General features: G+C 65.1%; 54 protein-coding genes and 2 tRNA genes (2 of these 56 only partly in view). 31 read left to right on the top strand and 25 right to left on the bottom strand.

The window, feature by feature from the left end; translation table 11 throughout:
• Nucleotides 1–230 carry the 5' portion of a GIY-YIG nuclease family protein gene (locus ACOZ4O_RS04230; protein ID WP_424524064.1) on the bottom strand. It extends 175 nt beyond the left edge of the window, so only the first 230 of its 405 coding nucleotides appear in the window; it begins with the start codon at nucleotides 228–230; its stop codon lies beyond the left edge, outside the window.
• A gap of 77 nt (nucleotides 231–307) precedes the next feature.
• On the opposite strand from ACOZ4O_RS04230, the gene ACOZ4O_RS04225 reads away from it, so the two are divergent.
• Nucleotides 308–733, top strand: coding sequence for an EamA family transporter (locus ACOZ4O_RS04225; RefSeq protein WP_424524063.1), 426 nt, complete (start codon nucleotides 308–310; stop codon nucleotides 731–733).
• Here the strand turns inward: ACOZ4O_RS04225 and ACOZ4O_RS04220 are convergent, their stop codons facing one another.
• From ACOZ4O_RS04220 to ACOZ4O_RS04200, 5 genes are all read right to left on the bottom strand, one after another.
• Nucleotides 734–1771, bottom strand: coding sequence for an ABC transporter permease (locus ACOZ4O_RS04220; RefSeq protein WP_424524062.1), 1038 nt, complete (start codon nucleotides 1769–1771; stop codon nucleotides 734–736).
• Nucleotides 1764–3557: a PrsW family intramembrane metalloprotease gene (locus ACOZ4O_RS04215; protein ID WP_424524061.1), complete on the bottom strand. Its 1794-nt coding sequence runs from the start codon at nucleotides 3555–3557 to the stop codon at nucleotides 1764–1766. The genes ACOZ4O_RS04220 and ACOZ4O_RS04215 overlap by 8 nt, the downstream gene beginning before the upstream one ends.
• Nucleotides 3554–4426, bottom strand: a complete 873-nt coding sequence (locus ACOZ4O_RS04210) for an ATP-binding cassette domain-containing protein (RefSeq protein ID WP_424524060.1) — start codon at nucleotides 4424–4426, stop codon at nucleotides 3554–3556. Before ACOZ4O_RS04210 ends, ACOZ4O_RS04215 begins: the two co-directional genes overlap by 4 nt.
• A gap of 64 nt (nucleotides 4427–4490) precedes the next feature.
• Complete coding sequence (locus tag ACOZ4O_RS04205; protein ID WP_424524059.1) at nucleotides 4491–4907, bottom strand: DoxX family membrane protein; 417 nt, start codon at nucleotides 4905–4907, stop codon at nucleotides 4491–4493.
• Nucleotides 4908–5028: 121 nt separating this feature from the next.
• On the bottom strand, nucleotides 5029–5793 hold the full coding sequence (locus tag ACOZ4O_RS04200) for a helix-turn-helix transcriptional regulator (protein WP_424524058.1): 765 nt from the start codon (nucleotides 5791–5793) through the stop codon (nucleotides 5029–5031).
• 247 nt (nucleotides 5794–6040) lie between these two features.
• Between ACOZ4O_RS04200 and ACOZ4O_RS04195 the strand changes: the two genes are divergently transcribed.
• Entirely contained in the window at nucleotides 6041–7057 is a 1017-nt protein-coding gene (locus ACOZ4O_RS04195; RefSeq protein WP_424524057.1) for a succinylglutamate desuccinylase/aspartoacylase family protein, read from the top strand.
• Here the strand turns inward: ACOZ4O_RS04195 and ACOZ4O_RS04190 are convergent.
• Nucleotides 7041–7727: an SOS response-associated peptidase gene (locus ACOZ4O_RS04190; RefSeq protein WP_424524056.1), complete on the bottom strand. Its 687-nt coding sequence runs from the start codon at nucleotides 7725–7727 to the stop codon at nucleotides 7041–7043. The two genes, ACOZ4O_RS04195 and ACOZ4O_RS04190, sit on opposite strands and share 17 nt — an antisense overlap.
• Nucleotides 7727–8101, bottom strand: coding sequence for a hypothetical protein (locus tag ACOZ4O_RS04185; protein WP_424524055.1), 375 nt, complete (start codon nucleotides 8099–8101; stop codon nucleotides 7727–7729). The genes ACOZ4O_RS04190 and ACOZ4O_RS04185 overlap by 1 nt, the downstream gene beginning before the upstream one ends.
• 82 nt (nucleotides 8102–8183) lie before the next feature.
• Here ACOZ4O_RS04185 and ACOZ4O_RS04180 point away from each other — a divergent pair, with 82 nt between their 5' ends.
• Both ACOZ4O_RS04180 and ACOZ4O_RS04175 read left to right on the top strand, forming a co-directional pair.
• A complete protein-coding gene (locus tag ACOZ4O_RS04180) occupies nucleotides 8184–8750 on the top strand; it encodes a peroxidase-related enzyme (RefSeq protein ID WP_424524054.1) in 567 nt (188 codons plus the stop codon).
• A gap of 35 nt (nucleotides 8751–8785) precedes the next feature.
• Nucleotides 8786–9544, top strand: a complete 759-nt coding sequence (locus tag ACOZ4O_RS04175) for a DUF2797 domain-containing protein (RefSeq protein WP_424524053.1) — start codon at nucleotides 8786–8788, stop codon at nucleotides 9542–9544.
• Nucleotides 9545–9606: 62 nt separating this feature from the next.
• Here ACOZ4O_RS04175 and ACOZ4O_RS04170 read toward each other — a convergent pair whose 3' ends face one another.
• Complete coding sequence (locus ACOZ4O_RS04170; RefSeq protein ID WP_424524052.1) at nucleotides 9607–10170, bottom strand: response regulator; 564 nt, start codon at nucleotides 10168–10170, stop codon at nucleotides 9607–9609.
• A 94-nt stretch (nucleotides 10171–10264) separates the two neighbouring features.
• On the opposite strand from ACOZ4O_RS04170, the gene ACOZ4O_RS04165 reads away from it, so the two are divergent.
• A complete protein-coding gene (locus ACOZ4O_RS04165; protein WP_424524051.1) occupies nucleotides 10265–11329 on the top strand; it encodes a sensor histidine kinase in 1065 nt (354 codons plus the stop codon).
• Here ACOZ4O_RS04165 and ACOZ4O_RS04160 read toward each other — a convergent pair.
• Together ACOZ4O_RS04160 and ACOZ4O_RS04155 are read right to left on the bottom strand one after the other, a co-directional pair.
• On the bottom strand, nucleotides 11298–13595 hold the full coding sequence (locus ACOZ4O_RS04160; protein WP_424524050.1) for a GAF domain-containing protein: 2298 nt from the start codon (nucleotides 13593–13595) through the stop codon (nucleotides 11298–11300). The two genes, ACOZ4O_RS04165 and ACOZ4O_RS04160, sit on opposite strands and share 32 nt — an antisense overlap.
• Nucleotides 13596–13642: 47 nt before the next feature.
• On the bottom strand, nucleotides 13643–13981 hold the full coding sequence (locus ACOZ4O_RS04155) for a winged helix-turn-helix transcriptional regulator (RefSeq protein ID WP_424524049.1): 339 nt from the start codon (nucleotides 13979–13981) through the stop codon (nucleotides 13643–13645).
• Nucleotides 13982–14101: 120 nt separating this feature from the next.
• On the opposite strand from ACOZ4O_RS04155, the gene ACOZ4O_RS04150 reads away from it, so the two are divergent.
• The 11 genes from ACOZ4O_RS04150 (at nucleotide 14102) to ACOZ4O_RS04100 (ending at nucleotide 26102) form a co-directional block, all read left to right on the top strand.
• Entirely contained in the window at nucleotides 14102–14740 is a 639-nt protein-coding gene (locus ACOZ4O_RS04150; protein WP_424524048.1) for an alpha/beta hydrolase, read from the top strand.
• A gap of 221 nt (nucleotides 14741–14961) precedes the next feature.
• On the top strand, nucleotides 14962–16212 hold the full coding sequence (locus ACOZ4O_RS04145; RefSeq protein WP_424524047.1) for a LeuA family protein: 1251 nt from the start codon (nucleotides 14962–14964) through the stop codon (nucleotides 16210–16212).
• Between the two features lie 222 nt (nucleotides 16213–16434).
• Nucleotides 16435–18174, top strand: a complete 1740-nt coding sequence (ilvB, locus tag ACOZ4O_RS04140; RefSeq protein WP_424524046.1) for a biosynthetic-type acetolactate synthase large subunit — start codon at nucleotides 16435–16437, stop codon at nucleotides 18172–18174.
• Nucleotides 18171–18782, top strand: coding sequence for an acetolactate synthase small subunit (gene ilvN, locus ACOZ4O_RS04135; protein WP_424524045.1), 612 nt, complete (start codon nucleotides 18171–18173; stop codon nucleotides 18780–18782). The genes ilvB and ilvN overlap by 4 nt, the downstream gene beginning before the upstream one ends.
• The gene (gene ilvC, locus ACOZ4O_RS04130) at nucleotides 18779–19816 is read left to right on the top strand and encodes a ketol-acid reductoisomerase (RefSeq protein ID WP_424524044.1); all 1038 of its coding nucleotides are present in this window, start codon (nucleotides 18779–18781) and stop codon (nucleotides 19814–19816) included. Before ilvN ends, ilvC begins: the two co-directional genes overlap by 4 nt.
• 2 nt (nucleotides 19817–19818) lie before the next feature.
• Nucleotides 19819–20046, top strand: a complete 228-nt coding sequence (locus ACOZ4O_RS04125; RefSeq protein WP_424524043.1) for a hypothetical protein — start codon at nucleotides 19819–19821, stop codon at nucleotides 20044–20046.
• On the top strand, nucleotides 20039–21454 hold the full coding sequence (gene leuC / locus ACOZ4O_RS04120; protein WP_424524042.1) for a 3-isopropylmalate dehydratase large subunit: 1416 nt from the start codon (nucleotides 20039–20041) through the stop codon (nucleotides 21452–21454). Before ACOZ4O_RS04125 ends, leuC begins: the two co-directional genes overlap by 8 nt.
• Nucleotides 21451–22062: a 3-isopropylmalate dehydratase small subunit gene (leuD, locus tag ACOZ4O_RS04115; protein WP_424524041.1), complete on the top strand. Its 612-nt coding sequence runs from the start codon at nucleotides 21451–21453 to the stop codon at nucleotides 22060–22062. Before leuC ends, leuD begins: the two co-directional genes overlap by 4 nt.
• Complete coding sequence (locus ACOZ4O_RS04110) at nucleotides 22055–23017, top strand: isocitrate/isopropylmalate dehydrogenase family protein (RefSeq protein ID WP_424524040.1); 963 nt, start codon at nucleotides 22055–22057, stop codon at nucleotides 23015–23017. Before leuD ends, ACOZ4O_RS04110 begins: the two co-directional genes overlap by 8 nt.
• 37 nt (nucleotides 23018–23054) lie before the next feature.
• Nucleotides 23055–25289: a nitric-oxide reductase large subunit gene (locus ACOZ4O_RS04105; protein WP_424524039.1), complete on the top strand. Its 2235-nt coding sequence runs from the start codon at nucleotides 23055–23057 to the stop codon at nucleotides 25287–25289.
• A gap of 51 nt (nucleotides 25290–25340) precedes the next feature.
• Complete coding sequence (locus ACOZ4O_RS04100; protein ID WP_424524038.1) at nucleotides 25341–26102, top strand: hypothetical protein; 762 nt, start codon at nucleotides 25341–25343, stop codon at nucleotides 26100–26102.
• 75 nt (nucleotides 26103–26177) lie between these two features.
• Here the strand turns inward: ACOZ4O_RS04100 and ACOZ4O_RS04095 are convergent, their stop codons facing one another.
• The 7 genes from ACOZ4O_RS04095 to ACOZ4O_RS04065 form a co-directional block, all read right to left on the bottom strand.
• On the bottom strand, nucleotides 26178–26651 hold the full coding sequence (locus tag ACOZ4O_RS04095) for a hypothetical protein (RefSeq protein ID WP_424524037.1): 474 nt from the start codon (nucleotides 26649–26651) through the stop codon (nucleotides 26178–26180).
• Between the two features lie 94 nt (nucleotides 26652–26745).
• Complete coding sequence (locus ACOZ4O_RS04090) at nucleotides 26746–27345, bottom strand: DUF5789 family protein (RefSeq protein ID WP_424524036.1); 600 nt, start codon at nucleotides 27343–27345, stop codon at nucleotides 26746–26748.
• Between the two features lie 62 nt (nucleotides 27346–27407).
• Nucleotides 27408–28727, bottom strand: coding sequence for an MFS transporter (locus ACOZ4O_RS04085; protein WP_424524035.1), 1320 nt, complete (start codon nucleotides 28725–28727; stop codon nucleotides 27408–27410).
• Between the two features lie 279 nt (nucleotides 28728–29006).
• Nucleotides 29007–29081: transfer RNA gene (locus ACOZ4O_RS04080), tRNA-Arg, on the bottom strand.
• Nucleotides 29082–29124: 43 nt separating this feature from the next.
• Nucleotides 29125–29901 carry a 5'/3'-nucleotidase SurE gene (gene surE / locus ACOZ4O_RS04075; RefSeq protein ID WP_424524034.1) on the bottom strand — a complete coding sequence of 259 codons (777 nt, stop codon included), beginning with the start codon at nucleotides 29899–29901 and terminating at the stop codon, nucleotides 29125–29127.
• Between the two features lie 37 nt (nucleotides 29902–29938).
• Nucleotides 29939–31327 carry a small ribosomal subunit Rsm22 family protein gene (locus ACOZ4O_RS04070; protein WP_424524033.1) on the bottom strand — a complete coding sequence of 463 codons (1389 nt, stop codon included), beginning with the start codon at nucleotides 31325–31327 and terminating at the stop codon, nucleotides 29939–29941.
• Nucleotides 31314–32036, bottom strand: a complete 723-nt coding sequence (locus ACOZ4O_RS04065) for a prephenate dehydrogenase (protein WP_424524032.1) — start codon at nucleotides 32034–32036, stop codon at nucleotides 31314–31316. The genes ACOZ4O_RS04070 and ACOZ4O_RS04065 overlap by 14 nt, the downstream gene beginning before the upstream one ends.
• A gap of 80 nt (nucleotides 32037–32116) precedes the next feature.
• Between ACOZ4O_RS04065 and ACOZ4O_RS04060 the strand changes: the two genes are divergently transcribed.
• Together ACOZ4O_RS04060 and ACOZ4O_RS04055 are read left to right on the top strand one after the other, a co-directional pair.
• Complete coding sequence (locus ACOZ4O_RS04060; RefSeq protein ID WP_424524031.1) at nucleotides 32117–32692, top strand: HalX domain-containing protein; 576 nt, start codon at nucleotides 32117–32119, stop codon at nucleotides 32690–32692.
• A gap of 45 nt (nucleotides 32693–32737) precedes the next feature.
• Nucleotides 32738–33667 carry a PAS domain-containing protein gene (locus ACOZ4O_RS04055; RefSeq protein ID WP_424524030.1) on the top strand — a complete coding sequence of 310 codons (930 nt, stop codon included), beginning with the start codon at nucleotides 32738–32740 and terminating at the stop codon, nucleotides 33665–33667.
• Here the strand turns inward: ACOZ4O_RS04055 and ACOZ4O_RS04050 are convergent.
• The gene (locus ACOZ4O_RS04050) at nucleotides 33664–34839 is read right to left on the bottom strand and encodes a M24 family metallopeptidase (RefSeq protein WP_424524029.1); all 1176 of its coding nucleotides are present in this window, start codon (nucleotides 34837–34839) and stop codon (nucleotides 33664–33666) included. The two genes, ACOZ4O_RS04055 and ACOZ4O_RS04050, sit on opposite strands and share 4 nt — an antisense overlap.
• Nucleotides 34840–34916: 77 nt before the next feature.
• Between ACOZ4O_RS04050 and aroA the strand changes: the two genes are divergently transcribed.
• From aroA to aroC, 3 genes are all read left to right on the top strand, one after another.
• The gene (gene aroA / locus ACOZ4O_RS04045) at nucleotides 34917–36197 is read left to right on the top strand and encodes a 3-phosphoshikimate 1-carboxyvinyltransferase (protein ID WP_424524028.1); all 1281 of its coding nucleotides are present in this window, start codon (nucleotides 34917–34919) and stop codon (nucleotides 36195–36197) included.
• A gap of 39 nt (nucleotides 36198–36236) precedes the next feature.
• On the top strand, nucleotides 36237–37460 hold the full coding sequence (locus ACOZ4O_RS04040; protein ID WP_424524027.1) for an alkaline phosphatase family protein: 1224 nt from the start codon (nucleotides 36237–36239) through the stop codon (nucleotides 37458–37460).
• Between the two features lie 159 nt (nucleotides 37461–37619).
• On the top strand, nucleotides 37620–38813 hold the full coding sequence (gene aroC / locus ACOZ4O_RS04035; protein ID WP_424524026.1) for a chorismate synthase: 1194 nt from the start codon (nucleotides 37620–37622) through the stop codon (nucleotides 38811–38813).
• Here the strand turns inward: aroC and ACOZ4O_RS04030 are convergent, their stop codons facing one another.
• Nucleotides 38814–40253 carry a hypothetical protein gene (locus tag ACOZ4O_RS04030; protein ID WP_424524025.1) on the bottom strand — a complete coding sequence of 480 codons (1440 nt, stop codon included), beginning with the start codon at nucleotides 40251–40253 and terminating at the stop codon, nucleotides 38814–38816. It abuts the gene before it with no gap.
• Between the two features lie 104 nt (nucleotides 40254–40357).
• On the opposite strand from ACOZ4O_RS04030, the gene ACOZ4O_RS04025 reads away from it, so the two are divergent.
• Entirely contained in the window at nucleotides 40358–40987 is a 630-nt protein-coding gene (locus ACOZ4O_RS04025) for a uracil-DNA glycosylase (protein WP_424524024.1), read from the top strand.
• A gap of 339 nt (nucleotides 40988–41326) precedes the next feature.
• Here ACOZ4O_RS04025 and ACOZ4O_RS04020 read toward each other — a convergent pair.
• Nucleotides 41327–41408, bottom strand: a tRNA-Ser gene (locus ACOZ4O_RS04020).
• A 141-nt stretch (nucleotides 41409–41549) separates the two neighbouring features.
• Here ACOZ4O_RS04020 and ACOZ4O_RS04015 point away from each other — a divergent pair.
• Nucleotides 41550–42653, top strand: coding sequence for a tyrosine-type recombinase/integrase (locus ACOZ4O_RS04015; RefSeq protein ID WP_424524023.1), 1104 nt, complete (start codon nucleotides 41550–41552; stop codon nucleotides 42651–42653).
• A gap of 43 nt (nucleotides 42654–42696) precedes the next feature.
• On the opposite strand, the gene ACOZ4O_RS04010 is transcribed toward ACOZ4O_RS04015, so the two are convergent.
• Nucleotides 42697–43041, bottom strand: coding sequence for a hypothetical protein (locus ACOZ4O_RS04010; RefSeq protein ID WP_424524022.1), 345 nt, complete (start codon nucleotides 43039–43041; stop codon nucleotides 42697–42699).
• 278 nt (nucleotides 43042–43319) lie between these two features.
• On the opposite strand from ACOZ4O_RS04010, the gene ACOZ4O_RS04005 reads away from it, so the two are divergent.
• From ACOZ4O_RS04005 to ACOZ4O_RS03975, 7 genes are all read left to right on the top strand, one after another.
• A complete protein-coding gene (locus ACOZ4O_RS04005) occupies nucleotides 43320–43769 on the top strand; it encodes a hypothetical protein (RefSeq protein WP_424524021.1) in 450 nt (149 codons plus the stop codon).
• A 95-nt stretch (nucleotides 43770–43864) separates the two neighbouring features.
• Complete coding sequence (locus tag ACOZ4O_RS04000; RefSeq protein ID WP_424524020.1) at nucleotides 43865–45712, top strand: hypothetical protein; 1848 nt, start codon at nucleotides 43865–43867, stop codon at nucleotides 45710–45712.
• 673 nt (nucleotides 45713–46385) lie between these two features.
• Nucleotides 46386–47888, top strand: a complete 1503-nt coding sequence (locus tag ACOZ4O_RS03995; RefSeq protein WP_424524019.1) for a type I restriction-modification system subunit M — start codon at nucleotides 46386–46388, stop codon at nucleotides 47886–47888.
• Nucleotides 47881–49152, top strand: coding sequence for a restriction endonuclease subunit S (locus tag ACOZ4O_RS03990; protein ID WP_424524018.1), 1272 nt, complete (start codon nucleotides 47881–47883; stop codon nucleotides 49150–49152). Before ACOZ4O_RS03995 ends, ACOZ4O_RS03990 begins: the two co-directional genes overlap by 8 nt.
• Nucleotides 49145–49480 (top strand): hypothetical protein, encoded by a 336-nt coding sequence (locus tag ACOZ4O_RS03985; protein ID WP_424524017.1) that lies wholly within the window; start codon nucleotides 49145–49147, stop codon nucleotides 49478–49480. Before ACOZ4O_RS03990 ends, ACOZ4O_RS03985 begins: the two co-directional genes overlap by 8 nt.
• The gene (locus tag ACOZ4O_RS03980) at nucleotides 49480–52437 is read left to right on the top strand and encodes a type I restriction endonuclease subunit R (RefSeq protein ID WP_424524016.1); all 2958 of its coding nucleotides are present in this window, start codon (nucleotides 49480–49482) and stop codon (nucleotides 52435–52437) included. The genes ACOZ4O_RS03985 and ACOZ4O_RS03980 overlap by 1 nt, the downstream gene beginning before the upstream one ends.
• A complete protein-coding gene (locus ACOZ4O_RS03975) occupies nucleotides 52430–53152 on the top strand; it encodes a M48 family metallopeptidase (RefSeq protein WP_424524015.1) in 723 nt (240 codons plus the stop codon). The genes ACOZ4O_RS03980 and ACOZ4O_RS03975 overlap by 8 nt, the downstream gene beginning before the upstream one ends.
• A 998-nt stretch (nucleotides 53153–54150) precedes the next feature.
• Here the strand turns inward: ACOZ4O_RS03975 and ACOZ4O_RS03970 are convergent.
• Nucleotides 54151–54312 (bottom strand): hypothetical protein, encoded by a 162-nt coding sequence (locus ACOZ4O_RS03970; protein WP_424524014.1) that lies wholly within the window; start codon nucleotides 54310–54312, stop codon nucleotides 54151–54153.
• A gap of 117 nt (nucleotides 54313–54429) precedes the next feature.
• On the opposite strand from ACOZ4O_RS03970, the gene ACOZ4O_RS03965 reads away from it, so the two are divergent.
• On the top strand, nucleotides 54430–54771 hold the full coding sequence (locus tag ACOZ4O_RS03965) for a hypothetical protein (protein WP_424524013.1): 342 nt from the start codon (nucleotides 54430–54432) through the stop codon (nucleotides 54769–54771).
• Nucleotides 54772–54778: 7 nt separating this feature from the next.
• Here ACOZ4O_RS03965 and ACOZ4O_RS03960 read toward each other — a convergent pair whose 3' ends face one another.
• Nucleotides 54779–55111 (bottom strand): GNAT family N-acetyltransferase, encoded by a 333-nt coding sequence (locus tag ACOZ4O_RS03960; RefSeq protein ID WP_424524012.1) that lies wholly within the window; start codon nucleotides 55109–55111, stop codon nucleotides 54779–54781.
• Nucleotides 55112–55759: 648 nt separating this feature from the next.
• A protein-coding gene (locus ACOZ4O_RS03955; protein WP_424524011.1) for a hypothetical protein crosses the window boundary here: on the bottom strand, nucleotides 55760–55912 show its 3' portion. Its footprint extends 591 nt past the window's final position; the window shows 153 of its 744 coding nt (coding positions 592–744); its start codon lies beyond the right edge, outside the window; it ends in the stop codon at nucleotides 55760–55762.

The following is a 55912-nucleotide window of genomic DNA, read 5'->3' as shown; positions in this document are numbered from 1 at the left end:
AGCCGCGTCTCCGGGTGACAGAGGAGGTAATCGACGTGCCAGTGCCGGATATCGCGCTCTTCGGCGGCGAGTTCGCGGTGGCGGTCGACGCGTGAGAGGCCGCCCGCGCCGAACGCGCTTCCGGTGTACGCGTAGTAGCCGGCGTCAAGGTCGCGGTCGCCCGCGGCGCCGAACCGGACGGTGTCGGCCGCGTCGAGTGCCAGGAGGAGCGTGTACGTTCCCGGTTGCACGCGCCGCGATTCGGTCCGTGGGTACTCGACGGTTCCGAACCGACACGCCCTTTCGCGTACTCGTGTTTTTCGTGGGTATGGAAGCCTATCTGAAGTGGGCGGTCGTCGCCCTGCTCGGGTACACGATGGTCGCGCCCCTGATGAAGGTCGCGACGGTCGACATCCCCTCGACCGTCGCGGCGCTCCTCGCGAACGCCGTGCTGGTCGTTGGGTCGCTCGCGGTCGTCCTCTACGTCGACATTCCCGTCACGCCCTACCTCACGCATCCCCGCGCGGTGTACGTGTACGCCGCCGGTATCTGTCTCACGGTCGGCATTCTCTCGTACTATCAGGCGCTCGCGACCGGGCCGGTGAGCGTCGTCGTGCCCGTATTCGGGATGTTCATCGTCACGAGTTCCATCGTTTCCGCGGTCTGGCTCGGGGACGACCTCACGCTCCGCAAGGTCGCGGGAATCGGGTTCGCCGCGATCGCCGTCTACCTCACCGCGGGCCCCGGCCAGTAGTCAGTCCATGCCGCCCGCGACGTATCGGGCGAGCGCGAAGCACGCGACTGCGGCGGCCGCGAACCCGACGATGGTCGGGTACGTGAGGGGCGTGGTGCTGCCGACGGCGAGTTTCGCGACGACGTTCTGCGGGCTCTCCGGCAGGAGCGACGCGAGCGCGAACACGCCGATAGCGCCGAAGGAGTAGACGAGCTGGGTCTCCCGGCGCTCTCCGAGTCGGAGCGCGAGCGCCGCGCCCCCGCCCACCAGGACGGCGGCCAGCGCGGTGGTGAGGACGAGAATGCCGAGCGGGTGGTCGACGCGGATGCCGTTCAGGCCGAGGAACGCGAGCCAGAGAGCGGCCTGCGCCGGCGCGAGCGCGATCATCGCGAGGCTCTTCCCGTCCACGATTTCGGGGACGGAGAGCGGGGTCACGCGGAGGAGTTCGAACGTGCCGCGTTCGAGTTCTTCGCTGAGGGTGTCGGCGACGACGCTCCCGCTGATGAACGCCGGGAGGAACATCAGGAGCGGGAGGAGGATGGTGTACGTGAACCCGTAGTAGGTCGAGCCGGCGGATTCCGGCGGGAGCGCGAGCGGCTCCCGGGTGAGGTGGCTGCTGAGGTCGTCGCGGAGGTGGCGTTCGTACTCCGAGAGCACGTCCTTCAGTTGCACGACGACGAGCGTCGTTCGGAAGCTTCCCTCTGGGGCGTACGCGGACACCTCGACGTGGCCGTCCGGGTACTTGTTCGCGAGGAGGAGCGCGTCCACGTCGCCGGTGGTGAACGCGGCGAGGCCCTCGCTCTCGTTCTCGTAGAGGACCGGGTTCCGGCGGTCGTTCGCGACGACGGGCGCGAGGTCGTCGCTCGCGTTCCCCGCGACTCCGACGTTGACGACGTAGTCGCCCTGGCTCGCGCTCGGACTGTAGAGGCTCACGAGGCCGACGACGAGGAACGAGGAGAACGCGGCGATGAACAGCTGGATTATCAGGGCGAGCACGATGGTCTTCTCGGAGCGGAGGCTCGCGAGTTCGCGCCGTCCGACGACGAGGCGGTCACGCAACGGCGTTCACCACCGTGAGGTTGTACGCCAGGTGAATCAGGACGGCCACGCCGAACCCGGCGAGGTACTTCCGTCGACCGCCGAGCGCGCCGAGCGCGCTCACCGACGCGGTGACGGTGTGGAGGACGAGCGGCGCGAACAGCGACACGACGAGTACGAGCGGACTCGCGCCGAGCGTCGGGCCGAACGCGGCCTGTCCGAGTTCGAGGCCGGGGAGGCCGACGAGTTGGGTGATGAGCGTGAGTTTCTCCCCGAGGAAGAACCCCGTTCCGGAGGCGACGCCGAGCGCGAGCGCGGTGCGGCGGTCGCTGGGGAACCGCGAGCGCAGGAGGCCCGCCCGGACGTGCAGGCTCTTCGCGGCCTCCTCCACGACCGCGATGGCGGCGAAGAGGACGGGGAGCGCGAGGGACGCCGGGAGGACGAACAGGCTCGCGACCGCGAACAGTTCCGCGATGAACGCGAACGGGATGAACAGCGCCGTCCACACGCCCACGCGCCAGATTGAATGGAGGGGCGCGGCGAGCGCGTCCATCGCCTTCGCGGGCACCGGCCGCTGGGTGAACATGTCTTCCTCGCGGTAGACGCCGGTGCCGAGCGCGAAGCAGACGACCGCGGCGAGCGAGACGGGGAGCGTGCCGAACAGGAACTCCCCGAGGCCGACGGGCGCGCCCTGTAAGTCCTGCACGACGAGCGAGAGCGGACTGATGGCGGCGATGGGGTGGACTTCGGTGAAGACCGCGGGGACGAACGCGTACGCCATCAGGGGGACGCTGACGAACACGGTGACGAACGTGAGTTCCTTGTAGGAGCGCGCGAGCATCGCGCCGACGAACGTCGCCGCGAGGAACAGCGCGGCGAGCGGGAGGACGGCGAGCACGCTCACGAGACCGCCGCCGACGGCGAACGCGATGACGGCCGTGATTGCGGCCGCGACGCCGAGGTAGGGCAGGGTCTTCCCGAGCACGATGTCGCCCCTGCTCGCGGGCGACACCAGCAGCGGTTCGCCGCGGCGGTTGATGCGCTCGTTGATGACGCTCGACCCGTACGCCTGGATGAGGACGTTCAGCGGCAGGAGGAACGCGAACGCGAGCACGAGCGACCGCAGCGGGAACGGCGGACTGAGCGAACTCGGCGTCCCAGTCTGCGTCCCGCCGAACGCGCCGCCCGGCACCGCGGGCACGCCACCGCCGCCGCTTCCAGTACCGCCGCCGGGTGCGGTCGTCGTTCCGCCGTCGGGCGCGGTCGTCGTCCCGCCGCCGTCACCGCCGGCACCGGTGCCGCTGCCCCCGCTTCCAGTCCCACCGCCGGGTGCGCCAGCGCCGTCAGTGGGCGCGCCGGTCGCGTCCTGTTCGAGGTACTGGAGGGTAACGGAGACGGGGAACGCGGCGGCCCGGTCGGATTCGAGGCTCATCAGGTAGTCGTTGTAGGCGACGACGGCCGCCCGGAGTTCGGAGAGCGCTGCCTGCGCCTTCGCGGAGTCGCCGACGTAGAACTGGCTGCCGCGAATACTGAGTTCGGCGTCGCCCGCGGCCACGTCACCGGGGTCGGCGTCGACGGCGCGGAGCTGGTCGTTCCGCTCGACGACGGCGTGGTAGCGGCTGTCCTCGTCCACGCCGACGCGGTAGATGCCCTCGCCGGGACTCGGCTGGACGGCGACGAGGACGGGCGCGAGCACCGCGAGCGCGAGCACGACGCCGACGAGGAGGAGGGCCGTTCGGCGGTCGACGTTCCCGGTGCTCCTCGTCGCCTCCCAGCGCGCGATGCGGAGGACGCGGCGCGGATTCACGCCCGGCCCTCCCGGGTCACGTCCAGGAACACGTCCTCGAGCGTCGATTCGCGGGTGCGGATGTCGAGCACCTTGCCGCCGGCAGATTCGGCCTCGCTGCGCACGCGCTCCACGCCGTCCATCCCGTCCACCGTGACCTCGTATCGCTCGCCCGATTGGGTGGCGTCCGGGACGGGGACGGACGTGTAGACGTGGTACTCGATGCGGCCGTACTCGTCGCGAATCTCCGCGAGCGTCCCCTCCGCGGCGATGCGGCCGTCGTTCATGATTGCGACGCGGTCGCAGACGGACTCGACGTGGTAGAGGTCGTGCGCGCTGAACAGCACGGTCTTCCCGCGGTCTGCGAGTTCGCGCGTGAACTCGACGACTTCGTTCGTCGTCAGCGGGTCGAGGCCGGACGCGGGTTCGTCGTAGATGAGCACGTCCGGATCGTTCACGAGCGAGCGCGCGATGGCGACCTTCCGCTTCATTCCCTTCGAGAAGTCGCCGACGGGGCGGTCGCGGGCGTCGAGGTCGAGTCGGTCGAGCGCGCGTTCGATGCGGTCGTTCGCGGTGTCGCGGTCCACGTCGTAGAGGTCGGCGAAGAAGCGGAGGTAGCCCCGCGGCGTCATGTCCTCGTAGAGCGGGGATTCCTCGGGGAGGAAGCCGAGCGACCGGCGCATCTCGGGGTCCTGGGCGTCGTAGCCGTTCACGGTCGCGGACCCCGCGGTCGGGTCGACGAGGCCGGCGAGCATCTTCAGCGTCGACGTCTTCCCCGCGCCGTTCGGGCCAACCAGGCCGAACACCTCGCCCTCGCGGATGTCGAGGTCGACGCCGCGGACGGCGCTCACGTCACCGTACTGTTTCGCCAGGCCGTCCACGGATATCATATCTGAACACGAGCGCGTCGGGCATATCGTAGTTACGGCAGTCGCGAAAACCGCTACGGTGCGGTTAGAAGAGGGAGGCGCCGACGGCGTACGTCCAGTCTTGGCCGCCGATGGCGAGGAACGCGAGCGCGCCGCCCGTGATGACCATGTTCTTGAGGAACTGCGTCATCTCGTCCTGCTGCTGGTCGTCGGGGACGCTCCAGAACGCGTGCATCGTGAACGCGGAGACGAAGTTGAACACGGCGAGCGTGCCCGCGCTGAGCACGGGGTACGCGCCGGCCGCGATGCCGAGGCCGCCGAGGAGGAGCATCACGCCGGACGCGACGGTCATGAAGCCGGGCGCGGGCAGGCCCTTGAACTCCGCGTAGCCCGTCATCTGTTCGAGGTTGAGGAAGTGGTTCAGGCCCATGAACGCGAGCGTCAGGCCGAACAGCAGGCGGCCGAGCAGGAGGAAGAGTCCGGCGTCGCCGTCTACTGCCATGCGGTACGCACCTCTGTCGTGTCGAGTGACATACTCCACGGTACTCGCCTCACGGACTTATGCGTAAGCGAACCCTCGGGTAACGGGGTGACACGCGTGTTAGTTGGTCAGGCGAGGCTGGTCAGGCGAGGCGGGTCGCGTCCGCGCGGACCGCGTCGAACCGTTCGACCGCCCAGTCGATAGCGTCGGGGTCGTCGTTCCGGAGGACGCCGGCGATGGGGCCGGTGCCGAACACGACGAGCACCACGTCCCGGTCATCGAGCGACGCGAGGACGAGGCCGTAGGGGAGGTCGGTCTCGGTGAGCGAGAGCGCGGCGTCGTCGGCCCGGGCGAACGTCTCCACGGTGTCCTGGTAGTTCGCGACGAGTTCGTTGAGGACGGCTTGGGTGACGACCACGTCCGCGCGGAGCGAGCCGTCGGCGACGCGGTCCCGGTAGAGTTCGACTTGGTTCGAGATGACGAGCGGCGCGAACACCCGCACCTCGCTCGCCTCTCGGAGCACGTCCGCGACCGCCTCCATCGGCTTCTGCGGGGTGTGTTCGGCTTCCACGACGGTCGCGTTCTCGAACAGCCGAACGTCGAGCGCGCCGCCGTCGTCCACCGCGGCCAGCACGTCGTTCGTGTCGCCGACGGCGGCGACGCGGTCACGGAACGTCGTGTAGGCGTCGAGCGCGAGGCGACCCGTCGTGGTGAGCTCGACTTCGCCGTGCGTCCGTTCGACGAGGTCGGCGTCGGCGAGCTGGCGGACCGCGCGGTCGACGGTCGAGCGGGAGGCGTCGTGGGCGTCGACCAGCGCGCGCTTCTCGGTCACGCCGTCCGCGATGCTCTCGAGGTATCCGCCACGCTGCGCGAGTAGGCCCACCAGCTCCGACGAGTCCTCTGTCATCCTCGACACCACGTATGTGTCAAGGTCAACACTCTTTTAATATAAAGGTGGTGCGTAGGGCCGGGAAATGTGCACCTCGTGAGTGAACGCGCAACGCATGGCTTAATGCCGCACGCCGTCCCTCGTACTGGTGCTGGTGTGTATACACCGGCTGTGCCTCTGAGAGCGCCCCGGCCGCCCGAGCAGCGGCCGGCCGGCGTTCACGCGACCCGTCGCGGTTATGTTGTCACGCGCGCTCCCTCTTCGTATGAGCGACACGTTCGAGTACGGTGGCGGCACGGTCGCCCCCGGCGAAACACTCCACACTCGATACGCCATCAGCGAGACGTTCCTCGGTGAATCCATCCGCGTCCCGCTCACCGTCATCAACGGCGAGCGCGACGGCCCCACGGTGTTCCTCTCCGCGGCCGTGCACGGCGACGAACTGAACGGCGTGAAGGTCGTTCACGACGTCGTCCAGCGCTACGACCCGACCGACATCGCCGGCACGCTCGTCTGCGCGCACGTCGTGAACGTTCCCGGGTACCTCGCCCAGCAGCGCTACCTCCCGCTCTACGACCAAGACCTCAACCGCGCGTTCCCGGGGAAGGAACGCAGCACGCCCGCCCAGCGCATCGCGAACGAACTCTTCACGGGCCTGTTCTCCCGCTGCGACTACGGCATCGACTTCCACACCTCGACGCGCGGCCGGACGACGATGTTCCACACGCGCGCCCAGCTCGCGGACGACGGTGCCGCACGGCTCGCGGACGCGTTCGGCGCGAACGTCGTCATGGCCGGTATCGGCGAGGAGGACAACTCCATCCGCACCGCCTGCACGGCGCGCGGCGTCCCGACCATCACGGTCGAGATGGGGGAAGCCCACCGCTTCCAGCAGTCGTACGTGGAGCGCGCGTTCGCCGGGACGGAGAGCGTGCTCACCGAACTCGGGATGGTCGCGGGCGAGCGCGTCACGCCCGACTGGCGGCGGGTCGTGGACACGAAGGCGGAGAAGACGTGGCTGCGCGCGGACCAGGGCGGCCTCGTCGAGATGCACGCGACCCGCCGCAGCGTCCTCGACGCCGGAGACGCGGTCTGCACCGTCCACAACCACTTCGGCACGGAGTCCTCGGACGTGGTCGCACCCTACCGCGGGCTGGTGGTCGGCCTGCTCCGGAACCCGGTCGCGCAGCCCGGACATCCGGTCTGTCACTTCGTGAGCCTGGACGAGGAGACGGCGGACGCGGTTCGCGCCACCAGCCCCCCGGTCACACCGGACGCGTGAGTTCGGGCGCGTCGTTCCCCGGGTCGTTCACCGCGGTCGACACCCGGTGCGCGCGGAAGGACGCGGAGTCCGCGAGCACGTCGTCCAACGGGTCGTCGCCGGCCAGCCACGTATCGTAGTCGTCGGGCGCGACCACCACGGACTCGCGGTGGTGGTACTCGGCGACCGTCCCCGTCGCCTCCCGGGTCAGCACGGCGAACGTCTCCACCGGCTCGGGGTCGCTCGGGCCGCCCTCACCGAACGCGTCGAGGCCGGGCTGCGTCGTCTCCGGCACGCGCTCGGTCCAGATGCCCGCCATCGCGAACGGCTCGCCGCTCTCGCGCTCGAAGTAGTACGGTCGGTTCTCGCCGCCTTCCTCGCGCCACTCGTAGAACCCGCTCGCGGGAACGAGACACCGTCGTTCGCGGTAGGCGTCGTCGAAACTCGCCGTGTCCCGCACGGTCTCCGCGCGAGCGTTGATGTTCGGCGTGTAGTCGTCGTCCGCCCACGACGGCACGAACCCCCAGTCGGGCGTCGCCGCCTCACGCGCGCCCCCGCTATCTGCGGTTCGAACCACCGGGAGAGACTGGCTCGGCGCGGCGTTGTACGTCTCGTAGCCGTCCGGCGGCTCGACGCCGAACTCGCGCTCGAACTGCTCGGGGTCGAAGAAGACCGCGTACCGCCCACACATCAGACCATGCCCTGCATCTCCGTCGCCGCCCGGACCGCCGACGGAATCGCGTCCTCGTCCGGTCCGAGGCCGACGAACACGCCGTAGTCGTCGGTCCACGCCAGGACGTTGATACCGCCCTCGAACACCCGCACCGTCGCCTCCAGTCCGCCCAGCGGCTCGAATAGGTCTTCCTTGTGGTCCATTCCCATCGCCTCGAACACCGCGTCCTCGAAGATTTCCTGCTGGGTTTCGTCCGAATAGAGCTCCCAGATGTCCTCCCGCATGTAGATCACGTCGAAGTCTCGCTCCCGAAGGTCGGCGATGACGACTCCGCGAAGCGTCTCTCCCACCTGCTCTCGTAACTCCCCGGCGCGCGCCTCCAACTCCGTCATAGCCCCTTGTAGGACGACATACCACTTAGGCGTCCTGTTCGTTCGCACGAACCTACTTGTGTCTCGCCGACACCACTCCGGTATGGGTGACGATGCCATGCGTCGGTTCCCGGTGCCCGACCGGGCCGACCTCCCCGACGACGTTCGCGAGCGAATCGACGCCGAAACCGAGGAAGCCGGGTTCACGCCGAACGTCTTCCCCGCGTTCGCGTACAAGCCCGCGCACTTCCGCCCGTTCTTCGACTACCACGACGCGCTCGTCGAGGACTCCACGCTCGAACGCGGCGAAATCGAGATGCTCGTCGTCACGGTGAGCGGCGTGAACGACTGCCTCTACTGCGTCGTCGCGCACGGCGCGCTCTGCCGCATCTACAACAAAGCCCCGAAACTCGCGGACCAACTCGCCACCAACCACCGCCTCGCCGACCTCGGGGACGCCCACCGCGAGATGCTCGACTTCGCCGTGAAACTCACCGAATCCCCGGGCGAAATCACGGACGAGGACGTGCAGGCGCTCCGCGACGCCGGATTCAGTCAGGAGGAAGTCTGGGACATCACGAGCGTCGTCTCCGTGTTCAACCTCAGCAACCGAATGGCCACCGTCGCCGACATGCGGCCGAACGACGAGTTCTACGACCTCGGGCGATAGCAGACGCTTTACTCCTCGCGTCCCTCTCCCTACGCGTGCAAGTCGTGGGGTATCGGGCGGCCGTTCGGGAGGACGGGCCGGCGCTGGTGGTCGCCGAGGACGGCGCAGTGTCGCGGGTGTCGCTCGCGCCCGGGGAGCGACTGGACTACGGACTCGGGGAGCGACACTGCGCGGGCGCGGTGGACGGCGACACCCATCACGCCTGCAGCGACGGGAGCGCGCCGTACTGTCCGGTGCACAGTTCGACGTGGGTGTGCGCGCGCTGCACGGGCGACTGCCTGAAGGAGGAGATGGACTGCTACGAAGACCACGCGATATACCTCGCGGCGTTCGCGCCCGCGACGTTCAAGGTCGGCGTCACCCGGGAGTGGCGACTCGACACCCGGCTCCGGGAGCAGGGCGCACAGCGCGCGGCACACCTCCGGACCGTGGCGAACGGACGGCTCGCGCGCGAAATCGAGTCGGACATCGCGACGGAGATTCCGGACCGAGTGCGTGTCCCGGCGAAACTCGACGGCCTCCACGAGACCGTGGACGCGGACGCGTGGGACGCGCTGCTCGCCGACTTCGACCCTATCGAGGAGTTCGCGTTCGACTACGGGTTCGACCTCGCGACCCGACCCGTCGCAACCACCGCCGCGCGCGGCACCGTCGTCGGGACGCAGGGCCGCGTGCTCGTGCTCGAACGCGACGGCACGACGTACGGCGTCGACCTCCGCGACCTCGTCGGTCACGAACTCGACCCCGAACTGGAGAGCGCGGCCCGTCAGGCCAGCCTCACGAGCTACCGATAGCGCGCGACTCGACGACTCGCGTTCACCGAAAAGGAGCGTCCGCGGTTATTCTCGGGTGGCGGTCACATCTCGCGGAACATCGCGCGGAAACTGTTCTCGTCGAACGCCTGCATCGTGTCGTCGAGCTGGTCTTCGAGTTCTTCGATGCGGTCTTCGAGTTCGTTGTACGCGGGGTTCTCGGAGAGGTCGTCGCCGGGGACGGCGCGTTCGAGGCTGCTGCGTTTCTCCACGAGCACGTACAGTTCTTCGAGGGCGTCGTCGTACTGGTCGAGTGAGAGCAAGCGCTCGGCGGCGTCGAGCACGTCGTCGCGGTCGACGGGTTTCGTGAGGTAGGCGTCGAACCCCATGCGGATGATGTCCACGTCGGGCGCGACGGCGGTGAGCATCGCGACCCGGCAGTCGTAGCCCGCCTCGCGGATGCGTTCGAGGACTTCCCGGCCGAGTAGGTCGGGCATTCGGCGGTCGAGGAACACGAGGTCGACGCGTTCGTCGATGCGTTCGAGGGCTTCGTGGCCGTCGTTCGCCACCCGAACGCCGTACTCGCCGGAGAGCCATGCCTCGTAGAGCCGCGTCATGTCCGGCTCGTCGTCCACGACGAGCACGACGGGCGAGCCCTCATCGGTCATACGGGTAGCGTTTCGCGGGCGCACGGTTAACTGTGTTGACGTAACCCGTGTTGTCCGGGAAAGCGTTATCACTCACGGCGTGGAACGTCCCGCCGTGCGTCCTACGACCGGCCGTGGCGGGCTCTTGCTCCTTGCGACGCTTCTCTTCGCTGCCGCGGTCGCAACGGCTTGGCTCGTCGTCGACGCGACCCTGTCGACAGCGGAGACGCCGGTCGAGAGCGTTATCGTCGGCGTGAAAATCGCGGTGCTGGTCGTTCCCGCGCTCGCGCTCCTCGTTCTCTCCCGTCGCGTTGACGCCGCGGCCGCCGGTTCCGGACTGGAGTGGGGGGTCCTCGTCGGCGTCTCCGTTGCGGGCACCGCCGCGGTCACGAACACGCACGTCGGAGAGCCTTCGCACTCCGCCGTGTCGTTCGCTGTGTCCGTGCTCACCGCGATGAACGTCGGATGTCTCCTCGGCGTGCTCATCGGCACGCACGCCGCCAACGCAGCCGAGAACGCTCGAATCGCGAACGAGCGACGCGACGACTTCGTCTTCCTGAACCGACTGCTCCGCCACCACCTCCTGAACGCGGTCACCATCATCCGCGGTCGAGCGGGACTCGTGGAGGACGACGTGGACGACGAGGCCGCCGCGCACGTGCGCGCCATCCGCGAGCGAAGCGACCACGTCGCGTCCCTCGTCGAGACGGTGCAGACCATCGCGAACGCGCTCTCCGAGAACACGGAAACGCGGAGCGTCGACGTCGGCCCGCTCGTCCGCGACATCGCCGGCGCGTACCGGAACGCCACCCCCGATACGACAATCGAGGTCGAGATTCCAGCGAACACGTACGTCGCGTCGAACGGGGCGCTCCGCGTGGTCTTCGACCACCTCGTCGAGAACGCGATAGAACACAACGACGCCGACGAACCGTTCGTCCGCATCACCGCCACCCAACGCGACGACACGGTCGAGGTACGCGTCGTGGACAACGGCTCCGGGTTCCCGGAGCACGTCCGCAAAACCGCGTTCGAACCCGGGGACGCCGGGGATAGCGCGCTCGGCCTCTACGCGGTCGGCGTCATCGTTTCGGACTGCGGGGGACACGTCGACATCGCGGAGACCGCCGGCCGGACCGAGGTCGTGGTCACTCTCCCTCGGGCGGCGCCGCCGACGTGACGCCGCGGAACTCGAAACGCGCGCCGTCCGACTCGCTCTCGGTCAGGTCGACCCGCCAGCCGTGCGCCTCGGCGATGCTCTCGACGATGCTCAGCCCGAACCCCGTCCCGGTGTCGCTCGTCGAGTAGCCGTGGTCGAACACGCGGCCGCGCTTCGACGCCGGAACGCCGGGGCCGTCGTCCGCCACGAAGAACCCCGACCCGTCCGGGAGCGCGCCGACCGTGACGGTCACGTCCTCGCCGGCGTGCGCTCGCGCGTTCTCGAAGAGGTTCCCGAGCAGTTCCACGAGGCGCTCGCGGTCCGCGGACACGGCGAACGACTCGTCAGGCGTGACGAGTGTCCCGGACTTCTCGGGCTGAACCGTCCACGCGTCCCGCGCGGCGTCCGCGAGCACGACGTTGGTCTGGTCGCCCGCGAGCGTGCCCTGCCGGGCGAGCGTGAGCACGTCCTCGATGAGGGAGTCCATGCGTTCGAGGGACTCCGCGACGCGTTCGAGCGGGTCGTCCTCGCCGGTCTCACGGGCGAGTTCGAGGAAGCCGCTCGCGGTGTTCAGGGGGTTGCGGAGGTCGTGTGCGACGATGCTCGCGAACTCGTCGAGGCGCTCGCGTTCGGCCGCGACCTCCTGCTCGTTTGCGACCCGGTCGAGGACGGTCGTGGTGTTCTCGGCGAGTACGCGGCCTGCGGTCACGTCCACATCGTCGAACGAGTTCGGGTCCGGACTCGAGAAGATGAGCACGCCGAAATCGCCGAGCGGGAGGATGAGTTCGCTCCCGAGCGGCGTGTCGGGGTTCGCGCGGCCGTCGGCCGTATCGAGGTTGTTGTAGACGCCGGGTTCGCCGGACGTGAACGCGTCGTACGCGAGGCTCTCGCCCTCCTTGAGCGGCGGGTGGTTGCCGACAATGCCCTGCCCGCGGTCAGTGACGACGGCGGGGCGGAGACATCGGTCGTCGGGGTCGTGGCGGAGGACGCCCGCGAACGGCATGTCGAGCGTCTCCACGGCCGCCTCGACCGAGCGTTCGAGTACTTCGCGTTCCGTGCTCGCTTTCGCCATCTCCCGGGTCGCGTCGTGGAGCGCGGAGAACGCGCGCTCGCGCTCCCGGAGTTCCTGCTGGCGTTCGATGCGCTCCACCGCGACGTGCGCGTGAGAGACGAGGATTTCCGCGAGTTCGGCGTCCGATTCGTCGAACGCGCCCGGTTCGGCGGCGACCACCTGGAACGCGCCCCAGTCGCCCATCGGCACGGAGAGCGCGGACTCGTAGGGGCCCTGCGGGTCGGCGTCGTCGCTCTCCGAGACGTTGTTCGTGACGATGGTTTCGCCCGCCTGATACGCCGTCCCGAGCAACCCCGCGTCAGACGGCATGTGCGTCAGATTGTCCTCGGGGAGCTCCTCCGAGGCGTACTCGACCACGAAGCGGCCGTCACGGACGCTGTCGATGACCGAGAGGTCGAAGTCGAGGATGTCCGCGGCCGCCTGCACGGCGCGCTCGCAGACGTCCGCGACGGTCGTCGCGTCCTCCAGTTCCACCGCGACCTCGTGGATGGCGGCGATCTTCTCCCGGCTCTCGGCGAGTTCGCGCCGGGTCTCGTAGGACTCGTCGGGCAGGAGAATGGTTCGCGCCGCCGGCTCCCCGTCGAGCGTCGCGGGCGCGCTCGCGACGAGCACCCGGACGGGGTTGTCGTCGAAGTCTTGGAACGTGAGCGCGGTCGTCGGCGCGGACACGCGGTCGTCGAGCACGCGCTGGAGTCGGTCGCGCGCCCGGTCGCGGTCGGACGGATGGACGGGCGTCGTCGCGGAGTTCCCCTCTATCTCGGCGGGGTCGTCGTACCCGAACAGGCGCGCGGTCGCGGCGTTCGCGCGCTGAACGACGCCGTCCGTGTCCGTGACGACGATAGAAACGGGGGCTTCCTCGATGAACTGGACGTAGTCGGCGTTCGCGTCGTCCGCGTCCGGAAGGGCGGCGTCGAGCGCGTCCGCCCAGTTCCAGCCGTCGCCGGCGTACACGGGCGTCGCGTTCGCGTCCGTCACTTCGCCGGGCGATGGGGTTCCGTCCGTGAGAACGAACGATTCGATGGGGTGTGCGGCCGCGACGACGCGCTCCCAGTCGTCGGCGTCCGCGTGACAGACGACCGCGCGCACGTCCGCCCCGAGGGCGTCCCGCGCGGCGTCCGCGTCGCTCACGACGGTCGCATCGTAGGACGTGAGTGCGTCTGCGAGCGCGTTCCGGCGGTCCGGCGGCGCGAACGCGACCACGCGTGGGAGCGCCATGCGTTACGAATCCAACATGCCGTTTCGCGGTATAAGCGTTCGGGCTCTCAGTCTCGCGGACCGTCCAGCCACTCGTCGGCCCAGGCCGAGATTTCGTCGAAGACGGGACAGAGCGATGCGCCCTTCTCCGTGAGCGAGTAGTACGTCGCGACCGGCGCGTCCTCCTCCAGGCGTCGGTCCACGAACCCGTGTTCCTGGAGGTCGTCGAGCACGCGGGAGAGCGTGCGCGAACTCGCGTCCGTCGACCGCTTGAGCTCGTTGAACCGCTTCTCGCCGTCGAGGAGGTCGTGGAGGACGACGAGCCGCCACTGACTCCCTATCTGTTCGATCGAGTCCACGACGGAACACGGTCCCTCGGCCGCCACCTGCGTCTGTTCGGATGACATGACTGTTATGTGGTAACCTCTACGTCCGGAAGCGCATAAATAGGTTCGCCAACGAATCAGGTATCACGACGAAACTATGAGCCGACAGAGCGAACTCCCCCACGACCCTCGAACCGACCGATGAGCACCAGCGACCCACACGGCGACCAGCAGGTCGTCACGGCGGGCACCGACCTGAGCGACGCTGACGCGGCAGTCGTGCTGTCGCACGGCCGCGGCGCGACCGCGCAGAGCGTCCTCTCGTTCGCAAACGAACTCCCCACGGACGGCATCGCGTACCTCGCGCCGCAGGCCGCGCGCAACACGTGGTACCCGCAGGCGTTCACGGCGCCTGAGGAGCGAAACGAGCCGTGGCTCTCCTCCGCGCTCGCGAAACTCGACAGCGTCATAGAGCGCGTCGCGGACGCCGGTATCGACCGCGAACGCGTCCTCATCGGTGGGTTCAGTCAGGGCGCGTGTCTCTCCTCCGAGTACGTCGCGCGGAACCCGACGCGGTACGGCGGCCTCGCCGTGCTCTCCGGCGGCCTCATCGGGGACACCGTGAGCGAGGACGACTATCCCGGGAGCCTCGACGGGACGCCGGCCTTCCTCGGGTGTAGCGACCGCGATCCTCACATCGACGCGGAGCGAGTTCGGGAAACCGACCGCATCCTCACGGCGATGGACGCCGAGGTCGACATGCGCCTCTACGAGGGGATGGGGCACACGGTCATTCCCGACGAACTGGACGCGGTTCGGTCGCTCGTCGAATCCCTGTAATCGTCAAGAACTGGACCGCGCGCGAACACCAGATTAGAAAATTCCAAACTTCCAAATAAGTAATTTTCTCACGGGCGACCTCCGTCCTCCTGAACGACTACCGTATCCTTAATACACATTTAATGTCTACCGCATCCACGCCTTCTTGCGGTTTCTGATTCTCGCCGGCAGTTGGCGCGGGCAAGAATCTGTTTGAGGGACAGCCTTATGTATCGGTCCGCGTGTGGCGTGTATTACCATGTCCAACGACACTGGTGCGTCCTCTGACACCCGTCAGGGGGGTCGAGTTCTTCCAGGGCACATTGAGTGACCAGTCCGAGATCTCGGACGCACGCATCTTCGATACGACGCTGCGAGACGGCGAACAGTCACCGCGGACTTCGTTCGACTACGACGACAAGCGCGAGATAGCGGCGCTGCTGGACGCGATGGGAACCCACGTCATCGAGGCGGGGTTCCCGGCGAACTCCGACGCGGAGTTCGAGGCCGTGCGGGACATCGCGGCGAACACCGACGCCACCGTCTGCGGGCTGGCGCGGGTCGTGGACTCCGACGTGGAGGCCGCGCTCAACGCCGGCGTCGGACTGGTGCACGTGTTCGCGTCCACCAGCGACGTCCAAATCGAGGACTCCATGCACTCGACACGCGAGGAAGTCCTCGAACGCTCAGTCGAGGCGGTCGAACGCGTCCGCGACGCCGGTGCGGACGTGATGTTCTCGCCGATGGACGCCACCCGCACCGACCGGGACTACCTCGTCGAGGTCGTCGAAGCAGTCGACGCCGCCGGCGTGGATTGGATCAACGTCCCCGACACGTGCGGGGTGGCGACGCCGCGGCGGTTCGCGGACGTCGTCGCTACGGTCGTCGAACACACGGACGCCGGCGTCGACGTGCACACGCACGACGACTTCGGGATGGCGACCGCGAACGCGCTCTCCGGGTTCGAAGCGGGCGCGACGCAGGCGCAGGTGTCCGTGAACGGCATCGGCGAACGCGCCGGGAACGCCGCCTACGAGGAGGTCGTGATGGCCCTCGAAGGCGCGTACGGCGTCGACACGGGAATCGACACGACGTACATCCGCGAGCTCGCGGACGTGGTCGCGGAGAAGAGCGACATCCCGATTCCCGCGAACAAGCCCGTGGTGGGCGCGAACGCGTTCAGCCACGAGTCCGGCATCCACGCCGCGGGCGTCATCGAGAACCCCGCGACGTTCGAGACCGGCGTGATGGACCCGAGCGACGTGGGCGGCGAGCGCCAACTCGTGCTCGGCAAACACACGGGCACGCACTCCGTTCGCGAACGCCTCCACGAGTCCGGGTACGCGCCGAGCGACGACCAAGTCGTCGCCGTGACGAAGCGACTGAAGGAGTACGCGGCCGAACACGGTCGCGTCACCGCGTCCGACCTCGAACGGTTCGCGGACGAGGTGGGGATTCCGGCGGAGCGCGAGCCCACGGAGGTCGACGCATGAGCCGACTGCGTGAACGCAACGGTTATACCGGCCGAATGCGTCAGGGTGTATCGTATGACACGGTCGCGCGCTCCCCGCGGTTCGCCGTTCGGGAGCGTCGCGGCCGTCGCGTCGATTCGCGTACGGGCCGCGATGGCCCACTAGCTCGTTTTTCATCCACGACGTATCGCCCGCGAATCCCGACCAGTCAGCGACCGATGTACGACACACCCACCCCGACCGATGAGTAGCGAACGAACGATCGAACGAGACGCGGAACCGGAGAGCGCACAGCCAGTCACGTCCGGCGCGGAGTCCGTCGTGCGCGCGTTGGAGAACGCGAGCGTCGACACCGTGTTCGGCGTGCAGGGCGGCGCTATCATGCCCGTGTACGACGCGCTCTACGACTCCGCGATTTCGCACGTGACGATGTCGCACGAACAGGGCGCGGCGCACGCGGCGGACGCGTACGGTCACGTCACCGGGAACCCGGGAATCTGTATGGCGACCTCCGGGCCGGGCGCGACGAACCTCGTGACCGGGCTCGCGGACGCCGACATGGACTCCGACCCCGTCGTCGCGCTCACGGGTCAGGTTCCGACCGAGTTCGTGGGGAGCGACGCCTTCCAGGAGACGGACACGACGGGCGTCACGCGCCCCATCACGAAGGAGAACTACTTCGCGACCGACCCCGACGACGTCGGGGACACGGTCGGCGAAGCGTTCGCGATGGCCGAACGCGGCCGGCAGGGACCGACGCTCGTCGACCTGCCGAAGGACGTGACGAACGCGGACACCGACCGCGAACCCGGGCCCGCGCGCCTGCCGGAGACGTACCGGCCGGCGACCGAGGCGGACCCCGCGGACGTGGACGCCGCGGCGAAGACGTTCGCGGACGCCGAACGTCCCGTGATTCTCGCGGGCGGCGGCGTCATCAAGGCGGAGGCGAGCGACCGGATTCGTGACCTCGCCATCGAGAACGACGTGCCCGTGGTGACGACGATGCCCGGTATCGGCGCGTTCCCCGAGGACCACGACCTCTCGCTGTCGTGGGCGGGAATGCACGGCACAGGGTACGCGAACCTCGCGCTCACCATGGCGGACTGCATCTTCGCGGTCGGCACGCGGTTCGACGACCGCCTCACGGGCGGCGTGGAGACGTTCGCCCCGGACGCCGAGATAATCCACGTGGACATCGACCCGGCGGAGATATCCAAGAACATCCAGGCCGACCACGGCCTCGTCGGCGACGCGTCGGCGGTCGTCCGACAGTTCGCTGACGCGCTCCCGCGCGCGCCGGACACCGAGGAGTGGGTGGCGACGTGCTGGACGTGGAAGAACGACTACCCGCTCGACTACAGCATCGACGAGGACGGCCCCGTGAAGCCCCAGTTCGTCGTCGAAGCGGTCGACGCAGCGACGGACGACGACACGCTGGTGACGACGGGCGTCGGCCAGCACCAGATGTGGGCGGCGCAGTACTGGACGTTCACCGAACCCCGGACGTGGGTGTCCTCCCACGGCCTCGGCACGATGGGGTACGGCGTCCCCGCCGCCATCGGCGCGCGGTACGCCGCCGAGGACGACCAGTCCGTCGTCTGTTTCGACGGCGACGGCTCCTTCCTGATGACGTGTCAGGGGCTCACCGTCGCGGCGCGCGAGAACCTCGACATCACGGTGTTCGTCTTGAACAACGAGTTCATCGGGATGGTTCGCCAGTGGCAGGACGGATTCTTCGACGGCCGCCGCATGGCCTCCGAGTACGACTGGATCCCCCAGTTCGACGTGCTCGCGGAGGCGTTCGGCGCGACCGGTTTCCGAATCGACGACTACGACGAGGTCGAGGACACCGTCGAAGCGGCGCTCGACGCCGACGGCCCGTCCGTTGTCGACGTGCATATCGACCCCGAGGAGGACGTGTACCCGATGGTTCCGTCGGGCGGCGACAACGGCCTGTTCGCGCTGCGGGGTGACCACCTGTGACCGACGGACTGCAGGGACCCGAGCCCGCCGAGCGCCCGCGGCCCGAGGGCCGCCGGAACAGCCAGGGTATCCGTATCGACCCCGAAGTCGAAGCGGAACCGCAGGCCCGCCGCACCACTATCACGGCGCTCGTCGAGAACGAACCCGGCGTCCTCTCCGAGGTCTCCGACCTCTTCAGCCGCCGCCAGTACAACATCGAATCCCTCACTGTCGGCACGACGCAGAACCCCGAGTGGTCGCGCGTCACCGTCGTCGTCGAGGAACCCGACCCGAACATCGAACAGATAGAGAAGCAACTCGACAAGGTCGTTCCCGTCATCCACACGCGGGAACTCGGCGCGGACGCCGTCTCCCGCGAACTGGTGCTCGTGAAACTGGACGCGGACGAACCGGAGCGCGTGCACGCCATCACGGAGATGTACGACGGAACGACCCTCGACGCCGGCCCGCGAACCGTCACGGTCGAACTCACGGGCTCCGAGCGCGAAATCGACGACGCCCTCGACGCGCTCCGCCAGTTCGGCATCCGCGAGATCGCTCGCACCGGTAAGACCGCGCTCGCGCGCGGCGAGACCAAGACCTCCATCGCCCCAGACAGACTCAAATGACTGATTTCGAGAACCCCGTCTACTACGACGAAGACGCCGACGCATCGCACATCCAGGAGAAGACCGTAGCCGTCATCGGCTACGGCAGTCAGGGACACGCACACGCCCAGAACCTCGCCGACTCCGGCGTCGACGTGGTCGTGGGTCTCACGCCGGATTCGAGCTCGCGGAAGGCCGCCGAAGCCGACGGACTGCGCGTCGCCACGCCGAGCGACGCCGCGGCACAGGCCGACGTGGTGAGCGTGCTGGTGCCGGACACCGTTCAGCCCGCGGTCTACGCGGACATCGAGGCCGACCTCGACGAGGGCGACGTGCTCCAGTTCGCGCACGGCTTCAACATCCACTACAGCCAGATCGAACCCCGTGAGGACGTGGACGTGACGATGGTCGCGCCGAAGTCGCCCGGCCACCTCGTCCGCCGGAACTACGAGAACGACGAGGGAACCCCCGGCTTGCTCGCGGTCTACCAGGACGCGACCGGGGACGCCCACGACATCGGTCTGGCGTACGCGCAGGCCATCGGCTGTACGCGCGCCGGCGTCATCGAGACGACGTTCCAAGAGGAGACCGAGACCGACCTGTTCGGCGAGCAGGCCGTCCTCTGCGGCGGCGTCACCGAACTCGTGAAGACGGGCTACGAGACGCTCGTGGACGCCGGTTACAGTCCGGAGATGGCGTACTTCGAGTGCTTGAACGAACTCAAGCTCATCGTCGACCTGATGTACGAGGACGGCATCGGCGGGATGTGGCACTCCGTCTCCGACACCGCGGAGTACGGCGGGCTCTCCCGCGGCCCCGAAATCATCGACGAGGACGTGCGCGAGAACATGGAGGACGTGCTCGGACAGGTGCAGGACGGCACGTTCGCCCGCGAGTGGATTCTGGAGAACCAGGCGGGCCGCCCGAGCTACGACCAGCTCGTCGCCGCCGAGGAAGCCCACGACATCGAGGCCGTGGGCGCCGACCTCCGCGAGCTGTTCGCGTGGAACGAAGAAGAGGACCGAGAGACACCCGAGGCCCCAGCGGACGACTAACAATGACCGACGAAACCAGCATGCAGGAGATATCGCACACGCACACCGACACCGCGCACAGCCGACGACGCCTGTACGCGCGCGGCGAAACCATCGCGGCCGACGGCGGCCGCCGCGCTACCGAGGATGGCGAGCGCGAGGAATCGGTGTCGATGGCGGACGTAACCCATACGACGCGGGAGGAGCCGAACCGCGTGTTCGAGCGCGGCGGCGAGTTCGAGGATGAGTAACGGGACGCTCTACGACAAGGTCTACGACCGCCACACGGTGACGACGCTCCCGACCGGCCAGGACCAGCTGTTCGTCGGTCTGCACCTCGTGCACGAGGTGACGAGCCCGCAGGCGTTCGGGATGCTGGAGGAGCGCGACCTGGAGGTCGCGTACCCCGAGCAGACGCACGCGACGGTCGACCACATCGTTCCGACGGGGAACCGCGACCGGCCGTACGCGGACGACGCCGCGGAGGAGATGCTGTCCAAGCTGGAGGAGAACGTCCGCGACGCCGGTATCGAGTTCAGTCACCCTGGGACGGGCGACCAGGGTATCGTGCACGTCGTCGGCCCCGAGCAGGGCCTCACGCAGCCCGGGATGACCGTGGTCTGCGGAGACAGTCACACGGCGACCCACGGCGCGTTCGGCGCGCTCGCGTTCGGTATCGGGACGAGCCAGATTCGGGACGTGCTCGCCACCGGAACGGTCGCGATGGAGAAGGCGAAGGTCCGACAGGTTCGCGTGGAGGGCGAACTCGGCGACGGCGTCTCCGCAAAGGACGTCATCCTCGAAGTCATCCGGCGACTCGGCACGGACGGCGGCGCTGGCTATGTGTACGAGTACGCGGGAAGCGCAATCGAGTCGCTGTCGATGGAGGGCCGGATGAGCATCTGCAACATGAGCATCGAGGGCGGCGCGCGCGCCGGCTACGTCAATCCGGACGAGAAGACGTACGACTGGCTGCGCGAGACGGACGCGTTCGCGGACGACCCCGAGCGGTTCGCGGAACTGAAGCCGTACTGGGAGTCCGTTCGGTCGGACGACGACGCCGAGTACGACGACGTGGTCACCATCGACGCGAACGAACTGGAACCGATGGTGACGTGGGGGACGACGCCCGCGCAGGGCGTCGGCGTCACCCAGCCGATTCCGGAACCCGAGGACTGCCACAGCCCGGAGACGGCGCGGCAGGCTCAGGAACACGTCGGCGTCAGTCCCGGCGAGACGATGGAGGGCTACCCCGTCGACGTGGCGTTCCTCGGGTCGTGCACGAACGCCCGACTGCGGGACTTGCGACGGGCGGCCGCGGTCGTTCGCGGCCGCGAGGTTGCGGACGGCGTGCGCGCGCTCGTCGTCCCCGGTAGCCAGCGCGTGCAGGCCGCGGCGGAAGCCGAGGGCCTAGACGAGGTGTTCCGGGACGCGGGGTTCGAGTGGCGCGACCCCGGGTGTTCGATGTGTCTCGCGATGAACGACGACCAACTGGAGGGCGACGAGGTCTGTGCGTCCTCCTCGAACCGGAACTTCGTCGGCCGACAGGGCTCGACGGAGGGCCGCACGCTCCTCATGAACCCGAAGATGGTCGCGGCCGCGGCGGTCACCGGCGAAGTCACTGACGTGCGGGCGATACCGGAGGTGACGACCGCATGAGCCAGGGTCCCGCCGACACCGTGAAACGCGTTACAGGTACTGGAATCCCGGTCCGCGGGGACGACATCGACACCGACCAGATAATCCCCGCGCGCTTCCTGAAGGTCGTGACGTTCGACGGCCTCGGGCAGTTCGCGTTCTTCGACCAACGGTTCGATGACAACGACGAACCGCTGGAGCATCCGTTCAACGAGGACCGCTTCCAGAGCGCGTCCGTGCTCGCGGTGAACGCGAACTTCGGCTGCGGGTCGAGCCGAGAGCACGCGCCGCAGGCCCTGATGCGGTGGGGGATCGACGCTATCGTCGGCGAGTCGTTCGCGGACATCTTCGCGGGGAACTGCCTCGCGCTCGGCATCCCCACCGTGGTCGCGGACCACGACACCGTCACCGACCTCCAGGACTTCATCGACGAGAACCCCGACGCCGAGGTCGACGTGGACATCGAGAACGAGACGGTGTCCTTCGGCGACCGCACCGTCGACGTCGAGGTCGACGACGCCCAGCACACGGCGCTCGTGGAGGGCGTCTGGGACACGACGGCGCTCCTGAAGTCGAACGCGGACGCCGTCGAAGAGACCGCGCGAAGCCTCCCCTACACGGATGTCTGAGGAAATCGCGGTCGTCCCCGGGGACGGCATCGGCGCGGAAGTGGTGCCGGTCGCGGTGGACGTGCTGGACGCCGTCGGCGACTTCGAGTTCACGCACGCGGACGCCGGGGACGCCGTCGCCGCGGAGACGGGGACGCCGCTCCCCGACGAGACGCGCGAGCTGGCGGCGTCCGCGGACGCGACGCTGTTCGGCGCGGCGGGCGAGACCGCGGCGGACGTGGTGCTCCCGCTCCGCGAAGCGGTCGGGTCGTTCGTGAACGTTCGACCCGCGCGCGCCTATCCCGGCGTGGACGCGCTCTGCCCGGACCTCGACGTGGTGTTCCTCCGGGAGAACACGGAGGGCGTCTACACGGGTGCTGAGTCCCGCGAGAACGGTCGTGCGACCCTGACGCGGGTCGTCACCGAGGACGCGAGCCGTCGGCTCGCCGAGTACGCCTGCGACTACGCGCCTGAGGGCTTCCACGTCGCGCACAAGGCGAACGTGATGCGCGAAACTGACGGACTGTTCCTCGAAACCGTCGAGGCCGTCGCGCGCGAGCGCGGCGTCCCCACCGAGTCGGTGCTGATGGACGCGCTCGCCACCCACCTCTGTCTCTCCCCGAGCGAGTTCGAGGTCGTCGTCACGCCGAACCTCGCGGGCGACGTGTTGAGCGACCTCGCCGCTGGCCTCGTCGGCGGCCTCGGCCTCCTGCCGTCGGCGAACATCGGCGGCGAGCGCGGGCTGTTCGAGCCCGTGCACGGAAGCGCGCCCGACATCGCCGGCGAGGGAATCGCGAACCCCGCGGCGACCGTGCTCTCCGCGGCGATGCTCCTCGACTTCCTCGACTACGACGCTGAGGCGGAGTCGGTTCGGAGTGCGGTCGAGTCGGTGCTCGCGGACGGTCCGCGCACGCCCGACCTCGGTGGGGACGCCGGGACGGACGCGGTCGCGGACGCGATTCTCGGCCGTCTCTGAGCGCAGTCATTACGTACGTGGTCTGATTCGTCCCGGTATGGAGGTGACGCGCCGGACGCTCGCGGGAGTGCTCGCGGTCGCGTTCGTGGTGAACCTTGCAGTGATGGGTGCGGGTGCGGCGCTCGCGTACGAGGAAGCGCCGCCGATACCGCAGGAGGTCGTCGGCCCCGAGGGTGACGTGGTCGCGACGAGCGAGGACATCCAGGAGGGGAAGGCGGTGTTCCAGCGGAACGCCCTGATGAACCACGGGTCGATTCTCGGGAACGGCGCGTACTTCGGCCCGGACTTCACGGCGGACGCGCTCGATTTGAAGGTCTCGTTCATGCGGACGTACTACGCCCGGGAACGCTACAGCGAGTCGTACGCCGCGCTCTCGCCCGAGGAGACGGTGGTCGTCGACCAGCAGGTGCGTGGTGACCTCTCGACGGGCGGTGGGAACGATTCCGTGATTCGGTACTCCGCGGCGGAGGTGTACGCCCACGAGCAGGTGCGTGACGTGTACGTCGCGCGGTACGTCGACGGCGCGCCCGAACGCGGCGTACGGGAGGGAATGATTCCGACGTGCGCGGCGGGCCGGGCGTTCGCGGACTTCGCGCTCTGGACGGCGTGGGCGAGCCACACCGACCGCCCCGGCAGCACGCACTCGTACACGAACGAGTGGCCGTACGCGCCCGCCGCAGGGAACACGCCGACGGGGCTGTCGGTGACGTGGAGCGTCGTCGCCGTCGCGCTGCTCGTCGCGGCCGCCGGCGGCGCGGTCGTCCTCTACCGCCGCGTCGACCTCGACGAACCGACCGCCGACGGCGTCTCGGTGCCGCGACCGGCGGACGTGTCGCTCACCCCGAGCCAGCTCGCGGCGACCCGGTTCGTCCCCGTTGCGGCCGTTCTGTTCGTCATCCAGGTCTGCCTGGGCGCGTTGCTCGCGCACTACTACGTCGAACGCGACGGCTTCTTCGGGCTCGCGGACGCGCTCGGCATCGACCTGCTGCAAGTGCTGCCGTTCGCGCTCGCGCGGACGTTCCACGTCGACCTCGCCATCCTCTGGGTGGTGTCGCTCTGGCTCGGCGCGGGATTGTTCCTCCCCGCGCTCCTCACCGACCACGAACCCCGACACCAGGAATCGATCGTGAACGTCCTGCTCGGCGCGCTCGTCGTCGTAGTCGTCGGCGGATTCGCGGGTGTCTGGCTCGGCGCGAACGGCTACTTCGAGGGCGCGCTCTGGTGGCTGCTCGGAAACGAGGGCCTCGAATACCTGGAAGTCGGCCGAGTCTGGCAGTTCGGTCTCCTCTGTGCGTTCGCGCTCTGGGCCGCGCTCGTCGCGCGCGGCCTCCGACCCATGCTTCGTCGCGAATCCCGGTACGGCCTCGGCCACCTCGTCCTCTACGCGGGCGGCTCCATCGGCCTGCTGTTCGTCGCTGGATTCCTGTTCACGCCGACGACGAACATCGCGGTCACGGAGTTCTGGCGGTGGTGGGTCGTCCACATGTGGGTGGAGGGCGCGTTCGAGTTCTTCGTCGTCGCCGTCGTCGGCCTCACGCTCGTCTCGATGAACCTCCTCTCCCGGTCGTCCGCCGAGAAAGCGGTTCTCCTGGAGGCGTTCCTCGTGATGGGCGCGGGCGTCATCGGCGTCAGCCACCACTACTGGTGGATCGGCCTCCCCGACATCTGGATTCCCGTCGGGAGCGTGTTCAGCACGCTCGAACTCGTGCCGCTCGTCTTCATCCTGTTCGAGGCCGTCGGCGAGTACCGCGCGCTCGCCGCGGCCGGCGAGGAATTCCCCTACCGGCTTCCGTTCGCGTTCATCGTCGCGTCCGGCGTCTGGAACTTCGTCGGCGCGGGCGTCCTCGGGTTCCTCATCAACCTCCCGCTCGTGAACTACTTCGAACACGGAACCTACCTCACGGCGGCGCACGCCCACGCCGCGATGTTCGGCGCGTTCGGCCTGCTCGCGCTCGGAATGGCTATCTACATCCTCCGCATCACCACCCAAGACTGGTCAGAGCGACGGCTTCGCTGGGCGTTCTGGCTGTGGAACGCGGGGCTCACGGTGATGGTGTTCGTCTCCCTCGTCCCGATTGGCTTCCTCCAACTCGAAACCGCGTTCACGCAGGGGTACGACGCGGCGCGGTCGGTCGCGTTCTACCAGCGCGACCTCGTGCAGACGCTGTTCTGGCTGCGGTTCCCGGGCGACACGCTGCTCGGCCTCGGCGCGCTCGTCTTCGCCGTCGACGTGTTCGCGAAACTCCGCCGACAGCGCGACCCCGACGAGTAACCGCGCTCGCGGCCCGAACGCTTACCGACTCCCTGCTGGTATACTCGGGCGATGAGCGGACACGCCACGACGCCCGGACCCGTGGTCGAACTCGCGGCAGTCGGAATCGCGCTCGCGCTCGCGGCCGTCCACCTGTTCGGCCGCTACGTCCGCGTCCTCGACCACCTGCCGCGAAGCCGCTGGCTCTCCGTCTCCGGCGGCGTCTCCGTCGCGTACGTCTTCGTCCACGTCCTCCCCGAAATCAGTCTCGCCGCTCAGCACGTCGGCGACGAACCCCTCGGTATCGGCTTTCTCGAACGCCACGTCTACATCGTCGCGCTCGTCGGGTTCCTCGCGTACTACGGCGTCGAACGCGCCGCGAAACAGTACACGACCGACGACCTCGACCCAGCCGAGGAGAGCGACGAGGGAGAGCGCGTGTTCTGGATGCACGTCGTCGCGTTCGCGCTCTACAACGTCCTCGTCGGCTACCTCCTCCTCCACCGCGAGGAACCCGGACTCGCCAGCCTCGTCCTGTTCGGGGTCGCGATGGCGCTGCACTTCCTCGTGAACGACTGGGGGCTCAGAAACCACCACGGCGACACCTACCACGACTACGGCCGCTGGGTGCTCGCGGCGGCCATCCTCCTCGGACTCGCCGTCGGTTTCGTCGTCCCCATCGACCGCCAGGCGCTCGCCGTCCTCTTCGCCTTCCTCGCGGGCGGCGTCATCCTCAACGTCATCAAGGAAGAAGTCCCAGCGGAACGCGAGAGCCGGTTCTCCGCGTTCGCGCTCGGCGCAACCGCCTACACCGTCGTCCTCATCCTCGTCTAGTCACCGCGCGGTGCCGCTGTCGTCACCGCGCCGTCCCGCAATCGTCACGCCGGCCTGCCGTCGCCGCGACTTCCGTCACTCCCCGCGGTTTCCGTACTCTTCCTCACCCCAGCCGGAGTCGGACGAATCGCTGTTCCGTTCGAGTTCGTCCTCCAGCATCTCGTGGACGGCTCGGCCGAGGTCGTCCAGCTCGTTGTCGATGAGTGAGACGGTGCTCGAATCGAGCGATTCGGACAGGTCGCGCTCCCGCCAGTCGTCCGGCATCGTCGGGGCGTCGAAGCGGAGGCGGTCCTCGGTCGGGTCCCAGTAGAAGTCGAACGCCTGGAACAATCCGAGGTCGCCGATGACCTGAATGTGCGCTTCGTCGAGGTTCGTGTATTCGGACCACTCGTTGACGCCCTCGGTCCACGCGCCCTCGTGAAGCACGTCCTCGATGTCCTCGCGGTAGAAGTCCTCGCCTCCTAGGGTCTCCTCCTCCCACTCGAATCCGCGCGGCGTTCCGCGGTTCGAGAGGTCGGGTGGCTCCGGGATTTCGATATCGAGTGCCATACGTCTACGTTCGCCGCTGGCACAATAAAGCCCACAGCGGGTTCCAGCGGGGGCGGTCGTGAGACGACGGTCTCGCTCGGTCGTGACTACCTGACTAGATTCCGAGCCACTCGTCGTACCTGATTTGATAGCCGTTCGCCCGACAGAACTTCGCTGCCTCCCGTCGGACAGCGCGGGATGTCGGGAGCCGTTCCTTCTCGTGGATTCGGTCGACCACCCACTCGGTTATGGCCGTGATGCCCTCGTCGTCGTCATCGCCGTCGATGGCTTCGAGTTCCGCGAACGTCTTCTCGTACGCCTTGCGCTGCGTCCACCCGAACTCGGCGTTCCGCAGCGTCTCGCTCGCTTCCACCACTCGCTTCATCGCGGCGGCGACCGTCGGTCGCTCCACCTGCACGCGAACGGCCGCTGGCGAGTCGAACGTCTCCTCGGCGGTCTCGGGAATCAGTTCCGCGACGCGGTACCTCCCCGCGGCGGATTCGATTTCGCGGTCGCCGACGGCCGCGACGACTTCCGCGCCCGTCGCCGGGAACGAGAGCGAGTCGAGTTCGTCCTCCAGCTCGGCGAGTTCCTCGGTTTCCGCTGGTGGCTCTCGTTCGTCTTCGCGCTCCAGTTCCGCCTCGATTTCGCGTTCTCGCTGGCGGTTCTCGGCGTCGTGCGCTTGCTTGTCTCGACCGCGCTTGTCGTCTGCCATTCTAGAACAATCGCCTTCCAGCCGGATAGGCCTATGCACGCCACCGGTACCGGGCGGCCCGATTATCGTCGCAACAACAGCGCGACCGGCACCAAGACGAGGGCGCCGGCGACGAACGGCGACCAGTAGAGCGCGACGTAGGCCGCGGCGGCGAGCGGCGGTCCGACCGTCCGGCCGAGGCTTCCCGCGCCCTGCGTGACGCCGAACGCCGCTCCCTGCGCGTCTCCGGTTGCGCCCTCGGAAACGAGCGCGGCGAGGCCGACCGTGGTCGCGCCGTTCCCGAACGACGCGAGCGCGCCGAACGCCAGCAGCACGACGAGTCCACCGGTCAGCCAGTCGGGGCCGCTCACGAGGAGTGCGTCCGTTCCGGCCAGCGGTGACACCGCGAGCAGGACGAGTGCGAGGAACAGCGCGACGACGCCCGCGCGGACGACGTATCGGACGCCGACTTTCCGCGAGAGCCAGCCGACGAGCACGCCCTGATTGACGACGCCGAGCGCGCCGATGTACGCGAGAAACAGCGCCGCTTCGGTCGCACCGTACCCGAAGAAGTCCGCCAGGAACGGCACGAACATCACGGTGATACCGGCGAACGAGAGCGAGGTGAGGAAGAACGCGACGACGAGCGGCCGGAGCGTCGAATCGGCGAGCGCCGCCCGGAACTGGCCGACGAACGTCACGCGCCGCGCCGGCGTGCGGACGCGGTCCGGTTCTTTCAGCACGACCACCGTCGCTGCGAGCGCGAGGAACGAGAAGCCCGCCGCGGCGAAACTCGGCAGCGAGAAGGCGGTCACCGGAACGAACGCGGGGAAGACCGCGCGAGCCGTCGATACCGCGGTCTCGCTGGCGAGCAACCCCCCGATGGCCGGGCCGAACACGAACCCGAGGCCGAACGCCGCGCCGACGAGGCCGAGCGCGCCCGGGCGCTCCGCCGGCGTCGTCACGTCAGCGATGTACGCCTGCGCCGCCGCGATGTTGCCGCCCGCCGCGCCCGCGAGCAATCGCGCGCCGAACAGCACGACCAGCCCCAGAACCGTTCCCGCGGTCGCGCTGATTTCGGCGGCGAACCCGAAGAGAATCCACGCGACACCGCCGATACCCACCGAGAGCATGAGCACGGGACGCCGCCCGCGCTCGTCGGAAATCCGGCCCAAAATCGGCGCTGCGCCGAACTGCGCGAGCGAGTACGACGCCGCGAGCAACCCGATGAACACGTCGCTCACGCCGAACGACCGGACGTAAAACGGGAGAATCGGGATGATGATACCGAACCCGAGCAGGTCGACGAACACGATGCCGACGACGACCGCGACCCGGCGACGCGTCCCTGCCGACGACGGGGCGTCCGCCCGCGCGCTCGTCGCCGCCCGACTAGAAGCCACTAGAGATAGAATTGACACGAACCGTCATACGAGTACCGACTCCCGCGTCGCACGCTCAGCTTGACCTCCTGGCACACCAACTACCGTCCACGAATCCGAACACTGCCCCGAGGATGTGGTTTGCGAACGTCAGAGCACGACAGCGCGAGGGCGCGTCACGTGACGTAACGAACCCTACTTCTCACCTCCGTTCTCGAAAATCCTAAAGTAACGTCTCGGCACTCAGAAGTGTTGATTAGGGGCTGTTCGGGGTTAGCGTCGAACCGTTGAGGAACTGTATGGGCGCTGCAGGATTTGAACCCGCGGCGTCTTGGTCCGAAGCCAAGTGCTCTGTCCAAGCTGAGCTAAGCGCCCGCACGTGTTTGTTTTCTCGCTGTGCGTTTGACGGTTTCGATTCTCAGTAGGTTTGGGCGAGGGCGTCGAGGGCGTCGTGCTGGTGGGTGGAGTGGGGGGCGGTGAGGGGGCTGACGGAGACGTGGCCGTCGAGGACGGCGCGGCGGTCGGTGCCTTCGGGGTCGTCGACGGTGCCGTTTTCGACGCGGTCCCACATGCGGTCGTGGATGGTGACGTGGGTGGCGTCCTGGCGGCGGGCGGTCATGTCGTAGGCGTCGCTCGGGCGGGTGATGTGCATGTCGCCGGATTCCTCGCCGGTGATGGGGGCGTTGACGTTGAGGTAGTCGGCGTGGTCGAAGACGCCGGCGTCGAGCGCGTTCTCGGCGAGGTATTTGGTGGCGTTGGCGGCGGTCTGGTAGCCGTCGGTGGTGAGGTCGCGGGAGCCGAGTTGGCCGGGTTCGAGGAGTCGGGAGACGGCGATGGCGGGGACGCCGAAGAAGGCGGCTTCGACGGCGGCGGAGACGGTGCCGGAGCGCCCGAGGACGTACATGCCGAGGTTCGCGCCGGCGTTGCAGCCGGCGACGACGAGGTCGGGGGTGGGGCCGAGGGCTTCCATGCCGGCGACGACGCAGTCGGCGGGCGTTCCTTGGACGGCGTAGCCGTTGTCGCGTTCCTCGACGTGGACGTCGGTCGACATGGCGCGGCCGGTGGCGCTCTGGTCGCTGGCGGGTGCGACGACGGTGACGTCCCCGATGTCGGTGAGGGCGTCGCGGACGGCGAGCAGGCCGGGGTTGTCGATGCCGTCGTCGTTCGTGAGGAGGATGTCGAGCGACTCGCTCATAGGTATGGGTTCGCGCGATGGGGGATAAGTCCCGGCGTTAGCGCGCGCGGTCGACGACGGTGTCCTCGTCGACGACGACGTTGTACGCGGCTTCGTCGTCGTTCCAGAGGAGGAGGCCTTCCTCGATGGAGAGCACGCTCCCGTAGGGTGCGCGGGCGAGCGCGGCGTTCAGCGCGTCCTCCTTGACGTGGACGGCGTAGATGTCCGTGGTTTCGCTGCCGTCACTGATCTTGTAGACGGGGTTGGCGTTCTCGTCGGCGAGGTTCGCGCTGAGTTTTGCGACGAGGAGGTTCACGCGGTTCGGGACGTACGAGTCGGCGTCCGCGAGTTTCGCGACCCTGGATTCGTCGAGCGCGATGTCGTATCGGCGTTCGCCGTCCGTCCGTAGCAGCGAGTACGAGAATTTGACCGTTTCGTTCAGGAACTCGCTCGGTCGCGGCGCGTTCTCGGCGATGCGGCGCTGGAACCCCGGCGGTTCGATGTCGGGCCGGTGGTCGAAGCTCCAGCCGGTATCCGTGGGGCGTTCGCCCGGCCAGAACCGGACGGTCGGGCCGTAGACGGTCGCGCCCCGGTCTTCGAGTTCGCGTTCGGTCTCGCGGAGGCCGATGCTGGTGTTGCGGTCGGCGGGCGCGAGCGCGAGTAGGGTGCCGTCGTCCGCGAGCACATTGATGAGTTTCTCACCGGCCGCGACGGGGTCGTCGAGTTCTGAGAGCACGCTGCACGCCATGACGAGGTCGTACTCGCCGTCGGGGTCGAACTCCTCGATGCGTTCGCGCGTGATTCGCGTGTGGAAGTTCGGACCGGTCTCGTCGAGGAGCGGGTCGAGCACGTCGGCGGCGGCGCTCGGTTCGACGGCGTGGTAGTCCACGAGCGTGTCGTCGGGGAGGTAGTCGTGCAGGCCGAGCGCGGGGCCGCCGACGCCCGCGCCCACGTCGAGCACGCGCAGGTCGCCGGGAATCCGGCCGTCCCGGGCGAGGTAGTCGAGCGGGTACTGGACGGCCGCGTAGTAGTCTGGGAGGTGGTAGATGCCGTAGCCGAGCGCGGCCTCGTAGTCGTACTCGACGGGATGCTGGCGGTAGTAGTTCTCCTTCAGTCGCCGAATCGCTTCCCGAAGCTGTTTGCCGGAGTCGCCCTTCTGCCAGTTCCGCCCGTACTCGTCGAACAGCAGGTCCTCGAACGCGAACGCGTACCCGTCCGGGAACTCGGTGACTGCGTCGAACCGGGGAGTGACGGGCGCGTCGTCGGCGGGGACGAACGTGCCGTCCTCGCGCTCGATGAGCCCGAGGTCCGCGGCTTCGTCCCGTAACGCGAGCGTGACGACGCGGTGGTCGGCCTCGACGTAGTCCGAGAGTTCCTCCGGGTCGAGCGGACGCACGCCCCTGAGGTACTTCGCCGTGTCCCGCAACCGTTCTCTATCGACCGGCATCCTCGTACACCTCCGCGAACTCCTCGGTCGCCAGTCGGTCGGCCGCGTCCCGGATGTCCTCCGCGCCGTCGAACGCGTTCTGGATGTCGCCGTACACGCGCGGCGTCCCGCTCGTCACGCGGTCCGCGAGCGCGCGGAGTTCCTCGTACACCGGCGTCTCCAGACCGTCCGGTACGTCCTCGGCGGTGAGCGCGAACGCGAGAATCGCGGCGTGCGTCCGCCCCTGCACGGTCCGCATCGCGTCGTCGTGTTCGTCGGCGTCGACCTCGACGAGCGTGTTCCCCGCGTCCTCTATCTGGCGAAGCACGCCGTCCGTCGCGGGTCCTCCGGCGCCGGTGGAGACGGCGACGTTTCCGGGCGCGCTGTCCCCCGCGAACAGCGGGTGGAGGCTCACGCGCTCCCGGGCGGGTGCGGCGCGAGCCATCGCCGCGAGCGGGTCCGCCATCTGTCCGGTCACGTCCACGACCGCCTGTTGTGCGCGGCCCGCCTGTGCGTCGATAACGTCGCTCGCGGCGTCCATCGGCACCGCGACGCAGACGAGTCCGTACCGGGTTTCGCCGTCGATGTTCGCGACGCTCCCGCGGTCCCCCAGGGCGTCCGCGGCGTCCCGGGCCGCGGACTCGTTCACGTCAGCGAACGCGACGGCGTTCGAGACGGTTCGCGCGAACCACCGACCCATCTCGCCCGCGCCGACGACGAGTACGTCCATCACCAGAGCGTACCGGACGACCCGGCAAAAGGCGTTCGTTCGTAACAAGAGTCTTAGGGCCCGGCAGAGTACGGACGGGTATGACGGACCGGCCGACCGTCCTCGTCGTCGAAGACGAACGGGACCTCGCGGACCTCTATCAGTCGTGGTTATCGGCCGACTACGACGTGCGGGTCGCGAACACGGGCGAAGACGCGCTCGCCGCCATCAACGAAACCGTGGACGTGGCGCTCGTCGACCGTCGCCTCCCCGAGATGGACGGGGACGAACTCCTCGCCGCGCTCCAGGACAGCAATCCGAGCCTGCGGGTCGCGCTCGTCTCCGGGATGGAACCGGACTTCGACATCATCGACCTCGGGTTCGACGCGTACGTCGTCAAACCCGTCTCCCGGACGGAACTCCACAACGTGGTCTGTCGGCTGCTCGCTCGCGCCGTGTACAGCGACGAGATTCGAGAGTTCTTCGCGCTCGCGTCGAAGCGCGCCGCGCTCGAAGCCGAGAAGACCGAGGCGGAACTCGAGAACAGCGACGCCTACCACGACCTCGTCGACCGAATCCGAGCGCGGCGCGCCGAACTCGACGACTTGCTCTCCCAGCTCACGACCGACGACTTCGCCGCGGTCTTCCGCGAGCTCAGTGACGAAGTCCGGACGTAATCCGCCAACGAGTATTTACCGGTCAGTTCCGTTATCTCGAACCGTATGGACGGGAGCGTGCGCGTTCGCTACATCGGCTCGGGCGGTGGTGTTCGGGAGCGCGCCGACCGCGCCGCGTCCCACCGCGACACCCTCTCCGTCAGCGTCGCGGACACCGAGTCAGCCCTCCTCGACGCGCTCTCGGAGGAACGCGTGGATTGCGTAGTGAGCGAACACGACCCCGACGCGCTCGACGGCATCGAGTTGCTCTCCCGGGTGCGGGACGCCGACCCCGCGGTGCCGTTCGTGCTGTTCACCGCGAACGGGAGCGAGACGGTGGCGAGCGCCGCGGTCGACGCGGGCGTGACGAACTACGTTCCGCGGTCGGGCGACGCGGCGTACGCCGACCTCGCGGACGCCTGTCAGTCCGCGGCCGACCAGTACCTCGCGGAGCGGGACGTGGCGATGCTGAACGACCTCGCGCGGAACGTCTACGAGCGCATCACGGACGCTTTCTTCGCGGTGGACCGCGACTGGAACTTCACGTACGTGAACGCGGAGGCCGAGGCGTTACTGGACGTGCGTGCGGAGGACGTCATCGGGGAGAACCTCTGGGACGCGTTCGAGGAAGCGGTCGGGTCGTCGTTCTACACGGAGTACCACCGCGCGCTCGCGACGCAGGAGGCGGTGACGTTCACCGAGTACTACGAACCGCTCGACGAACACTTCCAGGTGCGGGCGTTCCCGTCCGAGGACGGACTGTCCGTGCACTTCCACGCCATCGACCCCGAGACGGAGTCCGCGGAGGGCTCACACCTCCTCGAACTCACGAACGTCCTCTCCTACGACCTCGTCGACTCCATCGAGCGCGCACAGACTTCCCTGAACGACGTGCGGGAGGGCGACCGGGAGGCGATAGACGACGTGGCGGCGGCGCTCGACCGGATGGACGACCTCGTGAACCACTCCATCACGCTCGCCGCGAACCCGGACTAGAGTTCGAAGTCGAGCGGATAGTCAGTGAAGTTCTCGTAGCCGTCCTCGGTGACGACCACGATGTCTTCGAGACGGACGCCTCCGATTTCGGGGTCGTAGAGGCCGGGTTCGATGGTGACGATGTGGCCCGGTTCGAGTTCGTCGGTCGCGTTCGTCGAGACCGAGGGGGCTTCGTGCACGTCGAGGCCGACGCCGTGGCCGGTGCTGTGGATGTAGCCCGTTTCGGTGCTCGGGTCGCTCCGGAGCGTGGGGTAGCCGGCGTCCTCGTACACGTCACAGACCGCGTCGTGCACCTCTTCGCCGGTCGCGCCGGGTTCGAGCGCGTCGAACGCCGCGTCCAGCGCTTCCCGCGTCACGTCGTAGAACTCCTGCGCTTCGCTGCTCGCGTCGCCCTTGACGAACGTCCGCGTCATGTCCGCGTGGTACTTCGTCTCCTTGTCCCGCGGGAAGATGTCGATGATGATGGTCTCGTCCGCGTGCAGCGGCCCGCTCCCGCGGTCGTGCGGAATCGACGCGGACTCGCCGCACGCGACGATGGTCTCGTCGAGCGAACAGCCGTGTCGGAGCAGCGTCACCTCGATTTCCTCCTTCACGCGCTCGGACGTGAGCGGTTCGCCCTCGTAGTGGAGGACGCCGTCACGGACCGCCGCGGCCTCGATGAGCGTCTGCGCCGCCCGCATCGCCGCCTCGTTCGCCTCCTGCGCGGCCTTCACGTGCTCGACCTCCTCGCTCGTCTTCGTCGCGCGAATCGTCCCGACGGTATCGTCGTCGTCCACCTCGACGGACACGCCGTGCTCGCGGAGGCCGTCCGCGGTGGCGAGCGGGAAGCGCTCGTTCGCCAGCACGGACTCGACGCCGAACTCGTCGAGGAACTCCGCGTACAGGAGGTCGCGCGCCGTCGACGTGTCGTTGTTCGCGCGCTTCTCCTGGTAGTCGTAGTCCGCGTACCGCCGGACGGTGTCCGCGCGCGACTCCCGCTTCGCCCGCGTGAACTCCAGTCCGGAGACGAGGAGCACGGTCTCGTCGGGCGTGTAGAGCGTGAGGAAGGGGTCGCTCGCGTCGAACCCCGAGAGGTAGAGCTGGTCGGAGGTCGAGGCGTCCGCGTCGAGCAGGTAGCCGTCCGCGCCCGCCGAATCGAGGGCGTCGTCGAGCGCGCCGAAATCGGGTTCCATACTCGTGGCGTCCGCTGGCGCGAGTAAAACCCTACCGCCTCCGGAACGCCTACGTGCGGTCCGGGCGACTCCCCGGCATGGACGTCACGGTCACGAACTCACGAGTGCACGGGGACGCGGACACGCCGCCGTCGAAGAGCTACACGCACCGCGCGATTCTCGCCGCCGGATACAGCGACGGCGCGCGCGTCCGAAATCCCCTAGACAGCGCGGACACGAAGGCGACGATGGGCGCGGTCGACGCGTTCGGCGGCAGCATCGCGGAGGTTGCGGACACGCTCGAAGTCGACGGGTTCGACGGCCGTCCCGACGTGCCGCCGGACGTGTTGGACTGCGCGAACAGCGGGACGACGATGCGCCTCGTCACCGCCGCCGCGGCGCTCGCCGACGGAATCACCGTTCTCACCGGGGATTCCTCGCTCCGGTCGCGCCCCCAGGGCCCGCTGCTGGACGCGCTCGAATCGCTCGGCGCTCGCGCGGAGAGCACGCGCGGGAACGGCCAGGCGCCGCTCGTCGTCGAGGGACCGATTGAGGGCGGGCGCGTTGAGGTGCCCGGCGACGTGTCGAGTCAGTTCATCACCGCGCTCCTGATGGCGGGCGCGGTCACCGAGGACGGCGTCGAAATCGACCTCACGACCGAACTCAAGTCCGCGCCGTACGTCGACCTCACGCTCGACGTGCTCGCGGACTTCGACATCGAGGCCGTCCGGACCGAGGACGGCTACCGCGTCCCCGGCGGCCAGACCTACCGCGCCGACGAGTACCGCGTCCCCGGCGACTTCTCCTCCGCGTCCTACCTCGTCGGCGCGGGCGCGCTCGCCGGCGACGACGCCGTCACCGTCCACAACGTCTATCCGAGCGAACAGGGCGACAGCGCCATCCTCGACATCGTCGACCGGATGGGCGCGCGCGTGGACTGGAACCGCGACGACGGTACCGTCGACGTCGAACGCGCGCCGCTCTCCGGCATCGACGTGGACGTGGGCGACACGCCCGATTTGCTCCCCACTATCGCGGCGCTCGGCGCGGCCGCTGACGGGACCACGCGAATCACGAACTGCGAGCACGTCCGGTTCAAGGAGACGGACCGCGTGGACGCGATGACGACCGAACTCGCGGCGCTCGGCGCGACCGTCGAGGAGGAACGCGACACGCTCACCGTGCACGGCGGCGACAGCGACCTCACGGGCACGACGCTCTCCGGGCACGGCGACCACCGCATCGTGATGGCGCTCGCGCTCGCCGGCCTCGTCGCCGACGGCGACACCACCATCACCGGCGCGCACCACGTCGACGTCTCCTTCCCCGGGTTCTTCGACACGCTCTACGACCTCGGCGCGAGCGTCGCGCTCGACTGAATCCCCCACGCTTCTTACCGCGCGGGTTCTCCCACCGGTATGCTCCGCTCCAGCCTCGCCGACACGCTCGCCGGCGACGAACTCGAACCCGGGTTCGTCCGGCCCGCGTACGACGACTACTGCTTCGCGCACGTCCCCGGCACCGCCGCCGGCGTCCTCGGGGAAGACGTCGGCCCACAACTCCCCGCAGACGTGTTCCAGCACGTCGACACGGACGCGTCAACCGTGGTCGTCCTGCTCGTGGACGCGCTCGGGTTCGAGCACGCCAGCCGACTCGCGGACTCGAACACTCTCATGGGCGGGTTCGTCGAGCACGGCGCGGTGACGCCGCTCACCTCGACGTATCCGTCCGAGACGGCGGCGTGCGTCACCACGATGCAGACCGCGCGCTATCCCGTGGAGCACGGGCTTCTCGGGTGGAACGCGTACGACCCCGACGCGGACGCGGTGTACGACTCGCTCCCCCTGCTCGCGAAGGACGGCGGCGACCTCTCGGTCGACGCGCGCGGACGCTTCGACGGCGATACGGTCTTCGACCGGCTGGACGCGGCGGGCGTGGACTGCCACACGGTTCAGGAGCACGAGACGCCGACGGACGCGGCGACCGACCACCACTGCGAGACGGTTGGTGAGTTCGCCGCGACGCTCGCCGAGGTCGTGGAGGCCGCCGCGGACGAGGAGCGGTCGTACGTCTACGCGTACTACTCGGGCGTCGACGCGACCGGCCACCACGTCGGACCCGACCATCCCGCGTACGACTTGGAGGCGCACGCGGTGCTGTCCACGGTCGAGCGAGCGCTCGCGGACGTGTCCGCGGACGCGAAGGACGAGACGCTGCTGACGCTCACCGCCGACCACGGCCAGGTCGATACGACCGGGAAGAAGCGGACGCTCGACGCGCTCGACGGCGTGCTGGACGAACTCCAGCGCGACCGCTCGGGGAACCCGCTGGTGCTCGGCGGCCCGCGGAACGTCCACCTGCACGTGGACGGCGACCAATCGGGGGTTCGGGACGCGCTCGACGGCGAGGACGCGCTCGTGTTCACGCGGGAGGAGGCGCTCGACATCGACCTCTGGGGGCCGGGCGACCCCGGGCCGGCGTTCGAGCGGAACTGCGGCGACATTATCGTCGTCCCCCGCGAGGGGATGTTGTGGTACGCCGAGGAGGACCACCAACTCGACCTGGTGGGGATGCACGGCGGTCTCGACGAGCGTGAGATGCTCGTGCCGTTCGCGGCGGCGGGGCTCGCGGACCTCTGCTAACACGGGACTCTCCGGTGGGCGCGTCGGTCGAGTCCCGGGGTTTCGCGGGGCCGACGCGCACGACGGCTACGTCACGCCCAGTCTGGCTTCGCTCTCGTACTTGAACGGTCGGTTGCGTGGAGTACAAACCCTAAATGCGCCCGCGATAGAGAGGATGGTATGAACGGAAATCGGTTCGGGCGGCTGTTCCAGGTGACGACGTACGGGGAGAGCCACGGCCCCGGAATGGGCGTCACAGTCTCCGGCTGTCCCGCGGGTCTCGAACTCTCCGAGGAGGACGTGCAGCGCGAACTCGACCGCCGTAAGCCCGGGCAATCGATGATAACAACCTCGCGCGGGGAGCCGGACGAGGTGTCGATTCAATCCGGCCTCCAGGACGGCTACACGACGGGGACGCCGATCGGGATGACCATCGAGAACAAGGACGCGCGCTCGGGGAAGTACGAGCCGTTCATCACCGCGCCCCGGCCGAGCCACGGCGACTTCACGTACTCCGCGAAGTTCGGGACGCGGAACTGGGGCGGCGGCGGTCGGTCGTCCGCGCGCGAGACCGTGAACTGGGTGGCCGCGGGCGCGATTGCGGACAAAATCCTCGAATCCGAGGGCGTCCAGGTGAAGGCGCACGTGAACCAGATCGGGGACATCGAGGCGCCCGAGGTGTCCTTCGAGGAGATGCTCGAACACACCGAGGAGAACGACGTGCGGTGTGCGCACCCCGAGACCGCCGAGCGGATGCAGGAGCGCATCGAGGAGTACCAGGAGGCGGGCGACTCCATCGGCGGCTCAATCTACTTCGAGATGCAGGGCGTGCCGCGCGGACTGGGCGCGCCCCGGTTCGACTCGGTGAGCGCACGGCTCGGACAGGCGCTGATGGCCGTGCCCGCGGCGACGGCGTTCGAGTTCGGCCTCGGCCGGGACGCCCGCGAGTACACCGGATCCGAGCGCAACGACGAGTGGGAGTTCGAGAACGAGGCGCACAGCGCCTCGAATACCGCGAGCGGCGACGAGCCGCGAGGAGACCCCGTGCCCGCGGAGAACGACCACGGCGGCATTCAGGGCGGTATCACGACGGGAGAGCCGGTGTACGGCGAACTGACGCTGCACGCGCCCACGTCGATTCCGAAACCCCAGCAGACCGTGGACTGGGAGACGGGCGAGGAGAAGACGGAGCAGGTCATCGGCCGCCACGACCCCGTCCTTCCGCCGCGCGGCGTGCCGGTCGTGGAGTCGATGCTCTCGCTCACGCTCGTGGACTTCATGCTGCTCGCGGGCCGAATCAACCCTGACCGGCTCGACGGCCGGCCGGGCGAGTACGACACGGACTACCACCCGAGCAGTCCGCGCAACGAGTAGTCACGCGCGCCACGCGGCGAACGCGTCCCCGCCGAACCGGAACACGCGCTCGCCGGTGTCTCCGCGGACGGCGTCGTCGACGACGCCGTCCGTCGTTTCGAGTCGGACCTTTTGAATCCCGTCCTCGAAGAACGGGAGGGTGTTCCTGAGGCCGCGGTTCCGCGGCCGCATCACTTGCTCGGGGAGGAGGCGGGCGTCCGCCTCGTCGGTTCGCTGTACGACGAGCGTGGCGCGGTCGCCGCCGTCGTCGGGCGTGCTCGCCCGGACGAGCCGGTACTCGCGCTCGACCGACACGTCATCGGTCGGCGTCACCGAAACCTGGGGCGCGTCAAAGTCGAAGAGCGCGGCGTGCGTCGGACCGCTCTCGCTCGACATGTTCACGTGGAACGCGTACCGGCCGCCGCCGAGGTGACCGAGCGCGATGGCGTCCTCGCAGTCGACGCTCGGGCCGTCGAACGCGTGGAGCGTCCACGTGTGCGTGTCGCCGGGCGGGAGCGGCGTCAGCGGAACGGGAATCCCCCACGGCGCGATGCGGTACCACTCGCCGCCGACCTGCTTGTACAGCGTCCAGTCGTAGAAATTCCCGGTCAGCGGTTCGGTCAGGTAGTTGTGGAGCGTGAACGACACCTCGGCGGGCGCGTCGACCTGTTCCGCGCTCGGTTGGAGGAACACGGGTGCCTCCGGCGTGGCGTCGTGATACCACGCTGGCGTTTGGTCCTCGAACGAGGGCGGGGACGCGCCAGCGAACGTCGAGCGCTCCGTCGGCCCGGGACGACTGGACTGCCAGACGGAGAGCGTCAGCGGGTCGTCCGCGTGCCCGAACGCGTAGCGGCCGGTCGGAATCGGTCCCGGTTCGCGCGGGACGACCGCGTACTCGCCGACGAGCGTCTCACCGGCGGCGAGTTCGACCGACGTTGGCTGCCAGCGGTCCGGTCGCCCGTCGAGATACCAGCCGCTGTCCGTGCGAGCGACCGCGCCCGTCGTTCCCGCGAACTCGTGGTCGTCCGTCGGAACGAGATAGAGCGGGTCGTCGTAGTCCCGGTTGGGGAACCCGTGCGGCGTCGGGCCGAACGGCGGAACATCGTGCAGGCGAAGCGCGGTGTCGTACTCGCTCTCGTTCGTAAGCGTCGCCGTCACCCGCGCCGGATGTTCGGGGGTCGCGGTTGCGGACAGCCACGCCCGCACCATGAGTCCGCTCGGGAGTCGTCGCCGTCCGTTGAGCAGGCTCATCGTTCGGTCCCGCGTCTCGAACACCGCCGTCGTCGCGTCCCCGAGACCCGTTTCCGGCGGCGTCGGCTCGCCGCTCGTCGTCCGATACGTCGTTCCCGTCGACTCGTCCGGTGTCGTCGTTCCGTCCGCCGCGTCCGAGCTCGCGTTACAGCCCGCGAGCGCGACCACACTTCCCGCGGCGAGCGACGACAGGAGGGCACGTCGCTTCATACCACGTCCATTATCGACCAAGGATAAGCGTCTTCGGCAGACTCAAGCCCGCGTTTCAGTCTGGGGCGATGCACCTAACCCGCTCGCCGCCCACGCTTCCCGTGATGGACGCCCGGCAGGAAACCCAGCAGAACCCGTACGGGATGGACGAGAACTGCACGAACTGCGCGCGCGCCGACGAACGTGCCCGCGTCGTGCACGGCTACGGCGACGCGAGCGCCGACTTCGTCTTCGTCGGGCACACCCCCAGCGAGGCCGCCGAAACAGCCGGCGTCCCCTTCGTCGGCGACGAGGCCGGCGAGCGCTTCCAGGACATCCTCGGAAACCTCGGCCTCAACAACAGCCTCCCCACCAGCACCAGCCCCGAACTCGACAACGCCTACCTCTGCTATCTCGCGCGCTGTCGCCACCCCGACCACGCCCCGACCGACGACGAACTCCGCGCCTGCGAACCATACCTCACCGCCGACATCCGCATGATAAACCCCGAAATCATCGTTCCCGTCGGCGAACGCGCCCTCGACGAAATCGCGCGCGAATACACCACCACACCAGCCGGCGAACTCAGCGTCGACGACCACCACGCCACCAGCGTCCGCGGCCGCGGCTTCGAACTCGTTCCCATGAAACACCCCGGCAGGATGACCGACCACGACAAAGAACAGTTCATCACGTCCTTCCTCGACCTCATGCAGACCGACTACCGCCAAACAAAGGGCCGACGCGGCCGATAATCGCTCGACCAAACTGTGCGGTCGCGGTTTCCGGAACTCACCGCGCGGCTTCGCCGCGCGGGCCGAGCGCCGACTACCGCGGCGCGAAGCGCCGCGACTGGAGGCGCGACGGCTTTTTATCGCCAGAACGCACCGCGTTCTGGCTGCATAGCGAGACGCAACGCGTCTCGCGACTGATGGAGGTTTTTGCCAGCGAGCGCGGTAAAAACGTCCAGCGGTGAGGCTGGGATTCGAACAGCGTCAGACTCACTACGTTCGCCTGACTGGCTCGAATCCAGCGTTCTCGGTTTCCTCCGGATTCGCGCAGCCGAGACTGCGCGAATCGAAGTCGGGAAAACGCGGTGAGGCTGGGATTCGAACCCAGGAGGCTTGCGCCACCGGTTTTCAAGACCGGCGCAATAGGCCGCTCTGCCACCTCACCCAGATGGTTCCGCAACACCCCGACGCCGTACCGGGATTTCGCGCCTTCACGACACGAAACCAATGACGACGATTCAGACCATCGCTCCTCGATTGAACCGGCCTGCAACCATCGAAACCCAGCGTATCACGGGGTGTACCTATGTCTAAGCCCGAAAAAGTTGAAGGCATCGTTCTTATTCCCGGCCCAACCCAGGCCTACCTTAACGACCGCCAACAAATCGCGTACAACGGCCACCGCGAAACACTCGTCAAATGGCTCGCACGGATGGGGAAGGACCCTGAGAAGCTCGACGGCTACGCACACCACACCGCGAAAAACTACGCGAGCATCCTCGACAAGTTCTACCGATGGGCGTGGGAGCATCGACCCGGCTACACAACTGACCTTGATCACGACGACGCCGATGAGTACCTCCGGGAACTCGTCTTGGCCGACGACGAGTATTCGTCCTCCCACTTGCATAACGTCAAGCTGGCGCTGAAAGCGTACTTCCGCTTCCGCGACGACTGTGACGAGTGGGAGTGCGATCTCTCGATTCGCTCGTCGTCTGGCGTGTCTCAGCCGAAGGATTATCTCTCCATGGAGGAACGGAAATCGCTCCGTGAGGCCGTACTGGAGTATGGGACTGTTCCCGCGTACGCGTCGCTTGAACCGGAGGAACGTGCGGAGTGGAAGCTGTTTCTCGGACGCCGGTTCGGGAAGCCGGTGGATGAAGTCTCGCCGGACGATTGGAAGCGTGCGAACGGGTTCAAGTACCCGAGTATCGTCCACGCGTCTCTCGATGCCGGGCTTCGACCCATAGAGGTCGGGCGCGCTCGCACGTACTGGGTGGACGTGGACAACGCCGCCCTCCGTATTCCTGAGGAGGATTCGTCGAAGAACGAGGAGAACTGGACGGTAAGTCTTCGTCGGGAGACTGCTGAGTATCTCGCTCGGTGGCTTGAGGAACGCGAGATGTACGAGAAGTACGACGACACCGACCGATTGTGGCTCACTCGGCACGGGAATCCGTATGGGGCGTCGTCACTCCGGTACATGCTTGATAGCGTTTGCGAGATTGCCGGCATTGACCGGGATATTTCGTGGTACGCGATTCGTCACTCCACGGGGACGTACATGTCTCGTGAGGAGGGTCTTGCCGCCGCGCAGTCACAGCTCCGGCATAAGCGGGCGAAGACGACGATGAAGTACGATCAGGCTCCGGTTGAAGATCGACGTGACGCTCTTGACAGGATGGGCTGAAACTACCGGGAAAATATACTATGGGGTCGTTTCGTATGTTACGTCACATTTTCCGGGTTGCGACGTGATTCCGGAGTTCGTTGTCAGTCGTCTCTCCCGTGATTGACCGACTGACTGAGAACGAGTGCCGTTTCGTCCGTCGTCCCTTTGCGAGGTCACTCGTATCCGGAGAGAGGCCGGGCTGTCGTGGCTGGATTTCGTTGGCACGGTCAACGAGTTGTGCCTCAAAGTAGCCACCTTTGTCGGTGAGTTGCACCTCCAAAGTGTCTCCGACCTTGGTGCTGGCAGGAACGTGGATGTTCTTCCCGCGCTGTTGTTCCTGCGCGATGGCGTTTCCGCTGTTGCTGATTCGGTCAACCGTGACCGTCATTGGCGATGGGCCTGCCATCAACTAACAAGATACACATGTATGACATAACTCTTGTTCACGAAGTTATATATAGGGAGTTAAATATGTTAAGGGGGTCCGAATACGCCACCGCTGTCTCTCGATGATACTGTTGAGCGGTTCACTTTTTCGGGCGAGGCTTTCTCCGGCTTGGGTTAATGCTTAAAGAGTTATCTTAACGATTCTAAGTCTTTAGTTAGAAATTTGATAAGTATTATATGCGGGTAGCTCGTATTGTGTGTATGAGCGAATCAGTCACTCTGGAGGCTCTCTGAACGATGAGTAGCAAAAACGACCCCAATAGCGCGAACGGCTTTCGCATCCCGGTGGTTCCTGAAGAAGAAGCATTCGACCCCATAGACCTCGTCTATGACGAGAGTCTCTACTTCGAGATAGATCGTTCAGGCACGTTCGAGGAAGACACCCCATTTGGAACGGAACGGTTCTATATCGAACCACGGCATCTTGACGGCCTAATTAGCAGTTTCAAGAAGGCGACAACCCTGTATGAAAACGCTACGGAGGATTCCTCCATAGAGGGGGATTGGTTAGAGCCGATCTCGCCAGTCGGTGATGAAGTAACGTATGCTCTCTCCGGCGTTGGCGATTACGGATTCCAGATTGACCGCTACGACCACGAGGAGTGGGCGCATTCAATCACCATCAACTGGTATTTCCCTGACGAAATCACCGCCGCTCTGAAGGCGGCAAAACAGAAGCTGGCGTAAATCAATCCGCCTCTACTTAGATCGGGCTGACGCCGTCCTGTCTGGCGATTCAACACCGTTTTAATTGTCGGCGTGACAGATATGATGAACTCTACGTGAGCCTGTCTACGACTACTTCTAAGTTAACTCTCGATACTGTCCGAGATCGCCTCGATGCAACGTTCCACGAAGCGTTCGAGCAGGACGCGAACACACTCATAGAGGCGCTTCCTGCAATGGGGAAAAGCTACGGCGTTGTCAACTGGGCTGACGATACAGGCCGTCTGCTAACTGTATTCACCGCTCGAAGCGAACTCTACGGCCAGTACGAGGAGTGGTGTGCTGATCGTGACCTCACCTACCGCACCCTTCCGGCCTTCCATCGAGAGTGCGCGACGATTGATCACGAACGGGAGTCTCCGCCAGCGGACAACTCCATAGAGCGAACAGTACGCGAAGTCTATGGGTCGGGTATCTCCGGCGCACAACTTCATCAGAACGCCGAACGCTACTTCGAGGAGCGACTACCCTGCCAGCACGATGGACGCTGTCCGTACATGGAAAGCCGAGATTTCGACCCCGAGAACTATGACGTACTGATCGGTCACTACCTTCAGGCCTACAATCGCGACTATCTCGAAGATCGCTACGTCGCCTTCGACGAGTTTCCCGGCGATGCGTACTTCTTCACGCCGGCACACAACGAAGCGACAAGAGCGATCAGAAACTACCTCAACGCTGAGGAGACGCTCCCCTTCGAAAACTGGAGAGATCTGATTCGACGACGCCACAACGACGAATATGAGGACGCTGTCCGTGAGTGGAAAGACGACCTCGGGTTCTATTTTCACCGCGACACCCGAGTTCAGTTACAGCGGAAGCCAGGATTTCACGCGCACGCTCCGCTCCTTACTCATGCGGCGCTTGAGTTCGAGCTACTGGACAACGAATGGGAGTATGCAACGCTCGGGTCGGGGCGGAAGGCTGTTCGGAGTCCCGAGGACGAGTGGACGGTACTCATCCCACCGCCACTCTATGCGGCTGAAAGTGTTGTTGGCCTTGATGGGACGCCGACGCTATCGAAGTGGCGTCTCGTGCTTGGTAATACCTGGGTATCCCACGAGCCGGTGTTGAAGTCTGATCGAGAGCGGCGAGAATACCTTCGGGAAGTTCTCGGCCTTGAACTCATCCAGACTGATGCCGGGACGAAGCCCTACCAGAGTGGGAACAGCGTCAACGTCAGCTCGGACGGCGCACTCTTGGAGAACGTCCATGAACGAGAGGGAAGCAAGCCGTCGGTGATTACGTCGAAACAAGCGAAAGCGCAGTACGAATCAACCGACGTGGACGAACACATAGAGGTCGCGGAACACTACGGCAATTTGAAGGGGAGCAATGAGTTCGAGAAAACTCGGCTTGGGGTGGTGATCGGGAGTCCACATCCGCCGGAGGGTGAAGCAGTTCAACGGTGGGGTGCTTTGGACGGCAAGTCTGTTGAACGGGAAACCGACGAAGATGGACGAGTCCTGAAGGGGGATAGTCTCAGATTCACGCCACCTGGGAACGCACTCTTTCGGGACGTTGTTGAGTATGAAGTGCTTCAAGCGGTGATGCGATTCGGTCGAACCGAGAGTGATGGCGAGCATGGAGCGAGAGTGTACGTTCATACGTCTCGCCTTCCGCGATGGGTTGAGGCCGATGAGCGGGTGGCTGTGGCGACGTGGTCGGACGGGATGCAGGAGGTCGTGGAAGCGCTACGTAGCTCGGAGAAGTGGCCGGATGGTGAGTGGACGAACGGTGAGATCGCGGAGCGAGTGTCTGTCGGCAAGCGGCAGGTTGGTGAGCTGATGAAGGAGTTAGACGAGGAGGAATACATTACGCATCGGCGCGGTGGACGCGGGAACGCGTACCATTGGTCGAACGTTCGGTTGGAGGACTTCTCTGCGTTCGGACGCATAGAGTAGGCCGGTTTTCGAACTCTGACGTACACTACCCTATACGTTCGACTTCGGAAAAACCGGGCCGCACACTCGCAAACGCGGATGCGGTGGAGACGCCCTCAAACGCCGGTATTCTGTGAAAAGGTCTATATAAACTCTTTGCCTGGATTGCGTGATATACCGCTTCTTGCCCTATCTCTGAGGGGGTATATTAACCCTTTACCATTAATATGCGTGAAGGGAGTGCGGCGACGGAGGAGGGTTGATGCATATACACAATAGATATACACCATATGCAGTAAGTAGTGTCGCAACTCTCCGCTGTTCCGGAGTGATTAGACGCATAGAGCGGGAGTGAGAACAAATTACAGTTCAATTCAGTCCAAGTCAACTCCCACCGATTCGCTTGACGGCTTTCGTTCCGTCTTTGACTTTTCTCCGTCTGATCTATGCGTTTGAACCCTGTTTTTGAACACTTTACCCTAAACGTTCCTGCCGAATATTCGGCCTTTACACTCTGATTATACACTTTCTAATTTTCCTATTCTGTGCTTGATTTGTGAAAAGGCTCTATGCGTTGAATCACGCTGTTCTCCCTCCCGTTGGTATCCTTCTCTGGATACCAGCGGAGATTTTTTGCGTCCAATCATCGGACTTCACCGCAGAGGATATACCAACAGAGAGATACCCACAGGGTATGCCCATCTCGCTTGGCGACCTCGAATCTCACCTATTCAAATGCGCCGATATAATCCGCGACGCCGTTGACCCAACCGACTACAAGGAATACATTCTCCCACTCGTCTACTACAAGTCAATCTCCGACGAGTTCGAGAAACAGTACGCCGAAAACGAAGAAGAATACGGCGAGGAGTTCGCCCGCCGCGAGAACCTCTACGACATTCCCATCGTCCCTGAAGGCTATCTATGGGACGACCTCCGCGCAGTCAGCGACAACGTTGACCAAGCCCTGAACGAAGCGTTCGACGCGCTCGTTGAGGAGAACCCCGAACTACAGGGCGTCTTCCGCGCCGACTACATTGACGCCGACGCCCTCGATGATGACCGACTCGGACGACTGGTTGAACATCTCGATACCTACGACCTTGACCGGGACAGCGTCCCTCCAGACATGCTCGGTGAGGCGTATATGGACTTGGTGCGCCACTTTGCAAGCGAAGAAGGGAAAGATGGTGGCCAATTCTTCACGCCCCCAAATATTGTCAATCTCTGTGTCCGACTCGTCGATGATTTTGAGGACGGGATGACGTTTCACGATCCCACAGCTGGTTCAGGTGGAATGCTCATTGAGGCCGCGCGGTACTACCGCGAGGAACAAGGCGGCGACCCCTCGAAGCTGACGTTCACTGGACAGGAACTGTACCCCAACGTCGCGGCAATCGCCAAGATGAACCTCTCCATCCACGGCCTTGATGGCGAGATAGAGCGCGAGGATTCCCTCTCCAACCCCGCGTTCACGAACGACGAGGAGAACGAACTCACGCGCTTCGACCGCGTTCTCGCTAACTTCCCATTCTCGGCTGATTGGGCGAAGGACGACCTTCAAGACGACCCATATGGGCGGTTCGACTGGCACGAGAAACTCCCGCGTGCCGACCGCGGCGACTACGCCTTCATCATGCACATGGCGAAACAGCTCAAGCGTCCCGACCCGGACGGTTCTGGCGGGAAGGCCGCTATCGTCATCCCGCACGGCGTGCTGTTCCGCAAGCACGAAGCGCGGTATCGGAAGCCGATGCTGGAGAACGATATGGTGGAGGCTATCGTCGGGCTTCCCGAGAACCTGTTCCAGAACAACTCGATTCCCTCTGCGGTCCTCGTGTTGAACACGGACAAGCCCGCCGAGCGCGAGGGTAAAGTCCAGTTCATCCACGCCGCTGACGAAGCGTTCTACGAGGAACTCTCGAACCAGAACGAACTCACCGTGGATGGCCTCAATCACATCATCGAGAACTTCCAGGGATGGACGACTGAGGAGCGCGTGAGTCGAACGGTGTCGCTCAATGAGATTCGAGAGAACGACTACAACCTGAATATCGCGCTGTACGTCGATACGACCGAACCCGAGGAGGACATTGACGTGCAGGAAGAATTAGCGAAGTTACGCGAGTTACAGTCTGAACGCGACGAGATAGAGCGAACGATGAATGAGCAGATGGAGGCATTAAAGTATGAGTGAGGACGTGACACTCGATGAGTTCGCAGATTCTGAATCAACAGACAGCGGCGAATTTGTTGAAACTGCGGCAGGCAGAATCCCCCATCACTGGAGAACCACAAATGTGGATGCGCTATGTGAACTCCGCAACGGGAAAGCAACGAATCACGCCGATATTGGTGAGAGGGATTTTCTTGTATATGGCTCGAATGGCCCTATCGGTTCTCATTCCGAATCAAATTTTGAACAGGGGTTAATATTCGGTCGTGTTGGTGCAGTTGGGGAGGTTGAGCGCGTCCACGAGCCGGTATGGGTGTCAGATAATGCGATTCAGGCGAGTGTGAATGATAAGTGTAACACGGACTTTCTGTATTATTACCTCTCGAATAAGGATCTGAGTTCTCTCGCGACGAAAACAGCGCAACCCCTTTTGAATCAATCTACAATTGGCAATGTAACTGTCCCCTTGCCACCACTCTCGGAACAGCGCAAGATCGCCACCGTTCTCTATACTGTTGACCAAGCGATTGAGAAGACAGAGAAGCTTATTGAGCAAAAGGAGAGACTCAGAGATGCTGTTGCTCAAGAGTCGCTGGTTCTTGAAACGAATAGCTATACACGTCCGACAGAGTGGGGTAGAATACCTGACTCGTGGGAGGAAAAAACACTGGAAGAAGTATGCCAGCTAATTACCGACGGCACACATATGCCTCCTGAGCGGACTAAGACCGGTATTCCATTAATCGGTGTTGATGAGATTGATGGCATCCGCTTGGATTTCTCTGGTGAGTTGAGTTATATTTCCAAGGGGGACTATGAAGAAATGTCTGATAGTAACAAACCCGATGAACAAGATGTACTTGTTGCTGTAGTGGGAGCGACAATCGGTAAGAGTGCTATCGTCGCTCGAAAGGAACCATTTGCAATTCAGCGGAGCCTTGGTCTACTCCGTACTAACGAGTCTGTTCTTCCGAGATTTCTTCACACCGTTGTCCAATCCCCTAATTTTAAAAGACAGCTCGATACTCGCTCACGAGCAACCGCACAAGCGGGTGTCTATTTAGAGGAATTAAAGCAAGTTCGTATTCCCGTTCCTCCTATAGAAGAACAGGAGAACATCGCCGACCGTGTTGACACAATTACGCACTTAATCAGAAATGAAAATAAGTACTTAAGCAGTCTTGAACGCCTCAAACGCGGTCTAATGCAAGATCTCCTCTCGGGGACAGTCCGAACGACCGACACTAACATAGAGGTTCCCGACGAAATCGCACAGTATGGTTAGTGACCAGGGACTGAGTTACGCGCTCGGGAACCTCTTTGCGGGGCCGAGCCAGTGGAAACGGATGTATGCTACTGGATCTACCGTCGCGTTCGCTCTCAACGTTTTTCTTGCCTATATCGGTGTTCTCCCTGCGCTTCTGTCCGGTTCGGAGTCTGCGCTAACTTCCGCCATTCCTGTTCTTCTCATAGAGTATATCAACGCGATAATGCCGTTAACTGCAGTGGCAATGGATCGACCGGTCAAGGCAGTGTTTACTTGCCTTGTCTACATTGCGGCAGGTCTGTTCTTGTGGACAATGAAGTATGAAACTGCAATGGCGGGTCGATAATGTCAGCACTCCCTTCTGAAAGCGGAGTCGAACGCTCGCTTCTCTCGTGGCTCGACGGCGTCGGATGGGAAACCCATGGACAAGACGGCGATCGTGGTGCGAACGTTCTCGACGAGGCCTACGAACGGAGCAACCGCGAGGTCGTTTACTGGAACCTCCTCGCGGAGCAGGTCGTCGCGTTGAACGAGGACGTGACCGAGGAGAACGTGGAGAAGTTCGTCTCCTCGTTGAAGCGCGACCTTGATGCGGAGAACCTCATGGACGGCAACCGGGCATTCCACCAACTGCTCACCAAGGGCAAGAGCTTCACCGTCCAGCACGACGACGGCACGACCGAGACGGTCTACGTTGACCTGATAGACTACGAGAACCCCGAGAAGAATCGCTTCCACGCGGTGAATCAGTTCTCCGTTTCCCGCGAGACGACCATCCGCCCGGACGTATCTCTGTTCGTCAACGGGATTCCGCTCGTGACGATGGAACTGAAAAGCGTCGCGCAGGATAACGACTGGCACGACGCCGTCAGCGACCTCAAAGACTACGAGGAGGACGTTCCCCGACTGTTCGTCCCCGGACTATTCAACGTAGCCGCCGACACGATGGAACTGCGATACGGCGCTGTTGGCGCGCCGAAGGAGTTCTACGAGCCGTGGAACGACGCCCCCGCGAAGTACGAGGACGACAACGAGATGCGGCAGGCCGTACGGGCGCTCTGCAACCCGCAGACGCTTCTCGATCTGGTGAAACACTTCGTCTTCTACGAACGGCGGGCGGGTGGCGATGCGAAGATCGTCCCACGCTACATGCAGTACTACGCGGTGAATCGCATCCTCGACCGCGTTCAGAGAGGCGAACACAAGCGCGGACTTATCTGGCACACTCAAGGGTCGGGGAAGTCCTTCACGATGCTGTACGCCGCCGAGAACCTGCTGAAGCGTTCCGACGTGGCGAAGAACCCGCAGGTGTTCATCATTGTCGATACGGACAAGCTGAACAGCCAGATGCGCGACCAACTGGCGAACCTCTCTCTGGAACGATGGACGGAAGCGGAGAGCATCAACCACCTGCAAGAACTCATTGAGCGCGGGCAGAGCGAACTCGTACTCACGACTATCCAGAAGTTCGAGGACGTTGACCCCGACGTACAGGGCAACGACGAAGTCGTCGTCATGTCCGACGAAGCACACCGCTTCATGGAGGCCGACTTGGGAAGCCGCCTCGATGCGGCCTTACCCAACTGCTATCACTTCGGCTTCACCGGAACACCCGTTCGAGAGGGAGAACGCGAGAAAGACAAGAACACGTTCCGCGAGTTCTCTCCCGACGGTGAGGACTACCTGCATCGCTACTCCGTGAAGCAAGGAATCGAGGATGGACTGATTCTGCCCGTGTACTTCACGCTCCGGCACGAGATGGAGTGGGAGATTGACGAGGCAGGGTTGGACGAGGAGTTCGAAGAACGCTTCCAGGGGATGACCACGGACGAGAAGCGCGAGTTCATCCGTGATAACGTGAACGCGACGACGCTTGCAGAAATCGAGCCGCGTGTCGATCGCGCTGTCAATGAGATCGACCACCACTACACGGAACACGTCGAACCGAACGGGTGGAAGGGGATGGTCGTCACGCCGAGTCGGCGGTCGGCGGCGATGTACGGGGAACGACTCATTGAGCGACGTGGGGAGGATGCTGTCGAAGTCCTCTACACGGCAACGAAGGACGACCCCGACCTGATCGAGCAGTTCCACACCGACTCAGAGGAGCGTGACAGCATCGTCAAGGCGTTCAAGGAGGACGGCGACCCCGAACTGCTCGTCGTCCACAACATGCTCTTGACGGGCTTCGACGCGCCTATCCTGAAGACGATGTATCTCGACCGGAACCTGAAGAACCACAACCTCATGCAGGCTATCGCCCGGACGAACCGGCCCGCATCAGGCAAGGAGAACGGGGAAATCGTGGACTTCCAGGGCGTGTTCGAGAATATCGACGAAGCGTTGGACTACGATGCGGAGACGAAAGCCTACGCCGCCCGCGACAAGGACGAGCTGTTCGACGATCTCGTTGAGCAAGTCGAGTCCGTGATGGAGATTTTCGACGGCATCGACAAGACCGACACGCAAGAGGCGACCTACGAGGCCGTCAATCGCGTCAGTACGCATCCTGAACGTCGCGAGTTCAAGCAGGGGTTCCGTCGCCTTCAGAATCTCTACGAGGCCGTCGCGCCGGATGGTCGCCTGGTGACGGAGGGCGTTGAGGAGGACTACAAGTGGCTGAGTCGGATTCACGTCGCCTTCAAGCGCGCCACGTCAGGAGAGGACGACCCCGAGGAGGACATGCGGGAGAAGACGCGCGAGATTATCAGCGACAACGTCGAGATTACGGAAATCAAGAAGGACTTCCCCACCTACAAGCTCGGGGAGGAGTACCTCGAAGACGTTGAAGATCTCGACAATCCTGGCGTGAAGGCGTCGCAGATCGCGCACGCCACTCGGCAACATCTCCATCCCCGAGAGAACCAGAATCCACGGTATAAACGGTTGAGCGAGCGCGTAACCGATATAGTCGAACGCTGGCAGAACGACCAGATCAGCGACCCGGATGCTGTGGAGGCCCTGAAGTCGGTTGAGGACGCCGTGGTGAGCGTCGAAGAAGATGCCGAGGAAGAAGGCATGGACGATGCCGAGTTCGCCATCTACACGCACCTCACGGAGGAGACATCCGACGCTGTCGAGTCCGAGGACCAAGCGGAAGAAATCGCTGAGGAGGTTGTCTCACAGTTCCACGACCGCGTTGATCGCGACTATCCCGGCTGGAAGACGAACCAGCAGACCATCTCGGAGATCGAACGCATCTTGCTGGACGTGATGGTCAAGCAGTACGACCTCGGCCACCTGATTCAGGACGACGAGTTCGTGGACGCGCTCCGGAACTACCTCATCCAGAACCATGGCTAAAGCCCAACGCCACCAGATCGACCTGCTGGGGAACGCCATCGAGTACGAGGTACGCCACAGTTCGGACGCTTCGAACCCCCGCATCGACGTGGATATTCACGGTGTCACCGTCGTTCTTCCTGAGTCTCCATCAGTCACTCCGGACGAGCTTCTCCGTGACAATGCGGCGTGGGTAGTGGAAAAGACGAGCGGGTTCGAGAAGTTCCGTGAACAAGTCCCTGAACGGCGGTTCGTGGAGGGCGAGTCATTCCCGTACCTTGGTAGGGAACACGAGGTTGTCGTCGAACAGCGGCCTTCATCAAGCGTTGTGGACGGTACGCTACGGCTTGCGAGACACCACGTCGAGGAAACCTCCATAGAGCGGGCTTTGGAAACGCTGTACCGACGAAATGCCCGGCAACGATTCGAGCGACGAGCTGACTACTTCGCTGAACAGATGGGAGTCGAGTACGAGCAGATTGAGGTTCGGAACCAGCGCACCAAATGGGGGAGTTGTTCTTCGAATGGAACGCTCGGATTGAACTGGCGGCTGATGATGGCTCCACGAGAGATTGTTGACTACGTCGTCGTTCACGAACTCGCCCATCTCCGTGAGCCGAACCACAGCTCGGAGTTCTGGTCACTCGTAGCCGAGCATGACCCCGAGTACGAAGCGCATTCCGAGTGGCTCACCGACAACAGCGCCCGACTGATCTTCTCTGAGGACGACCTCTAACCCACCCTGTCGGCGGTCGGTGAAACACTTCCAGAAGCCGTATATCGGCCGTCAACGCCTCTATGCGGTAGAACACGCTATCTTACTCGCGCCTCGTCGTTCCCGTGACCCCGTCGGACAAAACACGACTCACCTCGTTCGCTCACATCCTTCGTTCGCTTGTTACCCTCTCCATCGACCGACGAGAAGTAGGGAACGTTCGGGCATTCCCTGGTGAAAACGCCTGCCGGTAAGACGCTGACCTTCGACAATAAGCCGGGATGAGTGGTTCTCAGGGGGAACTCGATAGGCCGAGTAAGTACCGGGGATAGTAGTCTGGGTACGGCAGACGAGACTGCCCTCTCCACAGAAACCAAGAGACAATATAATTTAGACAGTTGTCGAATCGTCTTGTCTCCCTACTACTCACTCCCTGGCAACGGTGGGTTAGTCTGGGTACTACCCCCCACCATACACAGTAATACAGTAGTAGTAGTAAGTACAACAGTAGACACTATTCTACTCTACTGTATCGTTAGACGTTCTAACACCCTCTATGAACTAATCCACGAGATTAGACCGTATGAGTTTCCCATTGAACTGTGAACCACACGGTGAACCACAACAGTACTACTACTGTGTATGCCCCCCTCGCCCAAGCCCTCACGAACCCCTCGTCACTTCCCACCTACTCGTACCTCATCAGACGCAACAGCAGAGCCATACAGGAGCTTCGCAACCCTCCAAGTGGGGGAGCATCATCCTCCCACCGAAATCCGCCTAAAAACCGCATCACACAAGAATCAGAGAAACGCGCCAGACGCGCCCGAGGGGATACGACAATTGTCTAAACACCAGTTAGAACATCACCTCACCCCCGTAGGGCGTGCAGATACGTAAGTCGCTCCGCGAAATTGCAGGGATTTCACTCCGATATTGGGTCGCTGGGACGGCGAAAAACCACAGCGTTCCGAACGCGCTAATTGTGGGCGAATGGAGGATTCCGAAGGTGATCCTGCTTAGCTGAACAGTTCTTCGGTGTCAACCTCCTTAACGCCCGGAGCTGTCTCCGTGGGGTCCTCGTACTCAACGATCTCGAACTCATCAAGCGTTTTCTCGTTTTCCGCGATCACGCGCTCCAACCGTACTGCCAACGTGTCGATCTCGTCGTCCAAACTCATCTGGTATCACTCATTCGAATCCAACCACGGGTAAAGGACTGACGGCTTCGGGTTCTGTCCTCGGGTCTATGGGTTGTTGCCCGATGCTTTTCACGGTAGCCTGACCACGAAGCGACTGTGACACCCTACGAGCCAGAACACATCGAGGTGGCGGTATCCCGCGAGCAGAGCGACAAGCTGGAGGCCGCAGTCGAAGCCAACGACGCAGTCGGGAACGCGAACGACCTCCTTCACCTCCTCATCGCGGAGAAGACAGACACCCTCGAACAACTTTCACCCGACTACGACGTGGCCGGGATTCGCTCCGCGCTTGAACGACAACAGCACCTACTGGAGCGCATCGCGGAGGAGGTTGAAGGTGACGACAGCGACCTCCATGCTGTGAGTCACCGACTGGAGGACGTACAGGATACTCAAGAAGCGATACGCTCGGAACTGGAATCGCACCTGATCTACTGACGAGAGATTACTGGATTTCCTTCTCCCACCCACCGTCTGTCTGCTCCTCAAAGCACTCCGTTTCGAGGATATGCGTCATCGCGGGATGCATGTCGTTGTTCGTTGTGACGACAGAACAGCCCTCGGCACGACTCAGCTCAATGTACTTGCGAAGTGCCGTTCGACCCACTCCTTTCCCCTCCCAATGCATCTGCACTACAAGATGCTCTAACGAGCCGGGGACACCTTCGATAGCACTAGCGTATTCGCCACACACGTAGATATTGTATCCCAATATTCCATCCTCCTCAAGTCTCACCTCCTCCGGTTCTACTTCCTCGATCTCGTCGGCTAAGGTCATTTCTGAAGTCACGATCCGAGACAAGCACTTATGGTTCTTCTTCCGAGATACCTGTCCCGTTATGCTCGATTTAGAGGGCCTAACCTACGAGACGGACGTGCGAAAAGACTTGACTGAGGGACGACGACGAAATTTCAAGCAGGGATGGACACGTGCGGTTGAGGGGCAAGAGTACGAGGGAGTGCTTGAAGAACTGACGTGGAACAATCTCGGCTGGCGACTTGGACGCTTGTTCGGACCGACGCCGGACGACCTTCGTGAGGACATTCTGGACTGGTGTGCCGAACAGCGAAAGCGTAAGTGAGCGCTATAGTCTGGTTTTACGAGTCTTGTCGCTTCTTCCGGAATAGCACGGAACTCTCCTTGGAGACGCTACTGGGTGTGGTGTTGGGAGGTTGGAGCGGTAATCGAGTGCCATTCGATTCTTCCGTTATTCGAGTTGAAGGTAGGAACAGTTGGTCTATGATTACCTACCTGGTGGTTTTATGGTAGCACGTCGATTTAGGAACACGTAGAAGGCGCGAGAGGAACAATCGGGTTGTTTTGGCGAGGCCGAAGGCCGAGCGTTTTCCAGACCGGCGCAATAGGCCGCTCTGCCACCTCACCACGTGTGCGTGGAGTTGGAGCGCGCACTTTACGGTGTCGTCTCTAGGCGCGTTGGAGGCCGTCGTCGGTGAGGTGGATGCCGAGTTCGGCGAGGTGTTGGGTGGTGTGGGTGGGGACGATGCGGCCGGCGCGGCGGCGGGCGTCGAGGATGGGGACGAGGGTTTCGAGGTCGGTGCCGGTCTGGACGAGGGGTTG

It is taken from the genome of Salarchaeum japonicum, from assembly GCF_049705945.1.
GTDB classification, from domain to species: Archaea; Halobacteriota; Halobacteria; order Halobacteriales; family Halobacteriaceae; genus Salarchaeum; species Salarchaeum japonicum_A.
The sequence above is the reverse complement of the archived record's forward strand: the minus strand, read 5'-3'. Positions and strand labels throughout refer to the sequence as shown.

What these genes read in the sequence shown, in the direction of transcription:
- ACOZ4O_RS04005 (WP_424524021.1), top strand. Translation starts at nt 43,320, where the DNA reads ATGAGTAGCAAAAACGACCCCAATAGCGCGAACGGCTTTCGCATCCCG.
- ACOZ4O_RS04195 (WP_424524057.1), top strand. Translation starts at nt 6,041, where the DNA reads ATGAGCGACACGTTCGAGTACGGTGGCGGCACGGTCGCCCCCGGCGAA.
- ACOZ4O_RS04190 (WP_424524056.1), bottom strand. Translation starts at nt 7,727, where the DNA reads ATGTGTGGGCGGTACGCGGTCTTCTTCGACCCCGAGCAGTTCGAGCGC.
- ACOZ4O_RS04205 (WP_424524059.1), bottom strand. Translation starts at nt 4,907, where the DNA reads ATGGCAGTAGACGGCGACGCCGGACTCTTCCTCCTGCTCGGCCGCCTG.
- leuD (WP_424524041.1), top strand. Translation starts at nt 21,451, where the DNA reads ATGAGCCAGGGTCCCGCCGACACCGTGAAACGCGTTACAGGTACTGGA.
- ACOZ4O_RS04040 (WP_424524027.1), top strand. Translation starts at nt 36,237, where the DNA reads ATGCTCCGCTCCAGCCTCGCCGACACGCTCGCCGGCGACGAACTCGAA.
- ACOZ4O_RS03990 (WP_424524018.1), top strand. Translation starts at nt 47,881, where the DNA reads ATGAGTGAGGACGTGACACTCGATGAGTTCGCAGATTCTGAATCAACA.
- ACOZ4O_RS04110 (WP_424524040.1), top strand. Translation starts at nt 22,055, where the DNA reads ATGTCTGAGGAAATCGCGGTCGTCCCCGGGGACGGCATCGGCGCGGAA.
- ACOZ4O_RS04210 (WP_424524060.1), bottom strand. Translation starts at nt 4,426, where the DNA reads ATGATATCCGTGGACGGCCTGGCGAAACAGTACGGTGACGTGAGCGCC.
- aroC (WP_424524026.1), top strand. Translation starts at nt 37,620, where the DNA reads ATGAACGGAAATCGGTTCGGGCGGCTGTTCCAGGTGACGACGTACGGG.
- ACOZ4O_RS04010 (WP_424524022.1), bottom strand. Translation starts at nt 43,041, where the DNA reads ATGGCAGGCCCATCGCCAATGACGGTCACGGTTGACCGAATCAGCAAC.
- ACOZ4O_RS04050 (WP_424524029.1), bottom strand. Translation starts at nt 34,839, where the DNA reads ATGGAACCCGATTTCGGCGCGCTCGACGACGCCCTCGATTCGGCGGGC.
- ACOZ4O_RS04100 (WP_424524038.1), top strand. Translation starts at nt 25,341, where the DNA reads ATGAGCGGACACGCCACGACGCCCGGACCCGTGGTCGAACTCGCGGCA.
- ACOZ4O_RS03970 (WP_424524014.1), bottom strand. Translation starts at nt 54,312, where the DNA reads ATGAGTTTGGACGACGAGATCGACACGTTGGCAGTACGGTTGGAGCGC.
- ACOZ4O_RS03985 (WP_424524017.1), top strand. Translation starts at nt 49,145, where the DNA reads ATGGTTAGTGACCAGGGACTGAGTTACGCGCTCGGGAACCTCTTTGCG.
- ACOZ4O_RS04150 (WP_424524048.1), top strand. Translation starts at nt 14,102, where the DNA reads ATGAGCACCAGCGACCCACACGGCGACCAGCAGGTCGTCACGGCGGGC.
- surE (WP_424524034.1), bottom strand. Translation starts at nt 29,901, where the DNA reads ATGAGCGAGTCGCTCGACATCCTCCTCACGAACGACGACGGCATCGAC.
- aroA (WP_424524028.1), top strand. Translation starts at nt 34,917, where the DNA reads ATGGACGTCACGGTCACGAACTCACGAGTGCACGGGGACGCGGACACG.
- ACOZ4O_RS04170 (WP_424524052.1), bottom strand. Translation starts at nt 10,170, where the DNA reads ATGACCGATGAGGGCTCGCCCGTCGTGCTCGTCGTGGACGACGAGCCG.
- ACOZ4O_RS04030 (WP_424524025.1), bottom strand. Translation starts at nt 40,253, where the DNA reads ATGAAGCGACGTGCCCTCCTGTCGTCGCTCGCCGCGGGAAGTGTGGTC.
- ACOZ4O_RS04125 (WP_424524043.1), top strand. Translation starts at nt 19,819, where the DNA reads ATGACCGACGAAACCAGCATGCAGGAGATATCGCACACGCACACCGAC.
- ACOZ4O_RS04180 (WP_424524054.1), top strand. Translation starts at nt 8,184, where the DNA reads ATGGGTGACGATGCCATGCGTCGGTTCCCGGTGCCCGACCGGGCCGAC.
- ACOZ4O_RS04095 (WP_424524037.1), bottom strand. Translation starts at nt 26,651, where the DNA reads ATGGCACTCGATATCGAAATCCCGGAGCCACCCGACCTCTCGAACCGC.
- ACOZ4O_RS04025 (WP_424524024.1), top strand. Translation starts at nt 40,358, where the DNA reads ATGGACGCCCGGCAGGAAACCCAGCAGAACCCGTACGGGATGGACGAG.
- ACOZ4O_RS03980 (WP_424524016.1), top strand. Translation starts at nt 49,480, where the DNA reads ATGTCAGCACTCCCTTCTGAAAGCGGAGTCGAACGCTCGCTTCTCTCG.
- leuC (WP_424524042.1), top strand. Translation starts at nt 20,039, where the DNA reads ATGAGTAACGGGACGCTCTACGACAAGGTCTACGACCGCCACACGGTG.
- ilvC (WP_424524044.1), top strand. Translation starts at nt 18,779, where the DNA reads ATGACTGATTTCGAGAACCCCGTCTACTACGACGAAGACGCCGACGCA.
- ACOZ4O_RS04060 (WP_424524031.1), top strand. Translation starts at nt 32,117, where the DNA reads ATGACGGACCGGCCGACCGTCCTCGTCGTCGAAGACGAACGGGACCTC.
- ACOZ4O_RS04070 (WP_424524033.1), bottom strand. Translation starts at nt 31,327, where the DNA reads ATGCCGGTCGATAGAGAACGGTTGCGGGACACGGCGAAGTACCTCAGG.
- ACOZ4O_RS04065 (WP_424524032.1), bottom strand. Translation starts at nt 32,036, where the DNA reads ATGGACGTACTCGTCGTCGGCGCGGGCGAGATGGGTCGGTGGTTCGCG.
- ACOZ4O_RS04055 (WP_424524030.1), top strand. Translation starts at nt 32,738, where the DNA reads ATGGACGGGAGCGTGCGCGTTCGCTACATCGGCTCGGGCGGTGGTGTT.
- ACOZ4O_RS04090 (WP_424524036.1), bottom strand. Translation starts at nt 27,345, where the DNA reads ATGGCAGACGACAAGCGCGGTCGAGACAAGCAAGCGCACGACGCCGAG.
- ACOZ4O_RS03960 (WP_424524012.1), bottom strand. Translation starts at nt 55,111, where the DNA reads ATGACCTTAGCCGACGAGATCGAGGAAGTAGAACCGGAGGAGGTGAGA.
- ACOZ4O_RS04160 (WP_424524050.1), bottom strand. Translation starts at nt 13,595, where the DNA reads ATGGCGCTCCCACGCGTGGTCGCGTTCGCGCCGCCGGACCGCCGGAAC.
- ilvB (WP_424524046.1), top strand. Translation starts at nt 16,435, where the DNA reads ATGAGTAGCGAACGAACGATCGAACGAGACGCGGAACCGGAGAGCGCA.
- ACOZ4O_RS03975 (WP_424524015.1), top strand. Translation starts at nt 52,430, where the DNA reads ATGGCTAAAGCCCAACGCCACCAGATCGACCTGCTGGGGAACGCCATC.
- ACOZ4O_RS04105 (WP_424524039.1), top strand. Translation starts at nt 23,055, where the DNA reads ATGGAGGTGACGCGCCGGACGCTCGCGGGAGTGCTCGCGGTCGCGTTC.
- ACOZ4O_RS03995 (WP_424524019.1), top strand. Translation starts at nt 46,386, where the DNA reads ATGCCCATCTCGCTTGGCGACCTCGAATCTCACCTATTCAAATGCGCC.
- ACOZ4O_RS04225 (WP_424524063.1), top strand. Translation starts at nt 308, where the DNA reads ATGGAAGCCTATCTGAAGTGGGCGGTCGTCGCCCTGCTCGGGTACACG.
- ACOZ4O_RS04015 (WP_424524023.1), top strand. Translation starts at nt 41,550, where the DNA reads ATGTCTAAGCCCGAAAAAGTTGAAGGCATCGTTCTTATTCCCGGCCCA.
- ACOZ4O_RS04200 (WP_424524058.1), bottom strand. Translation starts at nt 5,793, where the DNA reads ATGACAGAGGACTCGTCGGAGCTGGTGGGCCTACTCGCGCAGCGTGGC.
- ACOZ4O_RS04185 (WP_424524055.1), bottom strand. Translation starts at nt 8,101, where the DNA reads ATGACGGAGTTGGAGGCGCGCGCCGGGGAGTTACGAGAGCAGGTGGGA.
- ACOZ4O_RS04155 (WP_424524049.1), bottom strand. Translation starts at nt 13,981, where the DNA reads ATGTCATCCGAACAGACGCAGGTGGCGGCCGAGGGACCGTGTTCCGTC.